This is a genomic window from uncultured Tyzzerella sp., assembly GCF_963558545.1.
GTDB lineage: Bacteria > Bacillota > Clostridia > Lachnospirales > CAG-274 > Tyzzerella.
Genome location: NZ_CAUWHO010000005.1, coordinates 57,672 through 115,342, shown reverse-complemented (window position 1 = coordinate 115,342; position 57,671 = coordinate 57,672). Strand labels below are relative to the sequence as shown.

At 27.1% G+C, this 57,671-nt stretch carries 69 protein-coding genes, 2 pseudogenes and 1 riboswitch (1 of these 72 only partly in view); of the genes and pseudogenes, 45 read left to right on the top strand and 26 right to left on the bottom strand.

Going from position 1 to position 57,671, the window contains the following annotated elements; translation table 11 throughout:
- The 5 genes from R5Z65_RS00705 to pepF form a co-directional block, all read right to left on the bottom strand.
- On the bottom strand, window positions 1-953 hold the 5' portion of the coding sequence (locus R5Z65_RS00705) for a DUF5711 family protein (RefSeq protein WP_317366418.1). Its footprint begins 391 nt before the window's first position; the window shows 953 of its 1,344 coding nt (coding positions 1-953); it begins with the start codon at window positions 951-953; its stop codon lies off the left edge, out of view.
- Window positions 954-1,005: 52 nt separating this feature from the next.
- Window positions 1,006-2,022: a hypothetical protein gene (locus tag R5Z65_RS00700; RefSeq protein WP_317366417.1), complete on the bottom strand. Its 1,017-nt coding sequence runs from the start codon at window positions 2,020-2,022 to the stop codon at window positions 1,006-1,008.
- Window positions 2,023-2,346: 324 nt separating this feature from the next.
- Window positions 2,347-2,934 carry an HD domain-containing protein gene (locus tag R5Z65_RS00695; protein ID WP_317366416.1) on the bottom strand — a complete coding sequence of 196 codons (588 nt, stop codon included), beginning with the start codon at window positions 2,932-2,934 and terminating at the stop codon, window positions 2,347-2,349.
- Between the two features lie 194 nt (window positions 2,935-3,128).
- The gene (locus R5Z65_RS00690; protein ID WP_317366415.1) at window positions 3,129-4,241 is read right to left on the bottom strand and encodes an aminopeptidase; all 1,113 of its coding nucleotides are present in this window, start codon (window positions 4,239-4,241) and stop codon (window positions 3,129-3,131) included.
- A 10-nt stretch (window positions 4,242-4,251) separates the two neighbouring features.
- Complete coding sequence (gene pepF, locus R5Z65_RS00685) at window positions 4,252-6,030, bottom strand: oligoendopeptidase F (protein ID WP_317366414.1); 1,779 nt, start codon at window positions 6,028-6,030, stop codon at window positions 4,252-4,254.
- Window positions 6,031-6,313: 283 nt separating this feature from the next.
- Between pepF and R5Z65_RS00680 the strand changes: the two genes are divergently transcribed.
- The gene (locus R5Z65_RS00680; protein WP_317366412.1) at window positions 6,314-7,750 is read left to right on the top strand and encodes a carbon starvation protein A; all 1,437 of its coding nucleotides are present in this window, start codon (window positions 6,314-6,316) and stop codon (window positions 7,748-7,750) included.
- A 52-nt stretch (window positions 7,751-7,802) separates the two neighbouring features.
- On the opposite strand, the gene mfd is transcribed toward R5Z65_RS00680, so the two are convergent.
- The 14 genes from mfd to R5Z65_RS00610 form a co-directional block, all read right to left on the bottom strand.
- Window positions 7,803-11,300: a transcription-repair coupling factor gene (mfd, locus tag R5Z65_RS00675; RefSeq protein WP_317366410.1), complete on the bottom strand. Its 3,498-nt coding sequence runs from the start codon at window positions 11,298-11,300 to the stop codon at window positions 7,803-7,805.
- An 11-nt stretch (window positions 11,301-11,311) separates the two neighbouring features.
- Window positions 11,312-11,902, bottom strand: coding sequence for an aminoacyl-tRNA hydrolase (pth, locus tag R5Z65_RS00670; RefSeq protein ID WP_317366409.1), 591 nt, complete (start codon window positions 11,900-11,902; stop codon window positions 11,312-11,314).
- A gap of 11 nt (window positions 11,903-11,913) precedes the next feature.
- Window positions 11,914-12,333, bottom strand: a complete 420-nt coding sequence (locus R5Z65_RS00665; protein ID WP_317366408.1) for a GNAT family N-acetyltransferase — start codon at window positions 12,331-12,333, stop codon at window positions 11,914-11,916.
- Between the two features lie 31 nt (window positions 12,334-12,364).
- Complete coding sequence (locus R5Z65_RS00660) at window positions 12,365-13,168, bottom strand: ParB/RepB/Spo0J family partition protein (protein ID WP_317366407.1); 804 nt, start codon at window positions 13,166-13,168, stop codon at window positions 12,365-12,367.
- Between the two features lie 127 nt (window positions 13,169-13,295).
- Window positions 13,296-14,006 (bottom strand): 16S rRNA (guanine(527)-N(7))-methyltransferase RsmG, encoded by a 711-nt coding sequence (gene rsmG, locus R5Z65_RS00655; RefSeq protein ID WP_317366406.1) that lies wholly within the window; start codon window positions 14,004-14,006, stop codon window positions 13,296-13,298.
- A 9-nt stretch (window positions 14,007-14,015) separates the two neighbouring features.
- Window positions 14,016-14,420 (bottom strand): hypothetical protein, encoded by a 405-nt coding sequence (locus R5Z65_RS00650; RefSeq protein WP_317366405.1) that lies wholly within the window; start codon window positions 14,418-14,420, stop codon window positions 14,016-14,018.
- 51 nt (window positions 14,421-14,471) lie between these two features.
- Window positions 14,472-16,343: a tRNA uridine-5-carboxymethylaminomethyl(34) synthesis enzyme MnmG gene (mnmG, locus tag R5Z65_RS00645; RefSeq protein ID WP_317366404.1), complete on the bottom strand. Its 1,872-nt coding sequence runs from the start codon at window positions 16,341-16,343 to the stop codon at window positions 14,472-14,474.
- A gap of 17 nt (window positions 16,344-16,360) precedes the next feature.
- Entirely contained in the window at window positions 16,361-17,758 is a 1,398-nt protein-coding gene (gene mnmE, locus R5Z65_RS00640; RefSeq protein ID WP_331677984.1) for a tRNA uridine-5-carboxymethylaminomethyl(34) synthesis GTPase MnmE, read from the bottom strand.
- Window positions 17,759-17,944: 186 nt separating this feature from the next.
- Window positions 17,945-18,712 carry an RNA-binding cell elongation regulator Jag/EloR gene (jag, locus tag R5Z65_RS00635; RefSeq protein ID WP_317366403.1) on the bottom strand — a complete coding sequence of 256 codons (768 nt, stop codon included), beginning with the start codon at window positions 18,710-18,712 and terminating at the stop codon, window positions 17,945-17,947.
- Between the two features lie 31 nt (window positions 18,713-18,743).
- Window positions 18,744-19,748: a YidC/Oxa1 family membrane protein insertase gene (locus R5Z65_RS00630; RefSeq protein ID WP_317366402.1), complete on the bottom strand. Its 1,005-nt coding sequence runs from the start codon at window positions 19,746-19,748 to the stop codon at window positions 18,744-18,746.
- A gap of 19 nt (window positions 19,749-19,767) precedes the next feature.
- Window positions 19,768-19,980: a membrane protein insertion efficiency factor YidD gene (gene yidD / locus R5Z65_RS00625; protein ID WP_317366401.1), complete on the bottom strand. Its 213-nt coding sequence runs from the start codon at window positions 19,978-19,980 to the stop codon at window positions 19,768-19,770.
- 20 nt (window positions 19,981-20,000) lie between these two features.
- Window positions 20,001-20,351 carry a ribonuclease P protein component gene (gene rnpA, locus R5Z65_RS00620; RefSeq protein WP_317366400.1) on the bottom strand — a complete coding sequence of 117 codons (351 nt, stop codon included), beginning with the start codon at window positions 20,349-20,351 and terminating at the stop codon, window positions 20,001-20,003.
- A gap of 130 nt (window positions 20,352-20,481) precedes the next feature.
- Window positions 20,482-20,616, bottom strand: a complete 135-nt coding sequence (gene rpmH, locus R5Z65_RS00615) for a 50S ribosomal protein L34 (protein WP_317357194.1) — start codon at window positions 20,614-20,616, stop codon at window positions 20,482-20,484.
- A 105-nt stretch (window positions 20,617-20,721) separates the two neighbouring features.
- The gene (locus R5Z65_RS00610) at window positions 20,722-22,035 is read right to left on the bottom strand and encodes an MATE family efflux transporter (protein ID WP_317366398.1); all 1,314 of its coding nucleotides are present in this window, start codon (window positions 22,033-22,035) and stop codon (window positions 20,722-20,724) included.
- A gap of 87 nt (window positions 22,036-22,122) precedes the next feature.
- Here R5Z65_RS00610 and R5Z65_RS00605 point away from each other — a divergent pair, with 87 nt between their 5' ends.
- The 4 genes from R5Z65_RS00605 to R5Z65_RS00590 all read left to right on the top strand — a co-directional run bounded on the left by R5Z65_RS00605 (window position 22,123) and on the right by R5Z65_RS00590 (window position 25,832).
- Complete coding sequence (locus R5Z65_RS00605; protein ID WP_317366396.1) at window positions 22,123-22,944, top strand: MerR family transcriptional regulator; 822 nt, start codon at window positions 22,123-22,125, stop codon at window positions 22,942-22,944.
- 62 nt (window positions 22,945-23,006) lie between these two features.
- Window positions 23,007-24,458, top strand: a complete 1,452-nt coding sequence (locus tag R5Z65_RS00600) for an NADP-dependent glyceraldehyde-3-phosphate dehydrogenase (RefSeq protein WP_317366394.1) — start codon at window positions 23,007-23,009, stop codon at window positions 24,456-24,458.
- A 53-nt stretch (window positions 24,459-24,511) separates the two neighbouring features.
- A riboswitch (FMN riboswitch) is annotated at window positions 24,512-24,628 on the top strand.
- Between the two features lie 308 nt (window positions 24,629-24,936).
- The gene (locus R5Z65_RS00595) at window positions 24,937-25,449 is read left to right on the top strand and encodes an ECF transporter S component (protein WP_317366392.1); all 513 of its coding nucleotides are present in this window, start codon (window positions 24,937-24,939) and stop codon (window positions 25,447-25,449) included.
- 11 nt (window positions 25,450-25,460) lie between these two features.
- Window positions 25,461-25,832 carry a VOC family protein gene (locus R5Z65_RS00590; protein WP_317366391.1) on the top strand — a complete coding sequence of 124 codons (372 nt, stop codon included), beginning with the start codon at window positions 25,461-25,463 and terminating at the stop codon, window positions 25,830-25,832.
- Window positions 25,833-25,844: 12 nt separating this feature from the next.
- On the opposite strand, the gene R5Z65_RS00585 is transcribed toward R5Z65_RS00590, so the two are convergent.
- Entirely contained in the window at window positions 25,845-27,278 is a 1,434-nt protein-coding gene (locus R5Z65_RS00585; RefSeq protein WP_317366390.1) for an aminotransferase class I/II-fold pyridoxal phosphate-dependent enzyme, read from the bottom strand.
- A 2-nt stretch (window positions 27,279-27,280) separates the two neighbouring features.
- A complete protein-coding gene (gene ytvI / locus R5Z65_RS00580) occupies window positions 27,281-28,342 on the bottom strand; it encodes a sporulation integral membrane protein YtvI (protein ID WP_317366388.1) in 1,062 nt (353 codons plus the stop codon).
- A gap of 147 nt (window positions 28,343-28,489) precedes the next feature.
- On the opposite strand from ytvI, the gene R5Z65_RS00575 reads away from it, so the two are divergent.
- The 3 genes and pseudogenes from R5Z65_RS00575 to R5Z65_RS10170 all read left to right on the top strand — a co-directional run.
- Window positions 28,490-28,717, top strand: coding sequence for a spore coat associated protein CotJA (locus R5Z65_RS00575; protein WP_317366387.1), 228 nt, complete (start codon window positions 28,490-28,492; stop codon window positions 28,715-28,717).
- Window positions 28,718-28,740: 23 nt separating this feature from the next.
- Window positions 28,741-29,019 carry a spore coat protein CotJB gene (locus R5Z65_RS00570; RefSeq protein WP_317366386.1) on the top strand — a complete coding sequence of 93 codons (279 nt, stop codon included), beginning with the start codon at window positions 28,741-28,743 and terminating at the stop codon, window positions 29,017-29,019.
- A 1-nt stretch (window position 29,020) separates the two neighbouring features.
- Window positions 29,021-29,113: pseudogene (locus tag R5Z65_RS10170) on the top strand (manganese catalase family protein); the annotation flags it as partial.
- A gap of 33 nt (window positions 29,114-29,146) precedes the next feature.
- Here the strand turns inward: R5Z65_RS10170 and R5Z65_RS00560 are convergent.
- Entirely contained in the window at window positions 29,147-30,580 is a 1,434-nt protein-coding gene (locus tag R5Z65_RS00560; RefSeq protein ID WP_317366385.1) for a recombinase family protein, read from the bottom strand.
- Between the two features lie 24 nt (window positions 30,581-30,604).
- Entirely contained in the window at window positions 30,605-30,958 is a 354-nt protein-coding gene (locus tag R5Z65_RS00555; RefSeq protein ID WP_317366384.1) for a helix-turn-helix domain-containing protein, read from the bottom strand.
- A 170-nt stretch (window positions 30,959-31,128) separates the two neighbouring features.
- Between R5Z65_RS00555 and R5Z65_RS00550 the strand changes: the two genes are divergently transcribed.
- The 3 genes from R5Z65_RS00550 to R5Z65_RS00540 all read left to right on the top strand — a co-directional run bounded on the left by R5Z65_RS00550 (window position 31,129) and on the right by R5Z65_RS00540 (window position 32,559).
- Window positions 31,129-31,506 carry a hypothetical protein gene (locus R5Z65_RS00550; RefSeq protein ID WP_317366382.1) on the top strand — a complete coding sequence of 126 codons (378 nt, stop codon included), beginning with the start codon at window positions 31,129-31,131 and terminating at the stop codon, window positions 31,504-31,506.
- 34 nt (window positions 31,507-31,540) lie between these two features.
- On the top strand, window positions 31,541-32,053 hold the full coding sequence (locus R5Z65_RS00545) for a hypothetical protein (RefSeq protein ID WP_317366381.1): 513 nt from the start codon (window positions 31,541-31,543) through the stop codon (window positions 32,051-32,053).
- A 92-nt stretch (window positions 32,054-32,145) separates the two neighbouring features.
- Window positions 32,146-32,559, top strand: a complete 414-nt coding sequence (locus R5Z65_RS00540) for a protein-export chaperone SecB (protein ID WP_317366380.1) — start codon at window positions 32,146-32,148, stop codon at window positions 32,557-32,559.
- Between the two features lie 42 nt (window positions 32,560-32,601).
- Here the strand turns inward: R5Z65_RS00540 and R5Z65_RS00535 are convergent, their stop codons facing one another.
- Window positions 32,602-33,429 carry a LexA family transcriptional regulator gene (locus R5Z65_RS00535; protein ID WP_317366378.1) on the bottom strand — a complete coding sequence of 276 codons (828 nt, stop codon included), beginning with the start codon at window positions 33,427-33,429 and terminating at the stop codon, window positions 32,602-32,604.
- Between the two features lie 96 nt (window positions 33,430-33,525).
- On the opposite strand from R5Z65_RS00535, the gene R5Z65_RS00530 reads away from it, so the two are divergent.
- Entirely contained in the window at window positions 33,526-33,726 is a 201-nt protein-coding gene (locus R5Z65_RS00530; RefSeq protein ID WP_317366376.1) for a hypothetical protein, read from the top strand.
- A 27-nt stretch (window positions 33,727-33,753) separates the two neighbouring features.
- On the opposite strand, the gene R5Z65_RS00525 is transcribed toward R5Z65_RS00530, so the two are convergent.
- Entirely contained in the window at window positions 33,754-34,047 is a 294-nt protein-coding gene (locus tag R5Z65_RS00525; RefSeq protein WP_317366375.1) for a hypothetical protein, read from the bottom strand.
- A 136-nt stretch (window positions 34,048-34,183) separates the two neighbouring features.
- Between R5Z65_RS00525 and R5Z65_RS00520 the strand changes: the two genes are divergently transcribed.
- Window positions 34,184-34,510, top strand: coding sequence for a hypothetical protein (locus R5Z65_RS00520; RefSeq protein WP_317366374.1), 327 nt, complete (start codon window positions 34,184-34,186; stop codon window positions 34,508-34,510).
- Between the two features lie 37 nt (window positions 34,511-34,547).
- Here R5Z65_RS00520 and R5Z65_RS00515 read toward each other — a convergent pair whose 3' ends face one another.
- Complete coding sequence (locus tag R5Z65_RS00515) at window positions 34,548-34,826, bottom strand: hypothetical protein (RefSeq protein WP_317366372.1); 279 nt, start codon at window positions 34,824-34,826, stop codon at window positions 34,548-34,550.
- A gap of 173 nt (window positions 34,827-34,999) precedes the next feature.
- On the opposite strand from R5Z65_RS00515, the gene R5Z65_RS00510 reads away from it, so the two are divergent.
- The 32 genes and pseudogenes from R5Z65_RS00510 to R5Z65_RS00350 all read left to right on the top strand — a co-directional run bounded on the left by R5Z65_RS00510 (window position 35,000) and on the right by R5Z65_RS00350 (window position 57,671).
- Window positions 35,000-35,128, top strand: a complete 129-nt coding sequence (locus R5Z65_RS00510; protein ID WP_317366371.1) for a hypothetical protein — start codon at window positions 35,000-35,002, stop codon at window positions 35,126-35,128.
- 54 nt (window positions 35,129-35,182) lie between these two features.
- Entirely contained in the window at window positions 35,183-35,401 is a 219-nt protein-coding gene (locus tag R5Z65_RS00505; RefSeq protein WP_317366370.1) for a hypothetical protein, read from the top strand.
- A 68-nt stretch (window positions 35,402-35,469) separates the two neighbouring features.
- Entirely contained in the window at window positions 35,470-35,649 is a 180-nt protein-coding gene (locus tag R5Z65_RS00500; protein WP_317366369.1) for a hypothetical protein, read from the top strand.
- Between the two features lie 247 nt (window positions 35,650-35,896).
- Window positions 35,897-36,418 carry a siphovirus Gp157 family protein gene (locus R5Z65_RS00495; RefSeq protein ID WP_317366367.1) on the top strand — a complete coding sequence of 174 codons (522 nt, stop codon included), beginning with the start codon at window positions 35,897-35,899 and terminating at the stop codon, window positions 36,416-36,418.
- 10 nt (window positions 36,419-36,428) lie between these two features.
- A pseudogene (locus tag R5Z65_RS10115) lies at window positions 36,429-37,103 on the top strand (AAA family ATPase).
- 14 nt (window positions 37,104-37,117) lie between these two features.
- Complete coding sequence (locus R5Z65_RS00480; protein ID WP_317366364.1) at window positions 37,118-37,375, top strand: hypothetical protein; 258 nt, start codon at window positions 37,118-37,120, stop codon at window positions 37,373-37,375.
- The gene (locus tag R5Z65_RS00475) at window positions 37,372-37,695 is read left to right on the top strand and encodes a hypothetical protein (RefSeq protein ID WP_317366363.1); all 324 of its coding nucleotides are present in this window, start codon (window positions 37,372-37,374) and stop codon (window positions 37,693-37,695) included. Before R5Z65_RS00480 ends, R5Z65_RS00475 begins: the two co-directional genes overlap by 4 nt.
- A 44-nt stretch (window positions 37,696-37,739) precedes the next feature.
- Complete coding sequence (locus R5Z65_RS00470; RefSeq protein WP_317366362.1) at window positions 37,740-39,470, top strand: phage/plasmid primase, P4 family; 1,731 nt, start codon at window positions 37,740-37,742, stop codon at window positions 39,468-39,470.
- A gap of 199 nt (window positions 39,471-39,669) precedes the next feature.
- Window positions 39,670-40,065, top strand: a complete 396-nt coding sequence (locus R5Z65_RS00465; RefSeq protein ID WP_317366361.1) for a Holliday junction resolvase RecU — start codon at window positions 39,670-39,672, stop codon at window positions 40,063-40,065.
- Between the two features lie 137 nt (window positions 40,066-40,202).
- Window positions 40,203-41,429, top strand: a complete 1,227-nt coding sequence (locus R5Z65_RS00460; protein ID WP_317366360.1) for a DEAD/DEAH box helicase family protein — start codon at window positions 40,203-40,205, stop codon at window positions 41,427-41,429.
- The gene (locus tag R5Z65_RS00455; RefSeq protein WP_317366359.1) at window positions 41,422-41,724 is read left to right on the top strand and encodes a hypothetical protein; all 303 of its coding nucleotides are present in this window, start codon (window positions 41,422-41,424) and stop codon (window positions 41,722-41,724) included. The genes R5Z65_RS00460 and R5Z65_RS00455 overlap by 8 nt, the downstream gene beginning before the upstream one ends.
- 14 nt (window positions 41,725-41,738) lie before the next feature.
- Entirely contained in the window at window positions 41,739-42,164 is a 426-nt protein-coding gene (locus tag R5Z65_RS00450) for a DUF1492 domain-containing protein (RefSeq protein ID WP_317366358.1), read from the top strand.
- Window positions 42,165-42,587: 423 nt separating this feature from the next.
- Complete coding sequence (locus R5Z65_RS00445) at window positions 42,588-42,875, top strand: hypothetical protein (RefSeq protein ID WP_317366357.1); 288 nt, start codon at window positions 42,588-42,590, stop codon at window positions 42,873-42,875.
- A gap of 93 nt (window positions 42,876-42,968) precedes the next feature.
- Window positions 42,969-43,382, top strand: a complete 414-nt coding sequence (locus R5Z65_RS00440; RefSeq protein ID WP_317366356.1) for an HNH endonuclease — start codon at window positions 42,969-42,971, stop codon at window positions 43,380-43,382.
- 229 nt (window positions 43,383-43,611) lie between these two features.
- Window positions 43,612-43,992 (top strand): phage terminase small subunit P27 family, encoded by a 381-nt coding sequence (locus R5Z65_RS00435; RefSeq protein WP_317366355.1) that lies wholly within the window; start codon window positions 43,612-43,614, stop codon window positions 43,990-43,992.
- Entirely contained in the window at window positions 43,973-45,712 is a 1,740-nt protein-coding gene (locus R5Z65_RS00430; protein WP_317366354.1) for a terminase TerL endonuclease subunit, read from the top strand. Before R5Z65_RS00435 ends, R5Z65_RS00430 begins: the two co-directional genes overlap by 20 nt.
- 100 nt (window positions 45,713-45,812) lie before the next feature.
- Complete coding sequence (locus tag R5Z65_RS00425) at window positions 45,813-47,075, top strand: phage portal protein (protein WP_317366353.1); 1,263 nt, start codon at window positions 45,813-45,815, stop codon at window positions 47,073-47,075.
- Window positions 47,062-47,820 (top strand): head maturation protease, ClpP-related, encoded by a 759-nt coding sequence (locus tag R5Z65_RS00420; protein ID WP_317366352.1) that lies wholly within the window; start codon window positions 47,062-47,064, stop codon window positions 47,818-47,820. Before R5Z65_RS00425 ends, R5Z65_RS00420 begins: the two co-directional genes overlap by 14 nt.
- A gap of 10 nt (window positions 47,821-47,830) precedes the next feature.
- Window positions 47,831-49,147 (top strand): phage major capsid protein, encoded by a 1,317-nt coding sequence (locus tag R5Z65_RS00415; protein ID WP_317366351.1) that lies wholly within the window; start codon window positions 47,831-47,833, stop codon window positions 49,145-49,147.
- Window positions 49,148-49,149: 2 nt separating this feature from the next.
- Window positions 49,150-49,362, top strand: a complete 213-nt coding sequence (locus tag R5Z65_RS00410) for a head-tail connector protein (protein ID WP_317366350.1) — start codon at window positions 49,150-49,152, stop codon at window positions 49,360-49,362.
- Window positions 49,363-49,430: 68 nt separating this feature from the next.
- Window positions 49,431-49,760 (top strand): phage head closure protein, encoded by a 330-nt coding sequence (locus R5Z65_RS00405; protein ID WP_317366349.1) that lies wholly within the window; start codon window positions 49,431-49,433, stop codon window positions 49,758-49,760.
- A complete protein-coding gene (locus R5Z65_RS00400) occupies window positions 49,760-50,197 on the top strand; it encodes an HK97 gp10 family phage protein (RefSeq protein ID WP_317366348.1) in 438 nt (145 codons plus the stop codon). The genes R5Z65_RS00405 and R5Z65_RS00400 overlap by 1 nt, the downstream gene beginning before the upstream one ends.
- A gap of 7 nt (window positions 50,198-50,204) precedes the next feature.
- Entirely contained in the window at window positions 50,205-50,627 is a 423-nt protein-coding gene (locus tag R5Z65_RS00395; protein WP_317366346.1) for a DUF6838 family protein, read from the top strand.
- A gap of 61 nt (window positions 50,628-50,688) precedes the next feature.
- A complete protein-coding gene (locus R5Z65_RS00390) occupies window positions 50,689-50,871 on the top strand; it encodes a type II toxin-antitoxin system HicA family toxin (RefSeq protein ID WP_317366344.1) in 183 nt (60 codons plus the stop codon).
- A gap of 42 nt (window positions 50,872-50,913) precedes the next feature.
- Window positions 50,914-51,312, top strand: a complete 399-nt coding sequence (locus R5Z65_RS00385; protein ID WP_317366343.1) for a type II toxin-antitoxin system HicB family antitoxin — start codon at window positions 50,914-50,916, stop codon at window positions 51,310-51,312.
- 46 nt (window positions 51,313-51,358) lie between these two features.
- Window positions 51,359-52,522 (top strand): phage tail sheath C-terminal domain-containing protein, encoded by a 1,164-nt coding sequence (locus tag R5Z65_RS00380; protein WP_317366342.1) that lies wholly within the window; start codon window positions 51,359-51,361, stop codon window positions 52,520-52,522.
- A 16-nt stretch (window positions 52,523-52,538) separates the two neighbouring features.
- Window positions 52,539-52,967, top strand: coding sequence for a phage tail tube protein (locus R5Z65_RS00375; RefSeq protein ID WP_317366341.1), 429 nt, complete (start codon window positions 52,539-52,541; stop codon window positions 52,965-52,967).
- Window positions 52,968-52,976: 9 nt separating this feature from the next.
- On the top strand, window positions 52,977-53,366 hold the full coding sequence (locus tag R5Z65_RS00370) for a hypothetical protein (RefSeq protein ID WP_317366339.1): 390 nt from the start codon (window positions 52,977-52,979) through the stop codon (window positions 53,364-53,366).
- 23 nt (window positions 53,367-53,389) lie between these two features.
- On the top strand, window positions 53,390-53,530 hold the full coding sequence (locus R5Z65_RS00365) for a hypothetical protein (RefSeq protein WP_317366337.1): 141 nt from the start codon (window positions 53,390-53,392) through the stop codon (window positions 53,528-53,530).
- Window positions 53,531-53,704: 174 nt separating this feature from the next.
- On the top strand, window positions 53,705-55,867 hold the full coding sequence (locus tag R5Z65_RS00360; protein ID WP_317366336.1) for a hypothetical protein: 2,163 nt from the start codon (window positions 53,705-53,707) through the stop codon (window positions 55,865-55,867).
- A 392-nt stretch (window positions 55,868-56,259) separates the two neighbouring features.
- Window positions 56,260-56,682, top strand: coding sequence for a phage portal protein (locus tag R5Z65_RS00355; protein ID WP_317366335.1), 423 nt, complete (start codon window positions 56,260-56,262; stop codon window positions 56,680-56,682).
- A 329-nt stretch (window positions 56,683-57,011) separates the two neighbouring features.
- A complete protein-coding gene (locus R5Z65_RS00350) occupies window positions 57,012-57,671 on the top strand; it encodes a hypothetical protein (protein ID WP_317366334.1) in 660 nt (219 codons plus the stop codon).

The window sequence follows — 57,671 nt, the reverse complement described above, 5'->3', positions numbered from 1 at the left end:
TTAGAAAATATATTTGTTATATTTTTTTCTTTTTTATAATATTTGCCAATTTCTCCACCAGATTGGTTATAAAAAGCTATTGTATTATCTTCTATACTATCTTCACTTTTTATAATAGGCTGACCATAACAAATTACATAGCCTATTCCATCTAAAAAAGATACATCTTTTAAAACATTATTTAAAGGTTTTTTATATATTTCTTTAACTTGCTCTGCTGTTTTAGCTGAGCTACATTTTACAACAAATATTTCTTTATCTGATATAAAAACTATATTTGAGTTATCCATAAATTTAATAACACCAACTATTTGGTTTTGTTTTACAACTCCGCCAAAGATATTGTTTTCTTCTATAGAGTAAAAAACAATATTAGAATCTACTGTAGCACCCATTGTTTTAATGTAAGAAACTGATAAAATTTTATTATCTTCTGATATTGATACACCAATTGGCACGCCCTCATTGAAACTTATATCTTTTATAGAATATATATTTTCACCACTATTGTTATATATTTCTATTTGATAATTAATATCATTTTTTAAAATAACAACTAAAAAACCATTTTTATTTATTGTAAATCCAAGTATATTATTTGCAGTATTTTGTGTGTACATATGTCCTTCATTAGAGTATACTCTAATAACTTTACTATTTTTATCTCCAATAGCAAGTTTATTATAAGACGTAACAACATATGGATTTTCAAGGGAAAATTTGTCTTCTAGTAAGGTTTTTTCGCCTTTTATAACTTTTATACCTGATTTGCCATATATATATATATATCCATTATATGTATATACTTGCTCTCCAGGGCTAATATCTATAGATTTAAAATCTTTTTTTTCTAGACTTTTTGTAGTATTTTTATCTGGATTAAGATATATAGATATAGCTGTGATAATAGCTATAAACATTGTAACTATAATGGTTAGTTTCAATTTTTTCATTATGTTTCTCCTAAAGTATATAAATCACTATTATAATTATAAAGGATATATATTATTTGTCAATACTACTACTAAAAAAACTAAGCATAATGACTAATATTTCAAACATTCCTATAGCGCCAAATATAGGGTATACTATGTTTACTATGTTGGAAAATCCCATTAATGAAAAGCTAATGCCAACCACTATAAGTATAATTTTTAAGCTTAATCCATTTATATTATATTTTTCTTTAAATGTGGTTTCTAAGGCAACGCCATTTGATACTGCCGTAGTAAATATAGCAGACAGTACAGTAAAAGCATATATATTTTTTATTATACTTTTATTTTCTATTAATTTTAATAGTGGTAATGGACTATTATATATATAATCATAATTTTTTGTAAGGGGTAAAAGCATAAATATACCAATAGAAAATATAAATACACCTCCCAAAATGCTACTATAAATAACTATTTTTTTGTTTTTTACAATATCTCTTATAGCAAATAAAACAGAGATAGTTGTTATACCATTATAAGATGTATATATAAAAGGAGATATAATAGGTTTTATATTATTATTAAATACAGGCGTAGCATTAAAATATACATATATACCTATTAATATTCCACCTAATATTAGTATGGGGCATAATATTGTATTTATATTTATTATTGCATCTTTTCCAAAAATAAGTGCTATAAATGTTATTATACAAAAAATAATTATACTAGCCATTTCGTTTATATTAAACATATTGCATAATGTTGCACCACCACCTGCTAACATAGCAGAAAATAATATAAATAATAAGGCTATATTAAACCATTCTATATATACACCGTATCTTCCAAAAATATTATGTATAAATTGGCTATATGTATTAACTTTTGTTTTATATATCATATTTAAAATAGACATACACGTTAAAGCTAATAAAAGGCAAGATATTAAAAATCCCAATATACCCATATTGCCAAACTGTGCAAAAAAACTAACTAGCTCCTTGCCCGTTGCAAAGCCTGCTCCAAGTATAGTCCCTGTATATACAAGTGCTATTTTTAAAATATATTTATATAACATATATCCTCCCAATATATTTTTTATAAATATATGATGTAAAATAGATAAAAATTATATTTTAACATCTAAAAAGCCTATTTGGGTTACAAATAGGCTTTTTAGATGTTTTTAGCTTTAATTATTATAAAAGGTTTTATTTAGAAATAATAAATTTAATTTGGCATAATTATTAAAATTTATATTGTTCTAAAATGTTAGTGCTTGCTAACTAATTATATGTTAGCACATACTAACCTAAATGTCAACACTTTTTTTAAAAAATTTTAAAAAAATTTAATTAAATACAATTAAGATATTCCTATAAAAACAATATAAATGTATATTTTAAGGTAACAAATACCCTAGCTTAACACTTTCTTCTATTATTTCTAAAACATATTGTTTTAGTCTTTCATCTGCTTTTTCAAATATTAAATACCCCTTTTTTAATACCATATCTTTTTTTACATTATGTTTTTTCCAAGTACCACCTTGTGTCAAATAGTTTAATATTATAGGTTGTATTCTATCTATTGTAGCACAAAATATGGCTTCTTTTGTTTGTTTTTCTTCAAATTCTTCCCATAAGGCTTTTATTTCTTTTCCTTGTTTATCTGGTAAGATAGAATATATTTTTTTTGCTGCCTCTTTTTCTCTTTTTTCTTTAGATTTAGTAAGCTCTTCATCATATAAAAATGTATCTCCTGCATATATTTCTATTATATCGTGTATTAGTGCCATTTTTATAACCTTTAATATATCTGTACCTTTAGGTGCATATTTTTCTAATATTACTGCATACATAGCCATATGCCAAGAATGTTCTGCATCATTTTCATTTCTAGATTTATCTGATATTAAAGTTTGTCTAAATACGTTTTTTAGTTTATCTATTTCTATTAAAAAATTCATTTGTTTTTTTAGATTTTCCATAGTATCTCCTATCCATAATCAATTTTTTCAACACTTTGTATTAAAAAGCATATATTCCTATATATTTTTATTGGTAAAGATTAATACAAACACACCGTATATAATTTCCCTTTTAAAAATATAAGCCATATCTTAATTGGATTTAAAAAATACCCATTGAAAAAGTTTCAACAGGTATTTTGTGTAAAATTTTATTATGCTAAATTTTCTGGGTTTAAACATTTAAGTTCATCTATAACAAACAAACCGTCTTTTCTTATTAACACATCATCAAAGTATATTTCTCCACCACCGTATTCTTTAGTTTGGATTAAAACTAAATCCCAATGGACACTACTTCTGTTACCATTGTCGGCATCATCGTAGGCATTACCTGGTGTGAAATGTATACTACCCATTATTTTTTCATCAAACAAAATATTGTTCATAGGTTTTAATACATAAGGGTTTACACCTATTGCAAATTCTCCTATATATCTAGCACCTTCATCAGAATCAAATACTGTATTTATACGTTCTGTATTGTTAGCAGTAGCTTTTACTATTTTTCCATTTTCAAATTCTAGGCGTACATTTTCATAGGTAAAGCCTTGATACTCTGAAGGTGTATTGTATGTTATATATCCGTTTACACTATTTTTAACAGGGGCAGAATAAACTTCTCCATCAGGTATGTTCATCTCGCCAGCACATTTTATAGCAGGTATATCTTTTATAGAAAAGCTAACATCTGTATCTTTAGCTACAATACGTACTTTATCTGTTTTGTTCATTAAGTTTACAAGGTTATCCATAGCTTTAGACATTTTGCTATAATCTAGGTTACATACTTTAAAATAGAAATCTTCAAAAGCCTCTAGGCTTGTGCCAGCAGATTGTGCCATATTAGGAGTAGGGTATCTTAAAACAACCCATTTTTTATTAAGCCTTATCTCTTGATGTACTTTTGTAGAATAAAGTTTAGAATATAATTTCATATTTTCGCTAGGTACATCAGAAAGCTCGCTATTATTATCTTGAGCACCAATACCAATGTAGGCGTCCATAGCCTCCATTCTTCTTGAATCTATATCTGCCATAAGGTTAAGCTGTTCTTCACTTGTGTTTAAAAGTAGCTCCCTTTGTATACTATTATGATTAATTTCTACAAAAGGTATAGCACCTACTTTATAAGTTTCTTTTATTAATGCTCTAACAAGGGGCATATCATAAAATCCACCACTAGATATTAATACCTTTTCACCTTTTTGTAAATTACAAGAATAGTTTACTAAATTTTTTGCTAAAGTTTTAATTCTTTCGTCCATAGTTTCCTCCTTAAGATATTTTATCCATTTTTTCAACTAGCTCTTCAAAAACTTTTAAAGCATTTTCAATAGGCTCTGTTTTAGTCATATCAACTCCAGCTTTTTTAAGTATTTCTGTAGAGTAGTCTGACGAGCCACTTTTTAAGAACCCAAGATAGTCATCTCTACCGTTTTCTTCTAATATTTTTTTAGAAAAAGATATAGCACAAGAATATCCAGTTGCATATTGATATACATAAAATGCAGAATAAAAATGAGGTATTCTTGCCCATTCCCAAGTTATTTCTTCATCTATTACTATATCATTTCCATAGTATTTTATATTTAAATCTTTATATATTTCACAAAGGCTTTCAAATGTTTGAGGTTGGCCATTTTCCATTTTTTCGTGTACAATCATTTCAAATTCTGCAAACATAGTTTGTCTAAATAAAGTGCCTCTAAATTGCTCCATAAAGTGATTTATAAGGTAAAGCTGTTCTTCTTCTTTATCAGTTGTTTTTAAAAGATGTTCCATTAATAATGCTTCGTTTACAGTAGATGCTACCTCTGCTAAAAAGATAGTGTAATCTCCATAAATATATGGTTGGGTTGTAGTAGTATAATAGCTGTGCATAGCGTGGCCCATCTCGTGAGCTAATGTAAACATATCATCTAATGTATCTGTATAATTTAAAGATACAAATGGGTGGCAGCCATAAGCTCCCCATACATATGCACCACTTCTTTTGCCTACATTTTCATAAACATCTATCCAACGGCTATCAAAGGCCTTTTGTAGATTTTTAATGTAGTCTTCCCCTAGAGGTTTTAGAGCTTCTAATACAATTTTTTTGCCTTCTTCAAAGTCTATTTTTTTATTTACGTCTTTTACAATAGGTGTATATAAATCATAAAAATGAATTTCTGAAAGTCCTAGACGTTTTTTTCTAATATCAATATATTTATGAAGTGCAGGTAAAAATTTATGAACAGTAGATATAAGGTTTTTGTATACATCTAAAGAAACATTAGTTTCTGAAAGTGCGTGCTCAATAGAAGAATTATAATTTCTAACTTTTGCATTAAATATATCTGCCTTAACACTAGATGTATATGTTGTAGCTATTGTATTTTTTAAGCTATGGTAAAATTTGTACATAGCTTTAAATGCTTGTTCTCTAATATTTCTATTAGGATTTTCTAAAAGCATAGTATAATTTCCGTGTGTAACTTTTATATCTTTTCCATTTTCGTCTTTTATATAGCCAAAGTCTGCATCGGCGTTATTTAACATAGAAAAGATGTTATCTGCAGATTGGCTTATTTCATAAGCATTGGCTAATATTTCTTCTTTTTCTGTTGATAATATGTGAGATTTTGTTCTTAAAAGATTTTTTATATATTGGTTGTATAGCTTTAAATTTGTGCCTGATACAGCTTTTAAAAGCTCGTCTTCATTTAATGTTAAAATCTCTGGCTCTAAAAATGCAATAGCACCCTGATAAGAGCTTATAAGGCTATCGGCTTTGCTAGCTAAAGATTGATAAAAGTTATTAGTACTATCTTCATTTTTCTTTAAATTAGCATATACATAAAGAACCATAGTTTCATTAGATATTTTATCTCTTAAAGAGAGGCAATCGTATAGATTGTTTATTTGTATATTGTTTTTAAATGTGTCTAATTTTTTTAAATCTTTTTTTAGGGTTTCAAAACGCTCTTCCCATACTTTATCAGAAGATACTAAATCTTCTATTTTCCACTTAAATTGTTCTAAAACTTCACTTCTTTGTTTTAATTGTTCCATTTTATCTGCCTCCTTTATATTATAACATACTAAGATAGTATAAATATATTATAATGTATATATACATAAAAGCAATAAAATTTTTATAAAAAACACAAATATATTAAGTATAAAAAATTTATATATAACAAATAAAAATTGTGCTATAACCTGGAAAATCTAAAATAAATATAAATAATAAACAAATAATTTATATTAATTTATATTTTTTTGTTGTATATTATAAATTTTTATTATATAATGTATATAGGATAATAAAGAACTAAACAGAGGAGATGATTAAATGGTTACTTTTTTGGTATGTTTAGCCATATTAATAGGAGGATATTTTATATATGGTAGCTATGTATATAAGCAAGGCGCTTTAGATGAAAATAAGCTAACGCCAGCTGTAACTATGGAAGATGGTATAGACTATATGCCAATGCCATTACACAAAGTTTTATTAATTCAATTTTTAAATATTGCTGGAACAGGCCCTATATTTGGTGCTATATTGGGGGCAGCTTTTGGACCAGTAGCGTTTTTATGGATAACTTTTGGTACAATATTTGCAGGTGCAGTTCACGACTTTTTATCAGGTGTAATATCTATGAAGCACAATGGGACATCTGTATCTGAGATAGTAGGGATATATCTTGGAAGTTCTATGAAAAATATTATGCGTGTTTTTTCTGTTATTTTATTAATTTTAGTAGGAACTGTGTTTGTTACATCACCAGCAGGTTTATTATCAAACCTTACAGGCTTAGACAAAACATTATTAGTAGGTATAATAATAATTTATTATATCCTTGCAACAATTTTACCAGTAGATAAAATTATTGGTAAAATATATCCATTATTTGGTGTATGCCTTATATTAATGGCAGTAGGTTTATGTGGTGGTATGTTTATTGACCATTTTAATGGGACTACTAAAATGGTAGAGCTTACAAAAGAAACTTTTGCTACAAATTTACACCCAGATGGGTTAAATGTATTTCCATTTTTATTTGTTACAATAGCTTGTGGTGCTTTATCTGGTTTCCACGCTACACAATCACCTATGATGGCTCGTTGTGTAAGAAAGCCTAAAGAAGCTAAAGCTGTTTTTTATGGAGCTATGGTTGTTGAAGGTATAGTTGCTTTAATTTGGTGTGCTGTTACTATAACATTCTTCCGTACAACAGAAGGTGTAAAAGAGGCTTTAACAACTTATAATGGAGCAGCAGGTGTAGTTGGCTTTTTATCAAAAGAGCTTTTAGGTACATTTGGTTCTGTTTTAGCAGTTTTAGGTGTAGTTGCTTGTCCTATAACATCTGGAGATACTGCCTTTAGAAGTATTAGGCTTACAATAGCAGATGCCTTTAAAATAGACCAAAAAAATATAGCTAAAAGATTTATAATAGCTATACCATTATTTATAATTTGTATACTTTTAACAATGGTTAATTTTGATATTATTTGGAGATATTTTGCTTGGTCAAACCAAACTCTTGCAACTATTTTCTTATGGACATCAGCTGTGTATTTATATAAAGCTAATAAAAATTACTTTATAGTTGTTATCCCAGCAACAATTATGTCTTATGTTTGTACATCTTATATAATGCAAGCAAAAGAAGGATTTAAATTACCTTCAACTATATCTAATATAGCAGGTATTATTGTTGCAATAGCTTTATTTGCTTTATTTATGGTAAAAAAATCTGGTATAAAAAAAGAAGAAATTAATTAATGTAAATAAAAAAGATAGCATTTTAAAATGCTATCTTTTTTATTTACATTAATTAAGCTAAAAATAAAAATATATCTTTAAGTTTTGTTACAAAATCTTCTTTATTATCTTTTAATTTATAGTTTAGTACGCCATTAAAAGATAAATTGTTATTAGATGATAAAAGTGTTTTAAATTTTTCAATATTAACATTGTTATCTTCATTAAATTTTATAGATATAGAATTTCCACATTGGGATACTTTATTAACTCCTATATTATGAGCATAAGATTTCATAAGGGCAATATTTAAAAGGTTTTGTACAACTTTAGGTATATTACCAAATCTATCTTCTAGCTCATCTTGTACGTCAAAAAAGTCGGATTCTGTTTTTATCATAGATATTTTTTTATACATTTCTAATTTTTGTGCTTCGTTTTCTATATAGTTAGGCGATATAAAGGCATTTAAAGATATATCTATAAGTGTTTCAAATTCTTTTTCTATACTTTCTCCTTTAAGCTCTCTAATAGCTTGGTCTAGTAGCTTGCAATACATTTCATATCCTATTATGTCCATATGCCCGTGTTGTTGTGCTCCAAGTAGGTTACCTGCACCTCGTATCTCTAAATCTCTCATAGCTATTTTAAATCCAGAGCCAAATTCTGTAAACTCTTTTATAGTTTGTAGGCGTTTTTCCGATACCTCTTGTAAAACTTTGTCTTTTTTATACATAAGGTATGCAAATGAAGTTTTGTTTGACCTACCAACACGTCCTCTAAGCTGATGGAGCTGACTAAGCCCCATATGGTCGGCATCATTTATTATTATGGTGTTTACATTAGATATGTCAAGGCCTGTTTCTATAATAGTTGTACATATTAAAACGTTTATTTCGTTTTTCATAAATCCAAGCATAGCACGCTCTAGCTCACGTTCGCTCATTTGTCCGTGGGCAAATGAAACATTAGCATTTGGTACAAGCTTTTGTATCTTCATAGCCTCTTCTTCTATATTATTTACACGGTTGTGTAGATAATAGACTTGTCCATCTCTAGCAAGTTCACGATTTATAGCATTTTTTATAGATTCTATATCGTACTCTAAAACGTATGTTTGAACAGGCATTCTTTCACGAGGGGGTTCTTCTAGCACACTCATATCTCTTATACCTGTCATACTCATATGTAGGGTACGAGGGATAGGCGTTGCAGAAAGGGTTAATACGTCTATGTTATCTTTTAGGGATTTCAATTTTTCTTTATGTGCCACACCAAATCGTTGTTCTTCATCTATTATAATAAGGCCTAAATCGTGAAATTTTATATCTTTAGACAATAACCTATGTGTACCTATTATAATATCTACAATGCCTTTTTCTAGACCTGTAATAGCCTCTTTTTGTTGTTTAGGTGTTCTAAACCTACTTAGCATCTCTACGTTTATAGGATAATTTTGCATTCTTTTTAAAAATGTTTGATAGTGTTGTTGTGCAAGTATAGTAGTAGGGACTAAAAATACTACTTGCTTTTTATCTTGTACAGCTTTAAATGCAGCCCTTATAGCAACTTCTGTCTTACCAAAACCAACATCTCCACATATAAGCCTATCCATTACCTTTACGCTTTCCATATCATCTTTAACATCTTGTATAGCATTTATTTGGTCATCTGTTTCTTCAAAAGGGAAGCTATCTTCAAATTCTGTTTGCCATATGTTATCTTTAGAGTATATATACCCTTTAGATTGTTGCCTTTTTGCATAAAGCTCCACTAAGTCTTTAGCTAATATTTCAATAGTCTTTTTAGCTTTAGCTTTAGATACACTCCATTGTTTACTACCCAGCTTATTTATTTTTGGTGCAGAAGAACCACCAGCTATATATTTTTGTACCATATCAAGCTGGTTTACAGACACGTATAAAACACCATCGTCTTCGTATCCAAGCTTTAGGTAGTCTTTGCTTACACCATCTGTAATCATTTTTTCTATACCACGAAAAACAGCAACACCGTGATTGTCGTGTACTACATAGTCGCCAACTTTAAGGTCAGTAAAGCTTTGTATTTTTGTACCTTTTTTCTTTTTAGTAACTTTTTTACTTTTCTTTTCTTCACCAAAAAGCTCTTTATCTGTAAATATTATAAACTTATCTTCTGGGTATTCAAAGCCTTTGTTTAAGCTACCTCTAACAATGTATACTATGCCTTTATGTATTTTATAGTCATCGTTTAACTTTTCATCAGTCAAAAATATAGAATTTATATTATTTTCGTTAAATTCCCTTTCTAACCTTTCACATCTTGTCCTACCACCTGCTAAAAATATAATAGTATAATCTAAAGCCTTATAATTTTTTATTTTGTTATATAATGCCTCTATGCTATTTTTTTCTAAAGAGGTACTTTTAACATTAAAATCTATATTTTTATTAGGGGAGAAGTCTTTTAATGTTTGAGATATATTTATTAATAAAACTTTTTTAAAATCTTCAGAAAAATGTAAAATTTCATCATATTCAAAAATCATTTTGTTTTGTACAGGTAAAATATCTCCTTTTAAAATACGTCCTTTTAAGCTTTCTAAAAATTCATTTTTTATAATATTAGCTTTTTCTCTAATACGATTTGGCTCATCAAAATATAAAATTGTATCTTTGTCTAAATAGTCCAATAAAGTAGTGTTTTCTTTATAAAAAAACTGCATAAATTTATCTATGCCAGAAAAAGTTTTCTGTGTTTTTAGTTTTTCTATAACTTCTTGTATATATGATGTTAGGTGTGAAAGCTCTTCACGTTTATTATTTTTAATAAAAGTTGATTTAGCATCTTCAAAATCTGATAGTATATTTTTTATAGCATTTTGTATATCGTTTTCTTCATATACAAGCTCACGCATAGGGTATATAGTAACATCGTTAATATTTTCTATTGACCTACCAGAAAAAGAATCTAAAAGTCTAATAGAGTCTATTTCATTGTCCCAAAGCTCTATCCTAAAGGCATTTTCTAATATAGGACTAAATATATCTATTATGCCACCTCTTACAGAAAATTTGCCAACACTATCTACAAAGCTACATTTTTCATACCCCATAAATACTAGCTTTTTGGAGAGGTCTTCAATATCTAATATATCCCCAACTTTAAAGTTTAATATAAATTTTTTAAATATATCTTTTTGTACAAGCCTGTCAAATAAGGCTTCCACAGACAAAACAATTACTATTTTATCATTAGATAAAATGTTTTTTATAACATCAAAACGATATTTTATAATATCTCTACTTTTTACATCGGCACTATAAAAAACAACATCTTTACTAGGATAATAAAATATTTTATCTTTAAAGAAAAACTTTAAATCATCATAAAAATCTTTAGCTTTTATCTCATTTTCACAAATAATAAGGCTACAATTATCAAAATTTTTAAATATGCTATATACAATGTGTGATTTTTGAGATTCTAATACATTAGATAAGAGCAAAGGGTCTTTATTTATTTTTAAATAGTCTATAATATGTTTAAAAGATTTATTTTGTTTTGTTATATTATTAAATAAGTTCATAAATACACCAACTATTCATTTTTTTTAATTTTTTTGTTAAACAGGTTCATAGCATTAGAGATACCATTATCTCTATCTTTTATAAATACTTCAATAGCATCTGTTGCAGATGTAATACCTTTTATTATATCATCTTCTTCATCTTTATTAAATTTTGATAAAACAAAATTTGCTAAAGTATAATGTTCTGGTTTTTGCCCAACGCCTATTCTAAGGCGTGGAAAGTCGTCTTTATTAAGCTGATATATAATGTTTTTTAAGCCATTTTGCCCACCATCAGAGCCTTTTTTTCTTATTCTTATAGAGCCAAGAGGTAGATTTATATCATCGCATATAACCATAATATCGCTAGTGTCTAAGTCTTTATAAAAATGTAAAAATTCTCTAACACATTCGCCACTAAGGTTCATATATGTTAAAGGTTTTATAAGCAAAACTTTTTCATTATGTATTATTCCTTCTCCATAAATAGCTTTAAATTTATTTTTATTTACATTTATGTTAAAATCGTATGCAAGCTTGTCAATAGCTTCAAAGCCTACATTATGTCTTGTCCATTTATACTCCAAGCCAGGATTACCAAGACCTATAATAAGTTTCATTTGTTATCCTCCTAAAATGTTATTTTCATATTTATATGAGGTATGTTAGCTTCTATAAATTCTTTACCAAAGGCAACAAAGCCAATTTTTTCATAAAAATCTTTAACATAGCTTTGTGAATGGATAAAAACTTCATTATAGCCCATATTTTTAGCTTCGGCTAATAAAAATTTAACTAAATGTGTAGCATAGCCTTTTTTTCTATATTCTTTTAATATAGCAACACGCCCTATATACATTTTATTATCTATAACAATAAGCCTACCAGTACCAATAGGCTTGTTATCTACTTTTAAAATCATATTTTTTGCGTATTTATCACTTCCGTCTATTTCTATTTCTTCTGGGACATTTTGTTCGTTTATAAAAACTTGCTTCCTAATATCAAAAGCAAGTTTTATATCGGTATTTTCTAAAAAAAACATATCCATAATATCTTCTCCTATTTTTAGGAATATAAATTTATTCTGTACAAACTTTAATATTTATTTCATATCCATTTTGATTTTTTACAATAGAGTAGTTAGTATTTACTCCAGATTCTTTCATAACATCAATGGCACTTTTAATAGTGTTTGTAAAAATTCTTAAATCCCCTATGTATCCTTTTATTTTTTTTTCTTTTTTTAAGCTTATTCCATCTAGTCTTTTTAAAGTATTTTCTACAAGCTCTTCTGTTTTTTGTACGTTAAGGTCAAATTTTAATATTTTTTGTAATATTTCTCTTTGAGTATTTTCATCATTTATTTTTAACAAAGCACGTGCGTGACGCTCTGTAAGTTTATTTTGTATAATAGTATTTTTTATGTCCTTTTTTAGTTTTAATAGACGTAGCTTGTTAGATATAGTAGATTGTTTTTTACCAATTATTTTTGATATTTCTTCTTGTGTGTAACCAAAATCTACCATAAGAGTTTGAAAGCCTTCTGCCTCTTCTATAAAATTAAGCCTTTCTCTTTGTACATTTTCTATTAAAGTCATACAGGCACTATCTTTCTCGCTAATATGAGATATTATAGCAGGTATTTTTTCTATACCAATTTTTTTACAGGCTTTTAGCCTACGTTCTCCTGCTATAAGCTCATAAAATGAGCCTTTAAGCTCTCTTACTAGTATAGGTTCTATAACACCGTACTTAACAATAGATAAAGATAGCTCATCTATGCTATTTTCTTCAAATGTTTTTCTAGGTTGATAAGGGCTAGGGTAAATTTTTTCTACGTCTAAATAAATAATTTCTTTTTGATTATTTTGTAAACTTTGCATAACACACCTCATATATATTATATTTTATGTGCATTATAGCATATATTTCCTAAATATTTCCAAATGTCAGAAAATTCAAAACAAAAAGATAATTACAAAAAGTTACTATTTTACCTTTTAAATTTTGTCATTTAATAGGACTTTTAGGTATCTTGCCAGCTTTTCTTGGGTATTGCTTTGGAGTTTGTCTTAATTTTTTTATAAAAACTAGCTTATGCTCTATATCTGTAAAAGGTATTTTTATAGTTTCTATTTTCTCTATTTCTCCACCAAGTGTAGATATTGCTTTTTTTGCATCTATAATTTCACTATCTAATAAAGGGCCTTTTAAAGCTATAAAATATCCACCAACTTTTACAAAAGGCAAGTCAAATTCTGCTAATACACTTAAGTTTGCAACGGCACGAGATACACAAAAATCGTACTTTTCTCTAAAGTTTACATCTTGTCCACCATCTTCTGCTCTAGAATGAACATATGTTATATTTTGTAAATTAAGCTCTTTACCTACTGTTTTTAAAAAATTTATACGTTTGTTTAAAGAATCTAAAAGAGTAGGGGAAGAGCCTTTACAAAATATCTTTATAGGTATAGCAGGAAAGCCAGCTCCTGTACCTACATCTATAAAAGATTTATTGTTAAAATCTACAAATTTGCATACTGTCAAACAGTCTACAAAATGCTTTAATATAATTTCCCTATCATTTGTTATGGCAGTAAGGTTTATTTTTTCGTTCCATTCTAAAAGAAGTTCTTTATATTTTAAAAAATCATCTATTTGGCTATCATCTAAGATAAGGTTAAGCTCTTTACAAGCATTTTTTAATAAATTTTTCATAAAAGCTCCTTAATAAGTTGTTTCTTTTGTTATTTTATATATTTTCCATTGGCTAATGTTGTCTGGCTCATTTATCATATAGAAGTTAATAATGCCTTTAAATTTTGAGTTTTTATCCATTATTAAAAAAGCATTTATTTTTTCATATTTGTTTTTGTAAAAACTTACTTTATCTAATGTTTTGTATACATAATCATCATTAAAAAACTCTTTTAATATAGATATATTTACATCTTCTGCAAAGGCTTTACTTATAAAATTTTTTGCTTCTAAAAGTTTATTTTTTCTTATAAGATTTATAAAACTTTTGCTAGTATATTGATGAGTTAATATATAAAAAAAAGGAGCTTTGCTGTTATCTATATGAAAATAACTTTTTTGTTTATATTTATTTTTAATAGGTAAAAAAACCAAAGCTATCACTCCTTGTATTTTATTACATTTTATTCAGAAAGTATAAATATGTTAAAGATTTAGATAAACTAAAAGCATATTTATATCTGCAGGAGATATACCAGATATACGAGAGGCGTGGCCTATACTTTCTGGGCGTATTTTTTCAAGGTTTTGGCGTCCTTCTAGGCTAAGGCTCATAACTTTAGAGTAGTCTATATCTTTTGGTATACGTTTTTTCTCAAGCTTTTTAAACTGTTCTACCTGACGCATTTGTTTTTCTATATATCCTTCATATTTTATTTGAATATTAACTTGTTCTTCTATATCATAAGAAAGGCTAGGTCTATCTTTATCAAGAGGTGCAAGGCACATATAAGAAAGCTCTGTCCTTTTTATAAGGTCTGTAAATTTTATACCTGTTGTTAAAGGTGTGCTATCATATTTTTCTAATAGTGAGTTTACTTCATTGGTAGGAGCAATAGATATTTTTTTAATACGTTTTATATCTTGCTCTATTTTAGCCTTTTTATCTAAAAATCTTTTGTATCTATCTTCTGTTATAAGCCCTACATTATATCCTATTTCTGTAAGCCTTAAATCTGCATTATCCTGTCTTAACAATAGGCGATATTCTGCACGAGATGTCATCATACGGTAAGGCTCAAGGCTACCTTTTGTTACAATATCATCTATTAAAACACCTATATAAGCCTGTGACCTATCAAGTATTAAAGGTTCTTCATTTTTTATATATTTTGTAGCATTAATACCTGCTATAATACCTTGGGCAGCAGCTTCTTCATATCCTGATGTACCATTAAATTGACCTGCACTAAAAAGACCTTTTATATTTTTAAACTCTAGGCTAAGTTTTAGCTGTGTAGCATCTATACAATCATATTCTATTGCATAAGCATTACGCATTATTTTGCAATTTTCCAATCCCTCAATACTTCTATACATTTTTATTTGTATGTCAATAGGTAAAGATGTGCTCATACCTTGTACATACATTTCGTTAGTATCTTCCCCTTCTGGTTCTATAAATATTTGGTGGCGTTCTTTATCGGCAAAGCGTACTATTTTATCTTCTATAGAAGGGCAATATCTAGGGCCAGTACCTTCTATCATACCACCATACATAGAGGAGCGATGTAGGTTGTCATTTATTATTTTATGTGTTTCACTATTAGTATAAGTAAGATAACAAGGAAGTTGTTCTCTTTTTATATCATCAGGTGTATTTTCAAAAGAAAAAGGAACTATGTTTTCATCTCCATCTTGTACAGACATTTTAGAAAAGTCTACTGTTCTTTTATCTATCCTAGCAGGTGTACCAGTTTTAAAACGGTACATTTTAACACCAAGATTTTTAAGGCAGTCGCTAAGATGTGTAGCTTGTCTAAGCCCATTAGGTCCACTTTCTATTGCCATATCTCCATATAAACATTTAGATTTTAAATAAGTGCCAGAGCATATAATAACTGCTTTACAGTTGTATAATATACCGTCTTCTTTTAAAACACCAGTAACTACACCGTCTTTAGTTATAATATGGGATATTTCACCTTGTATTATATCTAAATTAGGCGTATTTTCTAACACTTTTTTCATTTCTATATGATATTTATTTTTATCGGCTTGTGCTCTAAGGGAATAAACGGCAGGGCCTTTACTTGTATTAAGCATACGTGTTTGTATATAGCTTTTATCTATATTTTTGCCCATTTCTCCACCAAGAGCGTCTATTTCTCTAACAAGATGTCCCTTTGAGCTACCACCTATATTAGGGTTGCAGGGCATCATTGCTATACTGTCTAAATTTATAGAAAATAAAGCCGTTGAAAATCCTATACGTGCCGTTGCAAGAGCAGCTTCACAGCCTGCGTGTCCAGCACCTATAACAACAACGTCTACATTTTCTTCTGCTAATATATTCATTATTATCACCTTTCTAGTTATTTACCTAGACAAAACTCTGAAAATATTTTGTCTATAACATCTTCATCTAGGCTTTCTCCTGTTATTTCTCCTAAATATCTGTATGCTTCTATTAAATCCATAGATATAAAATCTTCTGGCATTCTTGTTTCTATTGTGTTTAAAACATTTTTAAGGCTTTCTATACAGTTGTAAAGAGAGTTTTTGTTTCTTTCATTAGATATTAAAATATCCTCATTTATGTTTATTTCTCCTTCAAAAAATAGGGTTTCTATTTTATCTTTTAACATATCAAAGCCTAAGTCTTGTTTTGCAGAAAGCATTAGTATATTTTCTTCTTTTATATAACTTTTTAAATTATTTACGTTTAAGCTAGAGCTAAGGTCTGTTTTATTAATAAGGACTAAAGTTTTTTTATTTTTTATAAAATTTAATATTTCTATATCTTCTTTATCTAAAGGCTTAGAATTGTCTAAAACAAGAAGTATCAAGTCGGCATCTTGTGCATATTCTTTAGATTTTTCCACACCTATTTTTTCTATCTCATCATCTGTTTTTCTAATACCAGCAGTATCTACAATGTTAAGGGCAACACCGTTTATGTTAAGGTGTTCTTTTAAAACATCTCGTGTTGTGCCTGCTATATCACTTACTATTGCTCTATCTTCGTTTAGTAATATATTTAGTATAGAGCTTTTACCAACATTTGGTTTACCTAAAATAACTGTTTTTATACCTTCTTTTACAATACGCCCTGTATCAGCAGTTTTTAAAAGATGTTCTACTTTTTTTATAAGATTTTTTGTATTTTCTTCTATCATATTATAAGTCATAGTTTCATCATCGTGCTCTGGATAGTCTATGGAGGCTTCTATATGTGCAGTCATAGTAATAATATCATTTCTATATTCGTCTATTTTTTGCTTTAGCTTTCCTTCTAGCCTATTTATAGCAGATTTGTGCCCTATGTCTGTTTTAGCATTTATTATATCTATAACGGCTTCTGCCTTGCTTAAATCTATTCTTCCGTTTAAAAATGCACGTTTAGTAAATTCGCCATTTTCTGCTATTCTAGCACCATTTTTTAATACAGTATTTAAAACACGCTTTACAGAAGATTTACCACCGTGGCAGTTTATTTCTATAACATCTTCACAAGTGTATGTTTTAGGAGCTTTCATAACGCTAAGCAAAACTTCGTCTATTATTTCTTTATTATCTTTTATAGTGCCATATGTTAAGGTATGGCTTTTATAATCATTTATTTTTACATTTTGTTTATTTTTATCAAATGGAACAAATATTTTATCTGCTATATTAAAGGCATTATCTCCACTAATGCGTATAATACCTATACCACCTTCACCAAAAGATGTGGCAATAGCAGCTATTGTGTCAAACTCTTTAATTTTCATTTTATCATTCCTATCTATTAAAAATTAAATTTAATAATATCAAATAAGTTATTTTATATTAAATCAATTTTTTATTATTCATATAATTTTTATAAATAAAATACTAACTTATACTCTAATTGGAATAAAGCAAATACCTTTGCTACAAGCAAAGGTATAAATCTAATTATTACAAAAATTGATAATCTATTTAGGTGATATAACAACATATCTAAAAGGTTCATCACCTTCGCTATAAGTTTTTACCATAGGGTCGCTTTGTAAAGCTCCGTGTATAATTCTTCTTTCATATGGGTTCATAGGCTCAAGGTTAACATTACGTCTTGTTTTTTTAGCCTTTTTAGCTAAGTTTATAGCCAGTTGCTCTAAAGTTTGTTTTCTTCTTTCACGGTAATCTGCAGTATCTATGCTAACAGACATATAAGAATATTCACCTTTATTTACAACAAGGTTAGTAAGGTATTGTAAAGAGTCTAAAGTTTGTCCTCTTTTACCAATTATAACACCTATGTCATCACCTTTTAAATTTATTAATAATGTATTTTTTTCTGTTAGTTTTGCATCTATTTCTACGGATATATTCATATTAGTAAAGATTTTATTTAAAAAGTCAGTAGCTATGTTAGGTGCGTTTTTATTTATTTCTTTGTTACTTCCCTTAAATGTATCTTCACTAACCATTCTAGGTATTCTCTTTTCTGTTTGATTAGTATTAATATTAGATATAACAGATGGGTCTTTTTTTGGTTGTATATGGTTAGTGCTAGTATCAACAGGTTTATTTTTTTCTTTTAATTTTACTAAAACTTTAGCAGGCTTGCTACCAATGCCTAAAAATCCTTTAGATGGCTCTTGTAATACAGTGTATTCTATTTTATCAATAGTAGTATTAAGTTCTTTTAGAGCCTCATCAATAGCTAAATTAACAGTTTTAGCAATTTTTTGTATTTCCATAAAACTCCTCCTTGTAAAATTAAGATACTAGTTATTTACTAGTAGCTAAATCTTGTTCAGCAAATTTTTTCTCGCAGTATTTGCTTAAGAATATTTGTTGAATTATTTGAACTAAGTTACCAACAATCCAATATATAGCCACCCCACAAGGTATAGATATAGTAAAGAATGTCATCATAACAGGCATAACAATATTCATAATTTTTTGTTGCATTTTTAAGTTAGGGTCATCAGATTTATTTTTTCTAGATATTACCCAGCTAGAAAGAAACGTAGTAGCACCAGATAAAATAGCTAGTAAAACTTTAGGAAATCCTACACCAACAGTTTCTGCTAAGTTTATACCTAAGAAAGATTCTATGCTAGCTTTTTGCTCTAATAGATTAGATATGTCTAGAGAAGGTAACCCAGCTTGTATAGCGTTCCAGTCAGAAGGGCTAAATTTATTTATAGCTTTAAGTAAATCTTGTGTTTGGCTAATGTCTATTGTAATACCTCTAGGTACAAGAGGTGTAACTATTGGTACTAAAACATCTACATAGTTTGGTGTAGCTAATATTTTGTTAGCAATTTCTGTATATAAATTACCTATATTAGAAACAAATAGGTAAGAATTTTTCATTATAAAGTATAAAGCAATAAATATAGGTAACTGAATAAATATAGGTAAACATCCACCAATTGGGTTGTAATTGTGTTTAGAATAGAGCTTAGTCATTTCTAGTTGCATTTTTTTGGCAACCTCTGGGTCTTTATTACCTTTATATTTTTCTTGTATTTTTTTCATCTCGGGTTGAATTTTTTGCATTATATACATAGATTTTTGTTGTTTATAGTTTAAAGGGATTAACAAAAATCTAACTATAATAGTAAATAATATAATAGTTATACCAAGAGAATGATTAGTAGTTAGCATATAAACAAACTTAAATACAAAGTTTATTATAATACCTAATATTTTTGAGATAGGTCCAACAATAAATCCAGGTTCTTTTTCTATAAAATTAGTTAAAATAAAAATAGAGTTAAACAACATTAAATCCTCCTAATAATTTTTATGGGACAGGGTCGTAGCCACCTTTGCTAAAAGGGTTGCATCTTAATATACGCCAAATTGTAAGATATGTACCTTTAAAAAAACCATATTTTTCATACGCTTTGTATGCGTATCTAGAACAAGAAGGGTAATATATACAACAAGGTTTTTTCATAGGAGAAATAAACCTTTGATAAAATTTTATAATATACATACATATTTTTTTTAGCATAAGTAACCCCCAATAGTAAGCTAACTAGGCTTAGAGTTATTAAATAAGTTATGTTTTGAAAAAAGGTGGTAAATAGCTTTATTTATTTCTTGATAGGAAGCACCATTTGAGGTGTTTCTTGCTATAACAACAATGCTATATCCATTTTTTAGCTTAGTTTCGCTAAGACGATAGTTCTCTCTTATAAGCCTAGTTACTCTGCTTCTTACTACGCTATTTCCAACTTTTTTGCTAACAGATATACCAAGATAGTTTTCTAAAGAGTTGTTTTTTACAACGTACATAACTAAATATTTGTTAGCGATAGATTTTCCTTTGTTATACACATATCTAAACTGATAATTTTTTTTAAGAGATTTTGTAAAAAGCACGTTTTCATCTCCTATTTATATATTTTAAAAAGTAAAAATATAAAGCCCGCTAAATAGCGGGCTATTTAACCAATAAGAAATATTAATATATTGGTATAATATGTTAAATTGGGTAAATGTAGGCTCTGTATTAAGCAGATAGAACCTTTCTACCTTTTCTACGTCTTCTCATTAAAACTTTTCTGCCATTAGCAGTACTCATTCTTTTTCTGAAACCGTGTACCTTGCTTCTTTGTCTCTTTTTTGGCTGGTATGTCATTTTCATTTAAAAGCACCTCCTTTGTTATCTATATATGCACAAGCACTAGCTTTATTATATTAAAAAACGATTATATCGTCAAGTATTTTTATTATAAATACCAACATTTTTTTAATAGTTGTATATAGGTTTATATTTTTTATAAAAATAAAAGCATACAAAACCACATAATAAGCTGGCAATAGGTACTGACCACCATACACCAGATATACCTATTAGCATAGGGAATAATATAATGCCAGTGCTTTCAAATACTAATGCCCTTAAAAATGATATAATAGCAGACACTTTGCCATTTGAAAAGGAAGTAAACATACCAGATACAAATATTAGCATACCAACTATTAAAAAACTAAGAGAATAAATCTTTAAGCCCTCAAGGGTAAGGCTATAAACATTGGTGTTTGGTTCTGTAAAAAATCTAATCAAAAGAGGAGATGATATTGTAATAATTATATAGGAAAATATAGATATTGCTAGTACAAGCTTTATGCTAATAGATATAAGGCTTTTTAGCATAGGTATATCTTTACTACCGTAAAAGTAACTTATTTTTGGAGATACACCAATGGAATATCCTAAAAATATAGATGTTACTAAATATTGTATATATAATATAATAGTTATGGCAGCAACACCATCTTCTCCAATATATTTTAACATAACAAAATTAAATAAAAAGGTTATTATACCACTTGATAATTGGGACACCATTTCAGATGAACCATTAGAGCAAGAGCTTAATATAACAGATATATTTTTGCTAGGCATTTTAAAGTGCAATAAATTAGATTTTTTTATAAAAAACCACAGGCCTATAATAGCAGGTACGGCATAGCCTATACCAGTTGCAATGGCAGCACCTTTTACTCCAAATTTAAATAAAACTATAAAAACATAGTCTAATATAATATTTAAAATACCACCTGATACAGATAGTATTAACGCTGTTTTGGATTTATTAATGGCAACTAAAAATTGCTCCACGATGTATTTTAGCATAGTAGGGGTAGCAAAAACTATCATATAAAATAAGTATTCTTTTGTGGCTTTATATAAAGAGCCTTCTGCTTGCAGTATTTTTAATATTTGCTCTATAAAAACTAAGCTTAAAAACATTATTAGTATACTAAGGATAAATGTAAAATACACTATTAAAGAAAAATCCTTTTTTGCCTCATTGTTTCTTTTTTCTCCTATTTTTTTCATAACTAAGGCACACCCACCTGTGCCAAGCATAATAGATACACCTAATAAAAAGTTTACATAAGGATATGCTATATTAACAGCAGATAAAGCATCTGTTCCTACAAACCTAGATACAAAAGCACCATCTACAATAGTATATAATGACATAAATGACATCATAAATGTTGTAGGGAGAACTAATTTAAAAACTTGAGATACTTTAAATTTGTTTTCCATAAAAATCTCCTTTTTAAAAATAATTGATTAAACCTAAAAAATATGATAATCTATACAGTAACTGGATAGTCAAGGGGAAATTTATTTATGGAAGAAATTTTTGAAAAATATCTTACAACAAGCCAATTTGCTAAGATGTATAATGTTAATAAAAAAACGCTAATATATTATGATGAAATAAATCTTTTTAAGCCAGCTTTTGTAAAAGAAAATGGATATAGGTATTATACAATACATCAAGGAGGACTTTTTGAGGTTATTTTAATATTAAAACAACTTGGTATGCCTCTTAAAACTATAAAAAAATATTTGCAAAATAGAAGTGTGGAAGAGCTTAATACAATTTTATTGGAGCAAAAAACTACTATTGAAAAACAAATAAAAGAGCTTAACCGTATAAATAATATTATAAAAAACAGGCTAAATATTTTATATTTATGTGAAAATATAGCACTTGATAAAATAAATGTAGAATATATGCAAGACGAATACTTTATACTATCTAACAATATAAGAAATAAGCCTACTATGGTTGTTTCCAAAACAATGTGTGAGCATATAGCAAAAAGCTATAAAAATAATACTTATAATGGGTTAGGCTTTGGGTCTATAATAAAAAGTGATGATATAATAAATAAAGATTATTTAAACTATTCTTATTTTTATACTAAAACTCAAAATAAGCCTAAAAACATAGAATATTTTTTAAAGAAAAAAGGTAAATATTTAGTGTTTTATCATAAAGGAAGTTGGTTAAACTTTAACGGGGCATATGAAAAAGCAAAAAAATACTTAAAAGATAATAATTACAGTATGGGAGATTATTGTTATGAGGAATATATAATAGATGATGCAGCATCTAAAACGGTAGATGGGCATATAACAAAATTTATGATACAAATCTATTGAAATATTTAAAAAACTTTGTTAAAATGAAGTAAAAAAATAGGGATTACTAAGGAGGTACTAATATGTTTCAATTAATAAAAGAAAACAATAAATATAAAAATCTTGTAAATGGTAATTGGTTAGCTAGTAAAACAGATGATTATATAGAAATAAAATCTGTTTTAGACAATTCTACGGTAGGTTTTGTACCAGCTATGAACCAACAAGAAGTAGACTTTGTTTTACAAAATGCTAAAGTTGCTCAAAAAAAATGGAGAGAAACATCAATAGATGAAAGAGCTAACCTTTTATATAAAGTAGCAGAAAATTTAGAAAAAAATGTAAATGTATTTGTAGAAAGTATGATACACGAAATAGGAAAGGATAGAAAAAGCTGTAAATCGGAAATATTAAGAACAGCAGATTTTATAAGATATACAGCAGACACAGTTAGAACTATGTCTAGCGAATGTTTAGTAGGTGATGGATTTTATGGTGGTAGCCCTAAAAAAACTGGCATAATAAAAAGAGAACCTTTAGGCGTTGTATTAGCTATATCACCTTTTAACTACCCTATAAATCTTGCAGCATCTAAAATAGCTCCAGCTATTGCTATTGGAAATTCTGTTGTTTTAAAACCTTCTACACAAGGTAGTATATGTGGGTTACATTTAGTTAGAGTTTTTGAAGAAGCAGGCGTTCCTGCTGGTGTTATACAAACAGTAACAGGAAAAGGTAGCGAAATAGGAGATTATATAGTAGCTCATAAAGATATAGATTTTATAAACTTTACAGGTAGCACGGATATAGGTGAAAGAATAACTAGCAAATGTGGTATGATACCAGTTATATTAGAGCTTGGTGGTAAAGATGCAGGTATTGTATTAGAAGATGCAGACTTAGAGCATACAGCAAATCAAATTATAGGTGGGGCTTTTTCTTATTCTGGACAAAGATGTACTGCTATAAAAAGAGTTCTTGTTATGGAAGAGGTGCATGACACATTAGTAGATAAACTTTTAGATAAAATTAAAAATGTAACAGTAGGTAATCCTATCAATGATAATTTTGATGTAGTACCTTTAATAAATGAAAAATCGGCAGATTTTGTTATGGGGCTTATAAATGATGCAAAAGAAAAAGGTGCAACTGTTTTATTTGGAGATAAAAGAGAGGGTAACCTTATATACCCAACGCTTATAAAAGATGTTACATTAGATATGAACGTGGCTTGGGAAGAACCTTTTGGGCCAGTTTTACCTATTATAAAAGTAAAATCTTATGAAGAAGCGATAGAAATAGCTAACAAGTCTGAATACGGTTTACAAAGCTCTGTGTTTACAAAAGATATAGATAAAGCACTTAAAATAGCAGATAAATTAGAAGTAGGTACTGTTCAAATAAACAATAAAACAGAAAGAGGACCAGATAGTTTCCCATTTTTAGGTGTTAAATCATCTGGTATAGGTGTTCAGGGGGTTAGATATTCCATAGAGGCTATGTCTAGACCTAAAGTAACAGTATTAAATATATAAGTATTGCAATAAATTAAATAATATTATATAATTATATTATAAAAATTAATATGTTTTATCCTTGGGGAAGGGTGAAAGTCCCTATCGGTGGTTATAGTCCACGAGCTTTTAAGCAGGATTTGGTGAAATTCCAAAACCGACAGTTACAGTCTGGATGAGAAAGGATATTTTATATAAAAATGTATAGGTGTGTTATGCTTATTTGCAACATACATATATGTTGTTGTTTATATATAAATATTTGCCTAAAGGATATTGTTTTCTTTAGGCTTTTTTTGATGTAAGACATAACTTATACTCTTAAAAGGTATTTAGGTTAATAAAATATATATTAATTTTTATTAAAAGCAATTAAGATATTACTTATATTTTTAAAGTAAAAAATATATAGGAATATCTGTTTTGAATACAAAGTATTCAAAACATTGATTAAAAACTGATTATACAAAAAATATTAATTTTATTTAGGAGGAAAATTATGTCAGTAAAAAAAATAACATTAACAGCACTCATAAGTTGCCTTGCATATTTGGTTACAGTATTTAAAGTACCCGTAGCTTTTTTATCTTATGAAATAAAAGATGTAATAATAGCTATAGGCAGTATATATTTAGGAGGCATATATGGGTTAATTATATGTTTTGTAGTGGCAATAATAGAGATGTTGACTGTTAGTAACACAGGTATAATAGGATTTTTAATGAATTTTTTAGCTAGTGCATTATATATATTGCCTATATGCTATATATATAATAAAGGTAAGGGTATTTTAAAAGGTATCCTATTAGGCACTATATTTATGTCTTTAGGTATGTTTATATTTAATATATTTATAACACCTATATACCTTAATGTAGAATTAAAAGAAACTATAAATTTACTATTTACATTAATAACACCTTTTAATATAATAAAAGGAGCATTAAATGGGTTTTTAATATTTATAATATATAAACCATTGCTAAAAGCTATTAAAAAAGCAAATATTTAGGAGGGGATAAAATGAACTTTAAATTTTATCATAACAATATTAATGTTTTAGATTTAGAAAAAAGCCTAAACTTTTATAATGATGCTTTAAATTTAAAAGAAACAAGAAGAATAGAGGCAGAAGATGGGAGCTTTATAATAGTTTATTTAGGTGATAGCCAAACAAGTCACTTTTTAGAATTAACGTGGCTTAGAGATAGAAAAGAGCCTTATAATTTAGGAGATAACGAATTTCATTTAGCATTACATACAGATGATTACCAAAAAGCATTACAAAAACATAAAGAAATGGATTGTGTTTGTTATATAAATGATGATATGGGTATATACTTTATTAGTGACCCAGATGGATATTGGATAGAAATTTTACCACAAAATATGTAAAAAGGTTGAGAATTATTCCTCAACCTTTTTACATATTACAGATATTTTATTGTTTTTGTCTAGGCCTATAACATTTATATTATTTTTTATATAGTCTTTAATTTTATTAATAGTGGTAGGTGTTATTATTTCTCCAGGGGTTAAAATAGGTATACCTGGAGGGTATGCTGTTACAAAATCACCACAAATTTTATTTAAACATAAATCTATATGAAGTAGTTTTTTATTACAATAAAACGCATCTCTAGGTATTATACTAGGATAAACAATATTTTGGTATTGGGTATTTTGATATTTATTATTATTATTATTATTATTATTATGTGCAATATCTTTATCTATTTTATATAAAATATCTTTAAAGTAAATTAGTTTTTCAAAATCATCACATATAGTAGATATAGCTATTATATGATTTTTTCCATACATTTCTAGCTGTATATTATTTTCTTTTAAAATAGAGTTTACATAATCTCCATTTACGTTGCTATTTATTAAAAATGTAAATCTACTAATATCAAAATCTATAATATTGCTATCTTGTAAAATATCATTGTCTATAAGTTTTATATTTTTTAGCTGTTTTAAATCTTTTCTCAAGTTTTCTAAAAATAAAGAATAATTATAAAAAAGGTTTTTATTATTTTTACAGAAGTTTATAGCATATTCTATACTTAACATAAATATATAAGATGGACTTGTAGTTTGTATCATAGATAAACATTTTTCTAATTTATCTTTATTTATAATTTTGCTATTTATGTGAAGAACGGCACATTGGGTAAAGCTAGGAAGTGTTTTGTGAAAACTTTGTATTGATATATCAGCTCCACATTGTATAGCTGTTTTAGGAAATTTATTAGAAAATTTAAAATGTGCACCGTGAGCCTCATCTACTATAAGTGCAATATTATGTTTATGAAGTATTTTTGCTATATTTTCTATGTCACTAACAAAACCCTCATATGTAGGGCTTGTTAGTATAAATGCTTTAATATTGGGAAACTTTTTTATTGCATTTTCTATATGTTTTAAGTCTATACCACAAGGTATGTTATATTTTATAGTAGGATTAATATATACAGGTAATGCACCACTTAAGACTATACCATTATATACACTTATATGGCAATTTCTTGCTACTAATATTTGTTCCCCTGGAGATACACAAGCCATTATAGAGGCTATTATACCTCCACTACTTCCATTAACCAAAAAGTAACTATCATTAGAGCCAAATATGGAAGATAAAATTTCTTTTGATTGTTTTATTATACCGTCTGGTTTGTGCATATTGTCTGTTTCATCTATTTCTGTAAAATCTAAATTTATAAAATCATAAAAATCGTTTAAAAACTTTTTATTTCGTTTATGCCCTGGCATATGAAATGGATATATATTTTTATTTGATAAAGATTTTAACTTGTTATATATAGGCCTATCCATATTTACCTCCATTTTGGTAATATATTTTCGTTTTGTAGTGCTTTAATTACAACCATTATTACAGGGCCTATAATAAATCCAAAAACCCCAAATAACTGAAGCCCTACATATATAGACATTAATGTAGCTAATGGGTGTATACCTATCTGTTTGCCTAATATTTTTGGTTCTACAATTTGTCTTGTAACAAGAATAACTACATATATAATAATAAGGCCAATAGCCAATCCATAATTTTGTATAATAACATTGTATAATGCCCAAGGCCAAATTATAAAACCACTTCCAAAAACAGGTAAAGCATCTATAATACCTATAACAACTGCTATAAATAAAGCATATGGAGCTTTTAATGTTAATAACCCTATAAAGCATATAGCTGCAATTAAGCACATTATTATAAGCTGGGCACGGATATAGCCAAAAACAGCATCTCCTATACCAGATTTTACTATGTTAAATTTATCTGAATATTTTTTTGGCAACTGCCTAATAATAAATTTTTGTATATTTTCCTTATCTATAAGCATTAAATAACAAGATATTATACTTATTATTGTTATCATAAGAGCATTAGGCACTTTTTTTATAACTTTAATGGAAGTATTTTTTAATCCGTTACTTAAAAATTCTCCTACTAAAGACGAAAAGTTTTCAAAAAAGTTGATAACAGTTCTTTCTAATCCATCTGGTAATATTGTAAAAAACCCTTTTATACTTTGGTTTATTTGGTCAAAAGTTAATTTTATAGAATTTATATAAAATGGTAAATCTTTTATAAATTCCTTTCCTTCTTTTATTATTTGTCCTACAACACCAACCCCTATAAATACAACTAAAAATATTAATGTAGATATACATAATATACTGCTAAGATGCTTTGGTATTTTATACCTTTTATTTAATATTTTAAAAAGTGGATATAAAATAATACATAGGATATACCCTATTATAAAAGGTAAAAATAGACCACCAATATAATTTAAAAATAAGTATATAAATAATAAAGATAAAATTAATTTTATTATTTTTAATATGTTCTCTTTATTAGCTAAAAAAGACATTATTATCACCTCTTTTGTTTACATAATTATAAGGTATAACTTTTTACATTAAAAGTCAATAGTTATTTTATATTGTAACATTTTATGTTTATATGAATACTATAAAATTAGGTTAAATATAACCAATTATATAAAGGAGGTTTTATTATGAACTGCGATAGATGTATGCAAAATACAGGCTGTATACCTTATGAAGAATATATAAAGGTTGATGAATTAGCAAGAGCTTATGTTCCTTTTCAAAAACTTTGTAGCATTTATGATAAGGACGAAGCTATGGTTAAAGGTACTATTTTCCCAGAGCTAGCAAGCCCTTATTGTAAAAAAGATAAAAATAATATGAAAGAAAATCAATGTTTTTTTAAGAACATTTAAAAATATTTTTAGGAGGCATAAAAATGGAAAGAGAAGAAGTTTTAAGTAGACTTACAGCTTTAGACTTTATGGCTGTTGATATGGCTTTATATTTAGATACTCACCCTTATGATAAAGAGGGGATTTCTATATACAATGAAATTTTAAAAGAAGCAGATAATATGCGTTCTATATACGAACAAAAATTTGGACCTTTATGTTCTTATCGCTCTATTTCTGATAGTGATAGATTTAAATGGGTTGATAACCCTTGGCCTTGGCAAAATTGCTTTAATTATAATTTGAAAGGAGAAATATGCTAATATGTGGATATATGAAAAAAAGTTAGAATTTCCTGTAAAAATTAAAAATAAAAACCCTCAGCTTGCTAAATTAATTTTAACTCAATATGGTGGACTATATGGTTATAGGGTATAAATTTTTTATACCCTAGGAATAATAGTAAAACTCAAGTGTTTTACTTACTTTATTAAATATTATCTTTTCAATGCAATGTTTGACATATTGTATTTTATCAAGATTAGATGCATTTTCATCTATTACAAGACTTCTTAATTTTTCTATATTATTTTTAAATTCATCGAAGTTTTTTTCTTTGTTTTCACTAAAAGAGTTTAGCTTATTTTTTATATTTTCTATTTGATTTTTAATTAATGTTTTGTTTTGCTTGTAATCTTCTAAGGTGTCAATACCATCTAAATATGCATCTTTTGCACGCTCTAGTTTACTATTTAATTTATTAAGTTCTAAATTTAGAAGTTTTGTTTCTTCATTTTGACTTTTTTCATTTCTTGATTTTAAATTTAGTGTACTTAAATCTCTAGAGGCTATACTGTTAATTTCTTCTAAAAATAACCTTTCAAGCTCTTTAATAGGTATAGCATTAGACACTTTACACCTACCGTGATTATAACCTATACATTGTGTATATTTACCGCCAACAGATAAACTAGAGCCACAATAGGAGCACTTTACAGTACCACTTAAATAATGCTTAAATTCTGTAATAGGTCTTTCTTTTGGTTTATATCTTTCTTTATAAATTTTCATTTTAGTCTGCACTTTTTTAAATATATCTTCATCTATAATAGATGGATAGTTACCTTTAACTATATGTGCTGGTTTTGTATAATCTCTTTTTCTTTGTCCATCTTCACACCAAGTAGTATAGCCTATATAAACTGTATTTCTTAATATATATTCTACGGTACGTCTTTCAAACTTATTTCCACGTTTTGTTTTATATCCTAAATCATTAAGATTTTTTGTTATCTGTTGCATAGGTGTAGAGTTTAAAAATTCATTAAATACATATTTTACGATTCTAGCTTCTTCTTCATTGATTATAAGCGTTTTATTAATCTTATCATTTTCATAACCCAATGGTGCGTAGGCTTGATACTCACCACGTTTAGCTTTTTCTGCCATACCTTTTTTAACTTCTTCAGCTAAATTTAAAGAATAATACTCTGCCATAGCCTCAAGCATACTTTCTAAGATTATAGAAAACTTATCATCTTCTATAGATTCTGTTATACTAACAACTTTTACATTGCATTCTTTTCTCAATAAAGATTTAAAAACAACACTGTCCTCTCTATTTCTGGCAAACCTATCAAACTTATGTACTAATATAACATTAAATGGTGATGGCTTATTTTTTGCAGTGGCTATCATTTTCATAAATGCAGGCCTTTTTTCTGCTTTTCTACCAGAGTAGCCGTCATCTACAAATATATATTCACTAGGTAATATTAACTTATTATCTTTTGCGTATTTCTTTATTGCATTTAATTGTGCATCTAAACTATATTCTATTTGGTCATCTGTACTAACTCTTATATATGCACAAACTGTGTTCATAAAATCAACTCCTTTGGATATATACTAGTATGGTTTTAAATATGTGTGAGCAGGTTCTTTTATTTTAAATTGAATTCTTTCAATTAATCCTAAATCTTCAAGCTCTTTTATCCAATAGCTTATAGTTCTCTCATCTTTATTAAAATATTTAGCCATAGTATTTATTGTAACATTACATTCTCCAGAATAATTTTTTGTATGTAAACCTAGATAAATATATAATTTTAATGCACTTCCAGAAACTTTTTTAAGTAAATTCTTTTTCTTAAAGTCTTGAAAAATAATAAAATAGCCATTTTTATCATTTAATTTTTTTTTCTTCCATGATTCATATTCAAATTTATTTTCATTTGATTTTTTTTCTTTTGTAATACTCATAGTTTATCCTCCTATATGAAAAAATTATACATACAAATTATAGTTATATATATAATAATATATATTATATATTATTATATATATAAATACAAGATATTTTTCTTTGACATAATATAATATAATAGAATAATATTAAAAAGAGTTATCTATTTAAAAAGGAGGTATATATTTTGCAAAAGATTAATGATAAGTATTTAGAAAATAAAAATGCTGCCTATGAATTAAAATTAAAAGAACGCTATAATGCTTCAGTTAGCAGATTTTATTATAGTATTTATCAAAAAATGATGGTATATATTTTAAGAAATAATAAAAAAACATTTTCAAATGATGACCCACATGTAAAAAATAGAGAATTATTTTTAAATATTTTTATTCAAAATAATCCAAATAAAACTAAAAAAGAAATAAATGATATACGAAATCAAATAAATGATTTAAAAAAATTAAGAATAAAGGCTGACTATTTAGATGAAGGTATTTCTAAAAATGATGCGGATTATGCTGAATTAACATATAATGATTTGGATAAAATAATATATATTTAGTTATAGGATAAGTGGAAATGAGGAATGAAATATTATGGGTAAATTAAATTTAAAATTAAATAAGCTTATAAATCAGTATTTAAAAAATAATAAAAAATTAGAAAATGTAAGATTTGAATTAAAAGAATCTGAAGAAATTCCTGGGAGTATTGAGATATTGTACATTGTTAATAAAGATGATACTGCAGAAACAAGAAAAGAAATATACAATACTATAAGTGATATTGTTTATACTGATTTTGAAAAAAAAGGATTGACGAAAGAAGAAATAATGAATGTTTTAATAAGCTATGATTATTTTAATGAGATAAGACTTTTAAAAGATGATAAAGAAACATCTAAAGATAAAAATATTTTTAGAAATAATTTATTAGATGCATTATATTATCAAACATATAAATTAGAACTTTCAAAGATTTTATCAAGTGGGAAATCATTTTTTAAAGAAGAAATTACTAATTCAAATAAGTATGAAAATAAAAATTTATGTAATTTTTTTATTGAAGTTAACGATTCAAAAAATAAGGATTTATTTTTCCTAAAATAAGATGTTGATTATTTGTAAATAGAATTAAAAAAATGTTTGTGCAAGTTAAAATTTGATATATTATAGCTATAGTAATGGAGTGATTATATATTATGAAAAAAAGTGAGTTTCAATTTAAAAATCCTACTTTATTGAAGTTAGATTATAGAGTAAATTTTGAAAATATAAAAGATAATTTTGAAGTAGAAATTAAAAATAAAATGGATGTTGAGATAATATCAAATAATGATAATATTTCTTCACCTTGTGCAGTAAAGTTATCAATAAGTGTTAATCCAGAAAAAAATAAAGATGATTTATTTAATTTAGATTTAGATATAGTTGCTTTATTTGAATGGGACCAAAAATCAATAAGTAATGATGATGCTAAAAAATTATTAAATATTAATTCACCAGCATTATTATTGTCATATGCAAGGCCTATTATTGCTAATATAACACAGCAAAGTGGTCTACCACCTTACAATATACCTTTTGTGAACTTTACTGAGAATGAACAAATTTAAAAAGACTTAGTTTTAAACTAAGTCTTTTTTTTGTGTATAAATTTATAAAACTAAACCACAAATTTTAATACAAGAGTTTTCGTCAAGTTTAATAGGATTATACTTTTTATTTAAGGATACTAGATATATACCATTATCTTGAATAGAGTATTTTTTTATATAAGCTTCTCCATCATAAATAAATATACCTATTTGTCCATTATCAAGGCTTGGTTGCTCTTTAATAAAAACTATATCCCCGTCATAGTAATTAGGCTCCATACTATCCCCACGAACGCGTAAAGCAAAATCACATCTTCTAGCTTGTGGTACAAGTTTTAAATCTACATTAACTATCTCATAATCTTCATAATCACTAATAAAATAGCCTTTTCCTGCTGATACTGGTGTATCATATAATTTTATTTCTTTAACTTCTTCAATATTGATAATATTAGAATCTGTTGTTATGCTAAGCTCTTCTAATAATTCTTTATTTTCTTTAACTTTTTTAGCAGCTTCATTATATTTATCTAAACCAACAAGGGCTTTAAGATAACCATCAAATATATTTTTATTTTCATCAGTCATTTTTAAATAATTTTCTACTATCTCAAGAACCATAGGTTTGACGCCGTTTTCTTTTAGTACATCTGTTACAGTTTTATTATTTTCTTTAGACTCAATAAAAACAGGCTCTACTCCATTTCTTAACCAATCTTCATTGACATTAAATGTTTGGCATATGAGTTTGATATGTCTATTTTGTAATATACGTCTACCGTTTTCAATATCTCCTAAAGCACCAGGACTTAGAGAAATCTCATTTCCAAAATCTTTTAATGTTAAGTTTAGAATATTTTTTCTCAATTCTTTTAGTCTTTTATTCACATATTCACCTCCTTTTTCTATATATTATCACGCAAATAGAAAAAATATTGTTGTTAGTACATTGAAAAATAAATATTAAGAAAGGGGTAAAAAGTTATGTTGATAAACTTTAATAATGAAAGTAAATTTTTTACACAAGAACAATCAGAAAAATTAAATGAAATAGCAAGAGAAACTATACTATATTTTTGTGAAAAAATAGAAAGTTTAGGAAATGGTATAAATAATCAAATTTTATATGATATGTGTTCAAGAATAGAAAAACAATTGGCTAGTGTAACATTTAGAAATAAATAGAAAAAGCCACTTTTAAGTGGCTAAATACTAATTTCTTGTAATACTTATACTTAATAAATCTTTTGTTGTTACAGCTTGTTCACCATTAGGAATTTTAAATATTATTACATTAACAACATCAAGAGTTTTGCTATTATAATTATCAGTAATTAAAATTTTTCTAAGATAGGTATCTCCTATAGGCATACTGAATTTTGACATTAGTGGAAAGGAGCTATCATTTTTATATTCATCTTGTAATAATATGTATTCTGTAGCATTTTCAACTGTAATAATGATATTTTCTTTATAAATTAATGTAACATTGTAAGTATTAGACATATGTACACCTCCTTTTCTTGTATATTTCTACACCTATATCTAGCACATATAAATGTAGATACTAAAATTATACAAGAAAAGGAAAATATTTACAATAAAAATAAGATAACATTGAAAATTGAAAGGGGGTGAGTTTATGGAAAAAATAAAAACTTTGGAAGACTTTAGATTGCATCCACATAAATTTTCCCATCGCACAGGAATTATTTACGATATAGATAAAGATTATATATATATTGTAGAAATTCTTATTAATAGGGATTGGTTTCACAGCTGTGGCGAAAGATACAAACTTAAACATAATTTTAAACAAGATGAAATTGATAAAATAGACGCAGGAACATATATTAACTTTTTTGTGACATCCAAAACGGAATTTATGGGGTATAAAAATATAAAGGTGAAAAAAGCTAAAGAAGGCCATAAGCATAAAGACTGTCATATTTTTGAAATGCTAGATTAATTAATATATAAAACCACCCTTACGGGTGGTTTGGGAATTATAAACTTTCAATTACTTCTATACCTAGTTTTGTTATAGAAAAAGATAATGGTCCATTAAAAGTGAATTCTTTAACTCCAACATTATTTATAGGAGTTACCAAGCCTAAATTAACTAATTCTTGAGCATTTAGACTGTTAGTAAAAAACTTACTAGTTCCTTCCCCATTCATAGGTATATAGCTGTAAGGCTTACCTTTTAAATGGAAATTGTATGTTTCTTTTAATAAATCTAACAAAGTATCATCAAGCTCATCAATAATTTGTTGAATATTCATATGTACACCTCCTTTTCTTGTATATTTCCATATAATAAAATGGCAGTTTTAAAATATGGATACAATAATTATACAAGAAAAGGAAAATATTTACAATAAAGATTAAAAAAGTAGTGTAATTAACAAAAGTAATTATAAAATATTTTAAGAATTAATAAAAGGAGTGAGTTTTTATGAAAACAAATAAAAATTCTAAAAAGATGTTAGATATATTGACTATTATAGAATTATTGCAAAATGTATCTGAAGAAAAAGTACGAGATATAAAAAATGTAGCAATAGGTATAGCTATTGCTAAATAATAAGAATAGGACAAATTGTAAAGTTAATAAATTTATAAAAAAGGAGTTGATAGTATGGGTAGAAAAAGAGAGCCCTTAAAAGTTAAATCATTTTTAAATGTTAAAAATGAAGATGGAACAGTAACACCTATATTAATAAAAGATGTAGATGGTGTTGTAAAGCCAGAGTATGCAGAAATATGGCAAGAAGCACAGAATAAGATGATGTTACGATGTGCAGAATATTATGCTAATAAAAATGGATTTGATTTAGAAATAATTGAAAAGAAATAAGCCTTTAGGCTTATTATGTAGTACAAGCTATAAAAATAAAATATTAAAATACAAAAGGAGATAAAAATATGTATAAAATTTATTTAGTTAAATTACTAAATGGTATGGAAATACCTTTACTTGCTAAACACAATAGGGAAGCTATGGTTTTAACAGGTAGATTTCAAAAATGGTATGGAAATGTATTAAAAGTTATTAATGCCAAAGGTATGGAGGTTATAAACAATGAAAAAATATTTAACCTTTAAAGATAGCTTAATGTTATCTTTAGCAGTAATAGTATGTTATTTTTTAGGATACTTTATAGGAAAATTAATATTTTAAAGGAGATACAAAATGAAAAATTGGGAAAAATGGGAAATGATTAATAGAATTTTAAATATGTTGAGAAAACAAAAAGGGTTGCCCTTAGTAAATCCTATGAGCAACCCATACATAAAATAAAAATTAATTTAATTATAACACAGATTTTACAAAAAGAAAAGAGGTAAATTTATGGAACAAACGATTTATGAAATAATGGGAGACTACAATACATTATTTGAAATGTCATCAGATGAAGAAATGCCAAAAGAATTATTTGAACAAATGTTAAAAGATACTAAAGAAAGTATAGATTTTTCTTTAGAAGAAAAAGCATATAGCTATGCTAAAGTATGTAAAAATTTAGCTTATAACAGGTCATTATTAGAAGGACAAGAGAAGTTTTTAAAAGAAGAGCTTGAAAGATTACAGAGTAAAATTAAATCAAGCAAGAGTAATGAAAAATGTATAAAAGATACATTGCTAGAAGCTATGCAACTTGCAGATATACCTAGATTTAAAAATGATATTTTTACTATATATCAAAGTAAAAATATCTCTGTAGAAGTTTTAGACTGTGAAAAAGCATTAAAACAAGATTTAGCTAGCATTGAGATTAAACCAGATAAAGACAAAATTAAAAGAAAACTACAATCTGGAGAAAATCTTGATTTTGCAAAATTAAAAGAAAGTAAATTTTTAGTCATTAAGTAGGAGGTATATTATGGCAAAAGTAATAGGGATAATGGGAGAAAGTGGCAGTGGTAAAACTACAAGTATGCAAAATCTTGACCCTAAAACAACTTTTTATATAGATGCAGACAAAAAGGGCTTAAGTTGGAAAGGGTGGAGAGGGCATTATAGTACAGAGAGTTTAAACTATATAAAATCAGATGATGCTAGATTAATACTTAATATTTTAAAACAGATTGACAAAGGTATAATAAAGTTAAGAGATGGTAGCCCAAAAGATATGAAACACATTAAAACTATAGTGGTTGATACATTAAATGGCATTATGGTTGCAGATGAAATGAGAAGATGCAAAGAAAAATGCTATGATAAATGGCAAGATTTAGAATAGTCAGTATGGGAAATAGTAGATATTCCGCTAGATTTTAGAGACGATTTAACAGTAATATTTATAGCACACTCTCAAACAGATAGAGATGATAGTGGAGAAATAATGACTAGAATAAAAACAAACGGAAATAAACTAGGTAAAATATTATTAGAAAGTAAAATGACAACAGTATTATGGGCAATGCAGACAAATGGTAATTACATATTTAAAACTAGGGCAGATAAATCTACTTGTAAAACTCCTAAAGGTGCTTTTGATGTAGATGAAATAGAAAATGATATTACAAAAGTATTAGAAGCATTAAAAGATTATTAGGAGGAAATATTACAATGAAAATACAAGGTATAAAAGGTTATGAACAAGAAAAAACAGCAGTAATGGGTGAAAGCAATAAATTAGAGGCAGGTAATTATATATGCAAAATATTAAATGCTAAATGTGAAAATAATAAAAGTGGTAACCCAATGCTAATATTACAGTTTGACATAGCAGAGGGAGACTTTAAAGACTATTATAGGCAAAGCTTTGAAGCTAAAGAAAACTTGATGATAATACAACTTTTAAAGGGGTATTTTATCAAAATATGACAGGGGTATCTCTTAAATTTTATAAAGGTGTCTTAACTTCTATTGAAAAATCTAACAACATAAAAATAGATGGTGAAAATGGATTTGACAGTGAAGTATTAAAAGGAAAAGTGTTTTTAGGTAGATTTGGAGAAGAAGAGTACTTAGGTAATGACAATCAAGTTAAGTCTGTAACTAAATTAAGATTTATATCATCTACAGATAAAAAGGACTTGCCTATTTTAGATAAAAAAGTTTTAAAAGATGCACCTAAAAAACAAGATGATGATAGTTTTTACAGCATAGAAGAAAATGTAGAAGATGATAAGTTGCCATTTTAATTATCATAGGGTAGGGTTTACCTACCCTTATTTTTTACAAAGGAGTGATAAATATTAATGCAAATTTTAATCAATTTGAATACTATAAAAACTTAATAAGTAATGAGCAACCATTAAAAAGACAATATGTTTTTATAGTTGATGATGAAGAAATAAGACTATTAATATATGCACTAGGATATTCTGCTATATTTTTAGATAAAAATGAAAACATAGATAATTTTATTAAATTTACTGTTGAAAATTCATTGTACATTAATAAAGGTATTAATGAGAATGGGACTATAAAAGCAGATGCAAGTTATGTAAGTAATTTTATGTATTTACCTTGTCTTAATAAGTATAATAATGAAAAAATAATAAATATTTTTAAACAGAATTATATTAAGGTAGATAAAAATGCTTGGAAAGTATTTACTAGAAAAGGCAAAAACTTAGAGTATTATAAAAGTAATTTAGAAGATTTAGAAAAACTTTTAGATGAGTATATAAATAGTTTTGTAAAAGCAAACAATCATAATTTTGATATGAAAAAAGGGAAAATAAGCTCTAAAGAGCTTGATATGGAAGCATTTTCTTTATACTTAATAGAAAAGTATAAAATAATAAGTATAGATAATTCACTGCATTATTATTTAGAAGATGAAAAATATTATCCTACATTGAGCATTGAAAATTTTAACAAAATAGTTATGAAAGAGGTATATAATACAACTAAAAATAAAAGGAATGAATATTACCAATATTTAAAGGCTTATGTAACAGAAAAAGAGCATAGTAGTAGCAATTATATAATGTTTAAAAATGGTATTTATGATATAAAAAACAGTATTTTATTGCCTTTTAGTGAAAGTATGATTATAATTACAAAAATACTTCATAATTTTAAAAGTACATTTTGTGAAGAAACAAAAACAAAGGCAGATAGCTTAATATCTATATGGGCAGATAATGACAAAGAGATAGAAGAACTTTTATATCAAGTTATAGGGTACACTCTATTTAGGAGCAACCCTTTAGGTAAAACTTTTTTCCTTCAAGGTAGCGGTGGTAACGGCAAAAGTACATTTTTTGATTTTTTGGGGTTTATTATAAATAAAAATAATGTGGTACATAGAGAATTTGAAGAGTTAGAAAAAGAATATAACGTAATTTCTTTAAAGGGTAAAATGCTTACTGTATGTGATGATATAGACAACAAATATATAACAAGGGTAGGCCTCTTAAAAAAAATAGTTACAGGAGAGCCTATTATAGGTAAAGCATTATATATAGACCCAGAAGAATTTAGATATACAGGCAAGCTATTGTTGGCAGGAAATGATGTACCTAGAATAAATGATACATCAGACGGTTTAGGGAGAAGGCTTGTTATAATACCATTTAAAGCTAATTTGAAAAATAGGCCTAACATAAATTTAAAAGAGCAATATTTCACAGATGATATAGCAGAATACATACTTTATAAGGCTATTATACATTTAAAAAATGTTATGAATAGCAAAGAATTTATTAAGCCTAAAATTGTTGATGTTGCCCTTAAAGAATACCACAGTTACAACAACCCAGTAATAGAATTTATAGAAGAATATAAAGAAATAATAAATACAAAAGCTTGTAGTTTTGTCTATAGCAGCTATAAAGATTTTTGTGTTGAGATAGGAGCTAAGTCTTTAGGGCGTAATGCTTTTTATAAAAAGATGGAAGAACAGGGGTATAAAAAGACAAAAATAAGAATAGATAACAATTTTCATTGGCAATTTTGCGTATTCTAATGTTCCAATTTGTTCCATTTTTTGTTCCACTTTTAAAACCTTGTAATAGGCTTGTTTACTATATGTTCCAATTTGTTCCACTTTTATTTATAAAAATAAAAAAATAAATAAAATTATATATAATAAAAAGTTATAACAATAGGATAAAAACTGTAACAAATTGGAACAAACTTATAAGATTTTTTAGAAAGGATAAACAATGAATAATAAATTAATTGGGAATGATTTTGAAAAAGAATTTGCCTTATATCTACAAGATAAGGGTATGTTTGTATACAACCTACCTAACAAATATACAGGACAACCTTTTGATATAATAGCAGTTAAAGAATATATATTTTTTGCTTTTGAGTGTAAACATTGTAAGGGAAATGTATTTAGCCTTAGCAGAGTAGAAGATAACCAGATGCAAGCATTAAGAAAACTAGAAAAAGCTAAGTCTAATAATTACTTTTTTGTTTTTAAATTTAATGATGAAATAAAGTTTTGTGAAGCTAGCTATATAAAGGATAAACTTAAAACAGATAATAAAATACATAAAGATGAATTATCAAGTTTTGAAAGATTGGAGGAGTTACTATCCATATTATTATAAGTAATGAAATAACATTTAAAGATTGTTTAGAGGATATAAGGAAATATTGTAAAGATAATCTTTTTATAAGTAATCCAGAATATCAAACATTAAAACAACTTGGTAGGTGGACAGGCAATATACCTAAATATTTATATATGTATAAAGAAAATGGAAAAGACTTGACAATACCTGTTGGCTTGTTTTCTAAGATAAAAAGTAAGTTTGATTTATCTTTGTATAAAAAGCAAATAAAACTAGCAGATGATAAAGTATTTACTTTTCAAAATAATATAACTTTATATGATTATCAACAAGTAGCAGTATATGAAATGATTAAAAAAAGTTATGGTATATTGCTTGCACCTACTGGAAGTGGCAAAACACAAATGGGTATAGCTTTAGCTTGTAAGCTAGGCTATAAAACATTATGGATAACACATACAAAAGACTTATTAAAACAGTCTTATGATAGAGCTAAACAATATATAGATAACAAGTATTTAGGGACTATTACAGACGGGAAAATAGACATAAAAGATGGTATTACTTTTTCTACAATACAAACATTAAGCAAGTTAGATTTACAAAGCCTAAAATATGAATTTAATATAATAATAGTAGACGAGTGCCACAGATTAGCAGGTACACCAACAAAACTAAAACAATTTAGTAAAGTTGTAAATAGCTTAGCAGCTAGACATAAATATGGTTTAACTGCTACATTACATAGAAGTGATAAACTAGAACAAACGACAATAGCTTATTTAGGTAATGTTGCTTATGAAGTAAAAAGGGAATTTGTAAAAGCTAAAATAATAAATCCTAAAATAGTTAAAATAGATACAGGTATAGAGCTAACAGATGATTGCTTATCTACAGACGGTACAATAGATAACAATAAACTATTAACTTATTTATCACAAAATGCTGATAGAAATTTAATTATAAGTAAATATATATTAAACAATAAAAATAATTATAACTTAATATTAAGTCATAGGATAGAGCAATTAGAAAATATCTACAATATACTACCAGATACAGAAAAAGAAAAAGCAGTTTTATTAAGCTCTAAACTAAATAAAAAGGCTAGAGAAAATGCCATAAAAGATATGCAACAAGGTTTAAAGAATTATATGTTTGCTACGTATTCATTGGCTAAAGAAGGACTAGATATACAAAGATTAGATAGGCTTTATTTAGTATCATCTTCTAAAGATAAAGCAGTAGTGCAACAAAGTGTAGGTAGGGTTATGCGTGTATTTGAAAATAAAGATATACCTATTGTTTATGATTTTGTAGATGACTATATAAAGGCTAATAAAGATTTTACTAAGCGTAAAGGTTTTTATAAAAATTGTGGGTGTGATGTAAGTGGATAACATAGAAGAAATTAAGAAGAGAATAGAAAAGGCAGAAAATTTGCCTAAAGAAACTAGAGAGCAATTTTTATTTGATTATCTAAATTTAAAAAGTATAGAAGCTAAAAATAATAATTCAGATTATGTTTTATGGAGTTTGTTTTGTAATATTGTTTGTTTTGCAGAAGATAAGAATATTATATCTAAAGATAATTTAATAAAATTTATAGGACGATTTGAAGAAGAGTATAAAGCTAAAAAAGAATTTAATCTTGATTTATTGCTACAGTTTATTAGTTATATTTTGGATAAGTAAGTAACGGAGGGAATATGTTAGACGAGAAAAAGAAAAATTTAATAAGATGTTTAAATAGAGCCTTTAAGCTAACAAAAATAAAGCAAAGGTTAGAAAGGGAATATAAACAAAAGTTAAAAGAAGTGGATATTATAAGTGTACCTTGTGAAGAAATAAAAGCGAGTAGAATTACATCTAAAGTTGAAAACAAAGCCTTAGATTTAGTTAGCTTAAAAAAAGATATAGATTTACATAATTTTAAAATTGAAGAAGTAAAAATGGAAATATCTTGTGTTATAGATAAACTAGAAGATGATACTCTAAAGACTTTATTAAGGCTTAGGTATTTAGAGTTTAGAAAATGGGGAGATATTATGTATATATTACATTATTCTAGAAGAAATGTTTTTTATAGGCATAATGAAGCTTTAAAGGAAATAGCAAAACTTAATAATATCTAGTTGACATAAACATAAATTGATAGTATAATGACTACATAATAATATATCTAAGATGACACAAAAAGCATAGGAATGGGAGCTCCTATGCTTTTATTATGTAGCAGACTATTTGTTGTCGCTATTGTTTCTATCATCTAGCCATTTACATATGTAATATGTAGCTACATTAGAGATAATACAAACAACTATGTCTAAAAATATATCCAAGATGACACCTCCCTTCTGTTGTCAGATTGGGAGCGACAACAAATATATATTAACATAAAATATTTTATATTTCAATAAAACTTTGCACTGCATTGCACTCTTATATGTGATATTATGTTATTGTAGAAAATTAATTTTTCCATTTGGATTTTTTTAAAGCTAGACTTGTTCTAGCTTTTTTTATGTGAAAATTACAAATATAGGGGAGTAATTCGTATGAGAAATGAATTGAAAGTTGCTCAAAATATATTAAAAGAATATTATAATACTAAGAAAAAAGTATTTTATCTAAATGAAAGAATATTAAATTATAAGCATTTGAGCGAAAATGACAAGTCTTGCGAAGAATTATTGAATGCCGAAAAAGAAATACTAGAAGAATATAAAAGAAAAATTAAAAAATATGCTTTTATAGATAGCATATTGGAAACAGAATTTTCAGAAAAAAGGAAGATTTTGGATGATAAATATTTATACGGCAAAAGTTGCAATTTGTTTCTTTAAATAATTATATATCATTAAGACAATGCTTTAATTTTCAAAGTGAAATACTAGGAAGAATACAGGAAGAATACAAAGAATTATATGGTGTAACATATGATATATAAACGTTGTAGTAGATGTAGGACTAGATTAGATTATAGCACAATATGTAGTTGTAAGGCTAAGTATAAAACCAATAGTGATAGCTATAAAGATGATAAAGAAAAGAAGTTTTATAAATCAAAGGCTTGGCAAGATGCTACTAATATTATTAAAAACAAGTTTAATTATATAGATATACATAGCTATTATGTTTTAGGGCAAGTTGAACAAGGAGAAGTTGTGCATCACATAATAGCTTTAGATGAAGACTTTAATAAAAGATTATCTTTATCAAATTTAATATATTTGACAGAGAAAAACCATAGAATAATACATAACTTAATGAAAAAAAGCCCTAAAGATAAAGAAGATGTACAACATTTATTGTTTTCCCTTATTAAAAGGTTTAATATAGATTTTAAGTAGGGTAGGGGGTATTGATAAAATATAGGTCAAATACGGTAGACCGCACAGGGAGGTTTGTTCACGCAAAACTCCCAATATCCAAAAAAAAGTCGGTAAAAATATATAAAAAGGTGGTTATTATATAGGCAGACCGAGAAAATTATCAAGTATGCAAACAAAAAATTTAACTAAAGAAGAAATTGCGGAAAAAGAAGAATAAGAAAGTTTTATAATTGTTGGCAGAGAAGATTTGAGAAAAGCCCCTAAATGGTTAATTGATAATATTGCAAAAAAAGAATTCCAAAGAATTATAAAAAATTTTGAAGATTTAGAAGTAATTGGGAACTTGGATATTAATAATATTGGGGCGTATTGTAATGCGTATTCTTTTTATTTAAAAGCTACTAAAGAGCTTGCAGAAAGTGGAAAACTAACTATTGAAAAGCAGCTTCCAAATGGTTCGTATACTATTGTTGAAAATCCACTTATAAAAATACAGAAACAATATGCTGATGAGATGAGAAGATTTGCAAGTTTATGTGGTTTAACCATTGATAGTAGGTTAAAACTAGCAGTACGAAAAACAACAAAAGAAAGGCAGGATATAGAAGATGACTTTGGGGATATTTAAAAATAAACCTAGAAAAATACTTGACGAGTTAATACAATATGCAAATGACTGTATTAATGGTGTTATAATTAGTGGTTATAAGCATAAATTAGTTTGTAAAAGATTTTTAAAAGATATTGATAGGATAGAAAGTGATGACACTTTCTTTTTTTATTGGGACGAAGAAGAAGCAGAAAAAATAGTTAAATGGTTTAGTTATTTAAGGCATAGCAAAGGGGTTCTTGCAGGGCAACCTATCGAGCTAACAACTTGGCAAAAGTTTGTACTTTGCCAAATATATGGTTGGCGAGATATAAAAACAGGGTATAAGCGGTTTAAAAATGCTTTTATAATGGTGGGGCGAAAAAACGCAAAATCACAAATGGAGGCAGGTTGTATTTTATATGAAATGTCTACACAAAGCACTAAAAATAAGGAGATTTATGAGTGTTATTGTGCAGGTGTAAAGAAAGACCAATCTAAATTGATATTTAATGAGTGTATAAACTTATTAAGGGGTAGTCCTTTAGCTAAAAAATTTAAAATAACAAAAACAGAGATAATACATAAAAAGACAGGTAGCTTTTTAAAACCCCTTAATAAAGAAGATGGGCAAAAAGGAGATGGAACAAACCCTGCTGTTTTAGTTATAGATGAATATCACCAACACCGAACAACAGAATTTTACGACTTGTATCTAGGTTCAAATGTAAAAGAGGGTATTTGTATGATTATAACAACTGCAGGCTTTGACTTAAATTCTCCTTGTTATACTCAAGAGTTTAAATACTGTGTTGAAATTCTTGAGGGTATATCACAAAATGATAGGTATTTTGTAGATATTTTAGACATAGACAAAGATGACGATATAACAGACCCTAAAATATGGGAAAAAGCAAATCCTATAAGGTGTAGCTATGAAAAAGGTAGAGAAGATTTAGAGGCTTATTTTAAAGTTGCTAAAGACATACCCGAAAAAATGAACACTTTTAAAACAAAATGCTTAAATTTATGGGTGCAAGCAGGGGAAAACAAATACATTGATATGGCTAAATGGAAAAGTTGTACAGTAGATTATATGGATATAGATATATCTAACAAGCCTGTATACGTTGGTTTTGATATGTCGGCAAAAATAGACTTAACATCTGTCAGTTTTATTGTGCCTATAACCATTGATAACATAAGAAAATATATACTTTTTAGCCACTCATTTATACCAAACACAGAAAAGTTAAGAGAAAGAATTATAAAAGACAAACAACCTTATGATTTATGGGTAGAAAGAGGTTATATAACCATTACAGACACACCTGTTGTTGACCAAAATGTTGTACTTAAGTATGTTGAGGACTTTTGTAACAAAAAAGGCTTAAATATAGAGTGTTTTTGTTTTGATGTAAACAACGCATCTAAATTAATGCTTGAGTGCAGTGAAAAAGGCTATACAGTAGAAGAAGTATACCAAAGTCATAAGTCTTTAAATGAAAGCACTAGTGGATTTAGGGAAGAGGTATACAGTAGCAATGTTATTTGTGAATATAACCCTGTGTTAAACTATGCAATGGCTAATGCTATCATAAAAACTAACAACGGACTTATTAAAATAGATAAAGATAAAAGCACAAGCAGAGTTGACCCTGTTGACGCAACACTATGTGCTTTTAAATTGGCATATTATCACACAGAAGATAGTTATATAGATGATTATTTAGCTATAATGGACGACTTTTTACAGTAAGGCAGGATAAGGTGTTTTACCAAAACACATAAAAATGGCTTGTAGGCTAGCTTACAACGGTTAAATCTTTAATAATACAGTAAAACTCTTATTTTACCACTTGAAAGGGGGTGAAATTATTATAAAAAAAGTATTTAATAAGGTGTTAAATAAATTTTCTAATGAAAATTCAAAAAGAGCTAGCTCAAACAATGAAGAAAATTGGCTAAAAATTTTTGAAAGTGAAAAAGATTTATATAGCGAGGCGACATATTTTACTTGCCTAAAATTATTGTCGGAAACTTTAGCAAAAATGCCTTTAAAACTTTATCAAAAAATAAATAATGATGTATTTATAGCAGATGATACCGATGTAAGCTTTAAATTAAAATATAAGCCTAATGACCTTATGACACCTACTATTTTTTGGGCAACTATTGAAAACAACCGTAACCACTATGGCAATGCTTACATTTGGATAAGGCAAGAATATACACCTAAAAAATACGGTGGAGATTTAAGAATAAAAGACTTTTGGGTAATGGATAGCAAAAGTGTTAATGTTTATGTACTAGACAATGGGACTTTAGTTTATCAGTATACTGACTGGATAACAAAACAAGTATATTACTTTAATCAAGATGAGGTGCTACATTTTAAAACAAGTGCTACTTTTGACGGGATAACAGGGAAGCCTGTAAGGGAAATTTTAAAAGATACAATAAATACTAACTTATCAAGCCAAAAGTTTTTAAATGAGCTTAATGAAAATGGTGTGTCGGCAAGATTATCACTAACAGTAGATAGTGATGTAACTGAGGTAGCAAAAAAACAATTAGTGAAAAGATTAACCGAGTTTTCAAGTGGTATAAAAAATGCAGGTAAGGTAATGCCAATACCTGCTGGTATGAAAGTACAACCTTTAGATATTAAGCTAACAGATGCACAATTTTTAGAAATACGAAAATATACGGCATTACAAATAGCCAGTGCTTTTGGTGTTAAGCCAGATATGATTAACGACTATTCAAAATCAAGCTACAATTCATCAGAGGCCCAACAATTAAGTTTTTATGTAGACACATTACAATTTATTTTAAAACAATATGAAGATGAAATAAACTATAAATTATTGCTTAATAGAGAGCTTAAAGATGGTTATTTTTTTAAATTTAACGAAAAGGTGCTATTAAGAACAGATAGCTCTACACAAGCAGAAATGTTATGTAAATATGTTAATAATGGCATATACACACCAAATGAGGCAAGACGCAAGCTAGACTTAAATGGACTAGAACACGGCGACAAGCTTATGATGAATGGTAACTATATACCAATAGAACAAGTGGGCGAACAATATAAAAAAGGCGGTGATACAAATTAAAAAGCTTAACTTTAAAAATGAAAATAATAATATTGTAGGTTCTTTAGAACTTAAAAATAACAAGCTATACATATATGGAGACATATTAATGGATAGCTTTTTTAAATGTGAAGAAGAGACAGAAGATGTTTGTCCTAAAGACATAGTAAATTTTTTAAAAGGGTTGGAAAATCAAGAAGAAATAGAAATACATATCAATAGTGGTGGCGGTTCTGTTTTTGGTGGTCTTGCTATATACAACCTATTAAACACCTATAAAGGTAAAAAGGTTGTTTATATAGACGGTTTAGCTGGTAGCATAGCTAGTGTTATAGCTTTAGTTGGAGATGTTTTATATATTTATAAAAACAGTATGATGATGATACATAACCCTTTAACTTTTATTTGTGGCTATTACAATGCTAAAGAATTACAAGAGCAAATAGATACTTTAGAAAAATGTAAAAAGTCTATTTTAAATGTTTATATATCAAACATTAATAATACTAAAATAATACCCGAAGAAGATATTTCTAAACTAATGGACAATGAAACTTGGCTTGTAGGAGAAGAAATAACAGAATATTTTAAAGGTTATATTTTAGAAGACAAAAAGGATATAGTAGCTTGTACATCAAGTTATTTTGATAGCTACAAAAATACACCTAAAAATATTAAAAACATAGAAAATAAGCCTATAAATAACAGTTTAGAAGAAGAAAAACAAAAAATATTAAATGATTTAGAAAAAATAAGTATATTTTAGGAGGTAATTTATGAATAAAAAAATTAAAGAATTATTAGACAGTATTAAATTAAAAAAAGAAGAGGTTATAAATTTTACAAATGAAAATAAATTAGAAGATGCTAAAAAATCTAAAGATGAATTAGTACAATTACAAAACAAGCTAGAAATTTTATACGATTTAGAAGATGGTGCAGATAATAGCATTAAGGATAGTGTAAAAAATAAAGAGCCTATACAAAATAACCAAAAAATAACAGAAGAACAAGCATTTATAACAGTTATTAAAAATAAGGCTTTAGAAAAACCAATAGGTAGTGAGATAATAAATGTTCTTAAAACAACAGAAGAAGAAAAAGGTATACTTGTACCTCAAGATATATCTACAAAAGTAAGAGAACTAAGAAGACAAACACAGTCTTTAGAGCATTTTGTTAATATAGAAAAGGTTGACAAAACAGAAGGTAGCAGAGTTATAGAAAAGAATGCAGATGTAGTAGGATTTGAGGCAGTAGATGAAGAAGCAGTATTCCCAGATATGCCAGACCCAGAGTTTGTAAAGATACCTTATAAATTAAAAAAATTTGGTGGTATTTTAAAAGCTACACAAGAATTTTACAAAGCTACATTTTCAACTATTAAGAGCTATATTATCAAATGGATAGCCAGAAAAGGTATTACAACAAGGAATAACCTTATATTAAAGTCTATTGATGATAAATTAAACGGTAGCAAAGTAACTATTACTAATGTAGATAGCTTAAAAGCTATAATAAATACTAAATTAGACCCAGCTATTTTAAATGGTACACAAATAATAACAAATCAAGATGGTTTTAATTGGCTTGACAAATTAAAAGACGAAAGAGGCAGATATATTTTACAACCAGATATTACACAGAAATTTGATTATTTATTATTTGGAAAATACCCTGTTATTGTATTTTCTAACAAACAGATTAAAACTTCTGTAAATAATGCTCCATTTTATATTGGTAACTTAAAAGAGTTTATCACCCTTTTTGACTATGAAAAACTATTTATTGAAATGTCTAGTGAGGCAGGAGACTTATGGAATAAAGATATGATAGGTATCAAGGTACGTGAAAGATTAGATGTACAGGTGATAGATGAAAATGCTTTAGTAAAAGCAGAGGTTGACACAACTGCACCTATGGTAGCTAATTTAGATAATATAATAGAGGTAGTTAAGGTAGATGATAACCTAAAAGAAGAAAACAAAGAACTTGTATCTAAAAACGCAGAATTAGAAAAACAAAAATCTACTTTAGAAAAAGAAAAGGCTAAGCTAGAAAAAGAATTAAAAGAGATAAAAGAAGGTAAATAGATATGGTATATCAAGAAGAGTTAAGCGAAATAAAAAATTATTTAAGAATAGATTTTGACGATGATGATATTTTATTAAACACCATAATTTTAGCTGGTAAAGAATATATTAAAAATGCTATTGGCTATATAGATATGGGGCAAGCTAGTTTTAGAATCTTGCTATATACTATATGTGCTGATTTGTATGAAAGAAGGGAGCTATTTAATAGATAAGGCTATACATACAAATAAAATAATAAACAGCCTAATATTACAATTGCAATTATCAAAGGAAGATTAATATGTTACCTAATATATTAGACAAAAAAATAGAAGTTTATAAAAATCAAAAATCAATTAATGACTTAGGGCAAACAGAATATAAATATTGTTTATATAAAAAGGTGTGGGCAAATATAATTCCCACATCTACAAAAACAAGTGATTATATAGCAGAAACAGACAGGGCAGAATATACCTTTAAATTTATTTTAAGAGAAAACAGTGTAAAAGAGCTAACAAGGGATATGTACTTTATCTATAAAAATCAAAGATATGATATAGATTATTTTATACCTAATTTTAAAAATAAGGATAGAATAGAAGTTATATGTAAATTGGTGGTGGAATAATGGGTGATTATGAGTTTAAAGTAACTAACTTAACAAATGATTTATTTAAGACTAATGACGAGGATACGTCTAAAGAGATAAAAAAGTTTTTAAATAAACAAGGTAATAAAGGCAAAAAAATATCTCTTAAAGTAGCTAGAGCTAAAGTTAAAAAGAAAACAGGTACATATCACGAAAGAATAAAAAAAGGTAAGGTATATAAAGATGACAATGGTACTTGGGGTGTAAGGATATATAGCAATGCACCCCACGCACACCTTATAGAAGATGGATATGACCTTGTAAAAGGAGGTAAAAAAGGTAAAGGTGGAAAGGTTATAGGAAGAGTAAAGGGTAAAAAAGTGTTTTCAAAATTTGAAAAAGATTATGCTAAACATTTTCATAAAGAGTGTGAAAATTTAGTTGATGAGCTTTTAGAGAAAGGTTTTAGTTGGTAACTATAGAATGATAGAAAAAATAGTAAAAGCTATTACACAAGTTTTAAGGAATGAATTTAAAAGCATTGATGTTAATAGCACAGACATAGATGCAGGGTATAATTTACCCTGCTTTTTTATAAAAGTAAACAACATAAAAACCGAAAAATTAAGCACTAAAATAGATACTTTATATATTAATTTAGATATTTTATATGCTTGTAAAGATGAAAAGGAAAATCAAAAAGAATGCTTTCAAATAGCCGAAAAGTTAAGAAATCTATTGATAGATAAATATATAAAAATAGATGATGATTTAACATTTCAAATATATGAAGACAGTATAGATATAGAAGATGATTATGTAGCTATCTCTTTTGATATAGAAATGAATTTAATAAAAGATACAGAAGAAGATTTAAGCTATATGGAAAATGTTATTTTAAAATAATAAAAACTCTTGACACGTATAAAATATACGTGTATAATATATGGTATAAGGAGGGCTAAACTTGACAGTTAGAGAAATATTAAAAATACTTAAAGATGATGGTTGGTATGAAACAGCACAAAAAGGTTCACATATACAATTAAAACATAATAATAAAACTGGCAAAGTTACTGTTCCTAATCATAATGGCGATGTATCTAAAGGTACATTAAATAGTATTTTAAAACAAGCAGGGCTTAAATAAAAGCCCTTGCTTGAACTATAACTATATATAAGGAGTGTTATTATGAAATCAACAACATATTTTGCAATAGTTGAACCTACAAAGACTGGATATAGCCTTTATTTTCCAGACCTTTTAGGTTGTATAACATCAGGTACAACAATTGAGGAAACTTTAAAAAATGGGGAAGAAGCTCTAGGACTTCACCTTTGGGGAATGGAAAAAGATAATGACTTAATACCAGAACCTACAAAGCCACCATTTTTAGATGAAGAAATGGAAGAAGGTTCATTTGTAATGCCTATAACTGTATATATGCAGTTAGTAAAAAATGAGATAGAAACAAAAGCAATTAAAAAAACTTTAACTATACCATATTGGCTTAATGTAGAGGCAGAAAAAGCTGGTATAAACTTCTCACAAGTTTTACAAGTTGCTTTAAAAGAAAAATTAAATTTTTAAAGACAAGTTTTTGCTTGTCTTTTTTATATTAAAAGGAGTTGGTAAAATGGCAATAGGGTTACCTAAAGTAGATGTAATATTTAAAGGACTTGCAAATACTGCTGTTGTAAGAAGTGGCAGAGGTGTTGCTTGTCTTATTATAGAAGATAATACAGGAATTGATACTTTAGATTTAAAATCTAAAAAAGAAACTTTAGTCAATGAAGAAAATTTAAAATCTAAATCTGTTATTACAGAAGATAAAATACTAAAACAATATAAAGGATTTACAGAGGTAGAAAGCACCGATTATACAGAAGAAAATTATAAAATAATTGAAGATGTATTTTTAACAGACATAAATAAGCTATATGTTATAAAAATACCTAATGATAAAACTTTTGATGACATAAAGCCATTTATAAAAAGAGATATAAACTGGATAGCTTATATAGGTGAAACAAGAGAAGAACAAAAGAAACTTGCAAACTTTGTAAAACTTGAAAACAAATCAAGGTCAAAAAAATTAAAGGCAATTTGTTACAACTTGCAAGAGGCAGAGGCAGACGATATGCATATTGTAAACTTTGTAAATACAAATGTTACAAAAGCAGATGGTGACAGTATTGTAGGTTATAAATATTTAGGTAGGCTTTTAGGTGTTTTAGCTGGTTGTAGAATGGATATGTCGGTTACATATAATATTTTATCAGACTTAAATAGTGTAGATGAAATAGGAGATACAGAGGCTATTAATACAGCTATTGGAGATGGTAAATTTGTACTTATAAACGATGATGATGGTGTAAGGATAGCAAGGGGTATAAATTCTTTACAGAAAAATGACAAAGAGCATACAGAGGATATGAAATATATTACTATAGTTGAGGCTATGGATTTAATATATGAAGATATTGTTAATACATTTAAACAGGTATATCTTGGTAGGTTTAAAAACTCTTATGATAATCAAGTTTTATTTATAAGTGCTATAAACTCTTATTTTAGGGATTTGGCTAGAGAAGAAATATTAGATTCTAACTATAATAACACAACTTTTGTAGATACAGAAAAACAAAGGGAAATATGGATAAGCAATGGTAAGATTGAGGCTCAAAATTGGAGTGACATAGAAATTAAAAACAACACATTTAGAACAAATGTATTTTTACAAGCAAATGTAAAATTTTTAAATGCTATGGAAGATTTATTATTTATTGTAAATATGTAAGAAAGGTGGAAAATAAATGAGTAAAATACGTTCTCAAGAAGTTATATCTGGTACTTTTGGAACTGTATGGGTAAATGATGAAGAATGGTTACACGTTACAAAATTTGAAGCAAAAGTAACTGGAGAGTTTGAAGATATAAATATGGCTGGCAAATTAACTACTGGTAAAAAATTTATGGGGTGGACTGGCGAAGGTACTATAACAGTAAATAAAGTAAACAGTACGGTTACAAAAATGCTTGCTGAAAATTTTAAGAAAGGAATTATGCCAGAAATAAAAATAGTTGGTAAACTTGCAGACCCTCAAGCACGCGGAACAGAAAGGGTAGAAATATTAGAAGTAACATTTAGTGAATTTATGTTACTTAATTTTGAAGTTAAAGCAAAAATGGAAGAAGAAGTACCTTTTAGTTTTGAAGACTACAATTTAATAGATGCTATTTAGGAGGGTATTATGGAGAAATTAACACTTAATAATTTATTAGATAGAAAAAGTAAGCAGGATAAAATGGGGCTATCTACACTTGAAGTAGGTAGCCTTAATGCTAGTGTACCAATAGTAAAGATTAAGACTAGGCAAATATGTGAAATAATGGATAAATATGATACAGAAGTAGATAAAGTTACATCTAGTTTTGATATGATGAGCGAGATTATTTATAAATGCGTCCCTATATTGCAAACAAAAGAATTAAAAGAACAATTAAATGTACCAACCCCTTATGAGATTGTTGGAGAATTATTTAAATTAAATGAGATGCAGAAAATAACAGAGCATATTATGGAAATTCACGGTATTACAGATAAAGAGCAAACACCTGTTAATGATGAAATAAAAAACTAATAAAAACTGATGGCGAAATGGCAATGTATAGTTATTTTGTTGCTAGGGGTCATCAGTTAGATTATTTACTTAATTTATCTTATACAGAAAAAATATTTTTTATAGAAACTATGAAACACGAATATGAAATAGAGGCTAAAAAATGGGGAACAGATAAAAGTTAGTAATTTGTATACATAATCTATTATGGCAGGAATAGTGGTGTTCAAACTAGGGTTCAAACACACTTTATACTGCTTAAATCCAAAGGCTTTAACAATGGTGAAAATAGGGCTTCACACAAAAAATATATGGTTCAAGTTTTAATACGCAAATAATTTAAAGAAAGGGGGTGTTTTATGGCTTCTAATAAAGTTATTCAAACAGTTTTAAGATTAAAAGACAACTTTTCAAAACCTTTAAGACAAGCTAAAGAAACAGTAAAAGAGTTTACATCTGGTGCTAAAAAAAGTCAAGAACAATTTGCTAAAATAGTTAAAAAGACCGAAAATAGTATTACTAAAGATTTAAAAAGAATAAAAAATAACTTTAAGCAATTAGCAAGAGATATAACAAAATCTTTAGCTAGCATATCTTATCGTGGATTACAAAAAGGTATGGATATGCTTAAAAAGTTTAGTTTCTTAGGTGGAACTTTAGGTGTAGCTAGCTTAGGAGCAGGTATTTTTGAGGGTATGGACTATGAAACCTATAAAGTACAGCTTGAAACAGCTACAAAAGATACTAAAAAGGCATCTCAATTAATGAGAGATGCCATAGCATTTGCTAATAAAACACCATTTGAAACAGGTACAGTTATAGAGGCTACTGCTAAATTTGAAAGTATGGGGTTATCTGCTACAAAGTGGCTTAGCATAACATCGGATATGGCAGGTGCTACATCTAAAGATATGATACAAGCAGTTGAGGCAGTTATAGATGCAGTAGCTAGTGGCGAATTTGAAAGATTAAAAGAGTTTGGTCTTTCTAAAAAAACATTAGAAGATTTAGATGTTTCTGGTAAAGTATTTAATAATAAAGGGCAAGTAATTGACCAATTAGCACTTACAGAGCTTTTATTTAATGAAATGGAGAAACGCTATAAAGGTGGTGCAGAAAGCCTATCTAAAACTACTAAAGGTATGTGGAGTACTGTTACAGGAGTTTTCAAAAATTCTATGGCTAAAATTGTTGGTGTAACTGATGACGGTATGGTTCGCAGTGGTTCACTACTTGACAGTTTTAGAGGGGTAATAGAAAAAGTAGCTAATAAAATGGTAAAGTGGCAACAAGACGGTACTATTGAAAAAATATCTGCTAAATTTGATAGATTTTTAGCTAGAGCAAAAGTTATTTTTGGATATATAGGTAATTTAATTGATATTGTTAAGCAAAAATTTGTACAATGGCAAGCAGATGGAACTATTGATAATCTAAAAGAAAAACTAGGTAATATATTTAAAAATGTAATAGATTTTATACCTGTTGCTATCAATTTTGTTTTAGGTTTTATAGATAATTTGAGGTGGATATTACCTATTATAGCAGGTGTTGTTGCAGGTGTTAAAACTTGGGGTATAGTGTCTAATATAACAGCTATAGCAACAGATTTATTAGCTAAAAAACAAGCTATATTAAATATAGCTGCTAAGCTATTTAATAAAACGGCTTGGTCAAATCCATATGTGCTTGTTATAGGACTTATTATAGGTGCTATAGCATTGCTTATTTTAAATTTTGATAAAATAAAAGATAAATGCTTAGAATGGTGGGATATTATTAAAGAAAAATATCCCAATGTGGCTAAAATGTTTATTTTTATCGCAAATACAATAAAAATAGTGTTTAATGCTATATGGAAAGTTATAAAAATATTAGTAACTACTATAATTAATCGTATAGAAAGCATTATAGGTACAATACAAGCTATTATATCAAATGTTTTTAATATTGTGGTTGGTCTTATTGATATGGTATTATATCAAATTAATACTGTTGTTGAAGGTATTAAAAATATTTTTGGTGGAATTATTGATTTCTTTACTGGTGTATTTACAGGTAACTGGGAGCAAGCACTAAATGGATTAAAAAGTATAGCAGAGGGTATTTTTAATATTATAAAAGGTATATTTTTAGCACCATTTACATTATTTTCTAAAGGTATAAATTGGGTTATAGAAAAAATAAATGGTTTAAAAATAAATATACCCGATTGGGTGCCAATTATAGGTGGCAATAGTTACAGTTTTAATATTCCTACTATACCAGAAGGCTTACCAAATTATGCTACAGGTACAAGTTATCATAGAGGTGGACCTGCCATCATTAACGAATGTGGCAGAGGAGAAATTGTTGACTTACCTAATGGCAGTAAAGTTATCCCTCACGATAAATCAAAAAAATTACTTGATAAAAATAATAGTCCAATTAATGTTACTATTAATGTATATAACCCTAATGACGTTGATGAAATAATAAATGAGTTTGCTTATAAATTAATGTTATTTATGAATAATTCTTAACATTTTGATAATTCAAATATATACATAATATAATATCTATGATATAATAATTTTAGCATATTTATATGCTAGGAGTAATTATTAAGGTTGTTACCCTTTATTAAGGGGGTGATGCTATGAATAAAATAATTAAAATTTTACTTTTTGTTATTGTTGTAGCATTACTTGTTGTTAATAATATAACAATAGTTTATTAATATAACAAAAAACAACCTAATAAGTTTGACGACCCTTTAGGTTGTTTTAACAATAACGACAGGGGAGCAACTATATAATTACTCCTTTTATATTATTATTATATAACTTATTTTTTATACTGTCAATAAATTTAAAATTATTAAAGGTTACTATTATTAAATAGTAGCCTTTTTTGCATTAGAAATGAGAATTTTATGGACATTATATTTAGTGCTAATAACAATGAACAAGTATTGACATTACCTATAATACCCGAAAATATGCCAGAACTATGTCAAAGCTATAAAAACTCAACATTTGAGAGTATAAATGGTGAATTAAACTTAATAGGAACAAAAGCACTTAGAACAGTATCTTTTTCTTCTTTTTTTCCTACTAAGAAATATAGATTTATCCGACCTAAATCTAAAGAAGACGGCTTTGTATATGTGGAATTTTTTAATAAATATGCAGGTAATAAAATGCCTATTAGAATGATATTTGTAGATAATAATAACAGAGAAATATCTAATATGGCATATACAGTTGAAACTTTTAATTGTTATGTAGATAGGCAAGGGGACATACAGTATTCTTTGGATTTGAAAGAGTATAGATTTCCAAAAATTAAAAAGTAGGTGGTAATATATTTAAGTTTTTTATATTGAAAGATAGTGAAAAAATAGATATATCAGACTTTGTAGGCAATATAAGTTGGAACGACAGTATTGATACTTTAGGGGTATAATTAGACTTTGCCATACCAAAAGATAATGCTTATATTAATTTTTTTATAGACTGTGGAGATAAAATTTCACTATATAAAGATAATAAAATAGTATTTCAAGGAATTATTACAGATAAAAATATTAATGGTATATTTGAAGAAACCTTTACTGCCTTTGATTTTGCTTTTTATCTTAATAAATCTAAAATAATAAAGCAATTTAATAATATAAGTGGTCACTTGGCTATATCTAGTATATGTAGTGAACAAGGCATATCTTTAGCAGAAGTACCTAATTTAACAACAAATATAAACCATATATATTTTGAAAACACAATAGCAGAAATAATAGATGATATACTAGAGCAATGTAACAAAGAAACAGGAAAAATATATTATAAAGAAGTTTTAGAAGACAAATTATATATCTTTGAAAGGGGTACAAAAATAATAAACCCAACCTATAAAATGGCAGTAAATGTAGCTACCATAAATGTGCTAGATGAAATAGGGCAAAACTTTTCTAAAGGATACAGTATTGCAGATTTAAAAAATAAAGTTACTATAATTACTCAAAATGAAAAATCTGCAAGGGTTATAGCAACAAAAGAAGATAATAAAAATATAGAAAAATATGGCTTATTACATCATATAGAAAGTGTAGATAAAAAAGATATAAATAAAGCTACAAATATAGCTAGTAATAAATTAAAAGAACTAAATACTATAAAAGAAACTTTATCTTTAGAGCTTTTAGGTAGCGAACAATTAAAGGCAGGTAGGGTATTAAATATTAATAATAAAGATATTGGTATTAATGGAAAGTTTAATATTATATCAAGTAGCCATACAGTTGAAAATGGCATACATAAAACAAATATTGAAATAGAAAGGCTTTAA

Bases quoted from the DNA above. Each gene is read 5' to 3' on its own strand.
- R5Z65_RS00700 (WP_317366417.1), bottom strand. From the start codon at position 2,022: ATGTTATATAAATATATTTTAAAAATAGCACTTGTATATACAGGGACT.
- R5Z65_RS00695 (WP_317366416.1), bottom strand. From the start codon at position 2,934: ATGGAAAATCTAAAAAAACAAATGAATTTTTTAATAGAAATAGATAAA.
- R5Z65_RS00690 (WP_317366415.1), bottom strand. From the start codon at position 4,241: ATGGACGAAAGAATTAAAACTTTAGCAAAAAATTTAGTAAACTATTCT.
- pepF (WP_317366414.1), bottom strand. From the start codon at position 6,030: ATGGAACAATTAAAACAAAGAAGTGAAGTTTTAGAACAATTTAAGTGG.
- R5Z65_RS00680 (WP_317366412.1), top strand. From the start codon at position 6,314: ATGGTTACTTTTTTGGTATGTTTAGCCATATTAATAGGAGGATATTTT.
- mfd (WP_317366410.1), bottom strand. From the start codon at position 11,300: ATGAACTTATTTAATAATATAACAAAACAAAATAAATCTTTTAAACAT.
- pth (WP_317366409.1), bottom strand. From the start codon at position 11,902: ATGAAACTTATTATAGGTCTTGGTAATCCTGGCTTGGAGTATAAATGG.
- R5Z65_RS00665 (WP_317366408.1), bottom strand. From the start codon at position 12,333: ATGGATATGTTTTTTTTAGAAAATACCGATATAAAACTTGCTTTTGAT.
- R5Z65_RS00660 (WP_317366407.1), bottom strand. From the start codon at position 13,168: ATGCAAAGTTTACAAAATAATCAAAAAGAAATTATTTATTTAGACGTA.
- rsmG (WP_317366406.1), bottom strand. From the start codon at position 14,006: ATGAAAAATTTATTAAAAAATGCTTGTAAAGAGCTTAACCTTATCTTA.
- mnmG (WP_317366404.1), bottom strand. From the start codon at position 16,343: ATGAATATATTAGCAGAAGAAAATGTAGACGTTGTTGTTATAGGTGCT.
- mnmE (WP_331677984.1), bottom strand. From the start codon at position 17,758: ATGAAAATTAAAGAGTTTGACACAATAGCTGCTATTGCCACATCTTTT.
- jag (WP_317366403.1), bottom strand. From the start codon at position 18,712: ATGGAAATACAAAAAATTGCTAAAACTGTTAATTTAGCTATTGATGAG.
- R5Z65_RS00630 (WP_317366402.1), bottom strand. From the start codon at position 19,748: ATGTTGTTTAACTCTATTTTTATTTTAACTAATTTTATAGAAAAAGAA.
- yidD (WP_317366401.1), bottom strand. From the start codon at position 19,980: ATGCTAAAAAAAATATGTATGTATATTATAAAATTTTATCAAAGGTTT.
- rpmH (WP_317357194.1), bottom strand. From the start codon at position 20,616: ATGAAAATGACATACCAGCCAAAAAAGAGACAAAGAAGCAAGGTACAC.
- R5Z65_RS00610 (WP_317366398.1), bottom strand. From the start codon at position 22,035: ATGGAAAACAAATTTAAAGTATCTCAAGTTTTTAAATTAGTTCTCCCT.
- R5Z65_RS00605 (WP_317366396.1), top strand. From the start codon at position 22,123: ATGGAAGAAATTTTTGAAAAATATCTTACAACAAGCCAATTTGCTAAG.
- R5Z65_RS00600 (WP_317366394.1), top strand. From the start codon at position 23,007: ATGTTTCAATTAATAAAAGAAAACAATAAATATAAAAATCTTGTAAAT.
- R5Z65_RS00595 (WP_317366392.1), top strand. From the start codon at position 24,937: ATGTCAGTAAAAAAAATAACATTAACAGCACTCATAAGTTGCCTTGCA.
- R5Z65_RS00590 (WP_317366391.1), top strand. From the start codon at position 25,461: ATGAACTTTAAATTTTATCATAACAATATTAATGTTTTAGATTTAGAA.
- R5Z65_RS00585 (WP_317366390.1), bottom strand. From the start codon at position 27,278: ATGGATAGGCCTATATATAACAAGTTAAAATCTTTATCAAATAAAAAT.
- ytvI (WP_317366388.1), bottom strand. From the start codon at position 28,342: ATGTCTTTTTTAGCTAATAAAGAGAACATATTAAAAATAATAAAATTA.
- R5Z65_RS00575 (WP_317366387.1), top strand. From the start codon at position 28,490: ATGAACTGCGATAGATGTATGCAAAATACAGGCTGTATACCTTATGAA.
- R5Z65_RS00570 (WP_317366386.1), top strand. From the start codon at position 28,741: ATGGAAAGAGAAGAAGTTTTAAGTAGACTTACAGCTTTAGACTTTATG.
- R5Z65_RS00560 (WP_317366385.1), bottom strand. From the start codon at position 30,580: ATGAACACAGTTTGTGCATATATAAGAGTTAGTACAGATGACCAAATA.
- R5Z65_RS00555 (WP_317366384.1), bottom strand. From the start codon at position 30,958: ATGAGTATTACAAAAGAAAAAAAATCAAATGAAAATAAATTTGAATAT.
- R5Z65_RS00545 (WP_317366381.1), top strand. From the start codon at position 31,541: ATGGGTAAATTAAATTTAAAATTAAATAAGCTTATAAATCAGTATTTA.
- R5Z65_RS00540 (WP_317366380.1), top strand. From the start codon at position 32,146: ATGAAAAAAAGTGAGTTTCAATTTAAAAATCCTACTTTATTGAAGTTA.
- R5Z65_RS00530 (WP_317366376.1), top strand. From the start codon at position 33,526: ATGTTGATAAACTTTAATAATGAAAGTAAATTTTTTACACAAGAACAA.
- R5Z65_RS00525 (WP_317366375.1), bottom strand. From the start codon at position 34,047: ATGTCTAATACTTACAATGTTACATTAATTTATAAAGAAAATATCATT.
- R5Z65_RS00520 (WP_317366374.1), top strand. From the start codon at position 34,184: ATGGAAAAAATAAAAACTTTGGAAGACTTTAGATTGCATCCACATAAA.
- R5Z65_RS00515 (WP_317366372.1), bottom strand. From the start codon at position 34,826: ATGAATATTCAACAAATTATTGATGAGCTTGATGATACTTTGTTAGAT.
- R5Z65_RS00510 (WP_317366371.1), top strand. From the start codon at position 35,000: ATGAAAACAAATAAAAATTCTAAAAAGATGTTAGATATATTGACTATT.
- R5Z65_RS00505 (WP_317366370.1), top strand. From the start codon at position 35,183: ATGGGTAGAAAAAGAGAGCCCTTAAAAGTTAAATCATTTTTAAATGTT.
- R5Z65_RS00500 (WP_317366369.1), top strand. From the start codon at position 35,470: ATGTATAAAATTTATTTAGTTAAATTACTAAATGGTATGGAAATACCT.
- R5Z65_RS00495 (WP_317366367.1), top strand. From the start codon at position 35,897: ATGGAACAAACGATTTATGAAATAATGGGAGACTACAATACATTATTT.
- R5Z65_RS00480 (WP_317366364.1), top strand. From the start codon at position 37,118: ATGAAAATACAAGGTATAAAAGGTTATGAACAAGAAAAAACAGCAGTA.
- R5Z65_RS00475 (WP_317366363.1), top strand. From the start codon at position 37,372: ATGACAGGGGTATCTCTTAAATTTTATAAAGGTGTCTTAACTTCTATT.
- R5Z65_RS00465 (WP_317366361.1), top strand. From the start codon at position 39,670: ATGAATAATAAATTAATTGGGAATGATTTTGAAAAAGAATTTGCCTTA.
- R5Z65_RS00460 (WP_317366360.1), top strand. From the start codon at position 40,203: ATGTATAAAGAAAATGGAAAAGACTTGACAATACCTGTTGGCTTGTTT.
- R5Z65_RS00450 (WP_317366358.1), top strand. From the start codon at position 41,739: ATGTTAGACGAGAAAAAGAAAAATTTAATAAGATGTTTAAATAGAGCC.
- R5Z65_RS00445 (WP_317366357.1), top strand. From the start codon at position 42,588: ATGAGAAATGAATTGAAAGTTGCTCAAAATATATTAAAAGAATATTAT.
- R5Z65_RS00440 (WP_317366356.1), top strand. From the start codon at position 42,969: ATGATATATAAACGTTGTAGTAGATGTAGGACTAGATTAGATTATAGC.
- R5Z65_RS00430 (WP_317366354.1), top strand. From the start codon at position 43,973: ATGACTTTGGGGATATTTAAAAATAAACCTAGAAAAATACTTGACGAG.
- R5Z65_RS00415 (WP_317366351.1), top strand. From the start codon at position 47,831: ATGAATAAAAAAATTAAAGAATTATTAGACAGTATTAAATTAAAAAAA.
- R5Z65_RS00410 (WP_317366350.1), top strand. From the start codon at position 49,150: ATGGTATATCAAGAAGAGTTAAGCGAAATAAAAAATTATTTAAGAATA.
- R5Z65_RS00405 (WP_317366349.1), top strand. From the start codon at position 49,431: ATGTTACCTAATATATTAGACAAAAAAATAGAAGTTTATAAAAATCAA.
- R5Z65_RS00400 (WP_317366348.1), top strand. From the start codon at position 49,760: ATGGGTGATTATGAGTTTAAAGTAACTAACTTAACAAATGATTTATTT.
- R5Z65_RS00395 (WP_317366346.1), top strand. From the start codon at position 50,205: ATGATAGAAAAAATAGTAAAAGCTATTACACAAGTTTTAAGGAATGAA.
- R5Z65_RS00385 (WP_317366343.1), top strand. From the start codon at position 50,914: ATGAAATCAACAACATATTTTGCAATAGTTGAACCTACAAAGACTGGA.
- R5Z65_RS00380 (WP_317366342.1), top strand. From the start codon at position 51,359: ATGGCAATAGGGTTACCTAAAGTAGATGTAATATTTAAAGGACTTGCA.
- R5Z65_RS00375 (WP_317366341.1), top strand. From the start codon at position 52,539: ATGAGTAAAATACGTTCTCAAGAAGTTATATCTGGTACTTTTGGAACT.
- R5Z65_RS00370 (WP_317366339.1), top strand. From the start codon at position 52,977: ATGGAGAAATTAACACTTAATAATTTATTAGATAGAAAAAGTAAGCAG.
- R5Z65_RS00365 (WP_317366337.1), top strand. From the start codon at position 53,390: ATGTATAGTTATTTTGTTGCTAGGGGTCATCAGTTAGATTATTTACTT.
- R5Z65_RS00360 (WP_317366336.1), top strand. From the start codon at position 53,705: ATGGCTTCTAATAAAGTTATTCAAACAGTTTTAAGATTAAAAGACAAC.
- R5Z65_RS00355 (WP_317366335.1), top strand. From the start codon at position 56,260: ATGGACATTATATTTAGTGCTAATAACAATGAACAAGTATTGACATTA.